The following is a 57,671-nucleotide window of genomic DNA, read 5'->3' as shown; positions in this document are numbered from 1 at the left end:
CGTTTGACAAAATCTGTCTAATAATCATACGGCACCATTTTATATCTGTATAAACATAATCATCCACTTTAAAGTCAACATCAAAACCAATACCTTTAACCTGACTAATATGTCTTGTTAATTGTATTTCGTCAATGACCATGCGTTTAAGTGACACGTAATCAAAATACATATCTTTGCGTTGAGATTCTAATCTAGTAATATACAGCTGTGTATCCAGCATCGAGTTTATACGAGACCATTCATATAGTAATGCCTGTTTTCTTTCTTGATTTTTTTCTTGATCAATTAATAATTTCATGGCTGTCACAGGTGTTTTTATGTCGTGCACAAATTCTGTAATGGTTTGTTCATGCATGTTCAATTGTAACTGTTGCTCAACAACCTTTTCTTTGTGCGCTGAGATTTGACGATATAAATAATCAACTGTATGACGTTGAAATGGCGTTTCCGCTAAATCTTTATGTTTAATTTCTTCTATTTCTTTATCTTTGTCAAAATGCTTATATAATTTTACTTCTTTAAAATATGTCAATATAAGAAAAATCATTGTTAAACTTAAATTCAAAGAAACAATATAAAATAAACTGTCTATTGGAAAATCATAATCGATTAGACTAATGCCTAACATAAGCAAGTTTAAAAACAATATCCAAAATATCCAGTTCATGCGAGATTTCAAAAAATAAGCTACCCATTTCAAATTATTCATGAGCCATATATCCTTTTCCTACTTTTGTTTCGATTGCACTATCCATACTTATTTCAGATAATTTTTTTCGTAAACGATTCACATTTACTGTTAACGTATTATCACTAACAAATGCTTCATCATCCCATAATGCAGTGATAATTGTATCTCTCGAAACGATTTGATTTTTTTTGGTAATAAGAATTTCTAATATAATCATTTCTGTTTTGGATAGAAAAATCGTATCGTCACCTTTTTGTATACTATCTTTTGATAGATCAACGACAGCATCTTGCCAAGTCAATGTACGTTTTTCTTCAGCTGTAAACTCATAGACACGACGATAAATCGCTTGTAATTTAGCAATTAATACATTGGTATAGAACGGTTTTTGCATATAATCATCTGCGCCAAGTTCCATACTCATCACTTGATCCATTGGATTATCACGAGATGATAAAAATAATATTGGTACGTTGGAAACTTCTCTCATTTTTCTGCACCAATAAAACCCATCATATTTAGGTAATTGAACATCCAATATAACAATTTCAGGATTAAAACTTTCAAATGTATCCATTACTTTGCCGAAATCTTCAATACCAGCAACATTAAAATCCCATTGTTCTAATTCTTTTTTCAATTCTTGAAACAAAGTATTGTCATCTTCTACTAGTAGTATTTGCATCCATATCACCCAATATCATTTAGTATATTTCATATTTTCTCCTGATTTTAATCGACTTTGAAAATCTTTAATCCGGCAGTCAACTTCAAAGCCATGAATCATCATTTTTTGCATTGGTGCTTGTATAAAGTAATAAATCGGCCAAAATAATCGAGGGATATAATCGTATAGATGTATATAAACGACTGCCGACTCTTTGATTAATCTAAATTCTAACTTCCCTTGATTAACTGTGTATTTTTTCACTAAACTTCCACTCAATAAAATTAAAGTTATTATTCCGTCAGCTGTTTCTTCTATTTTAAATACTGCGAGCGGTCGCACCTTATTCTTAATATATATCTTAAATTGATCATGTGATTTTTCTGTTTTCACAAAAGTTCCTTTAGTGTAACCCATCCATGCAATAAAATGGTTTACAACGTTCTTTAATGTCCATCCCTTTGGTAAAACTACCTTCATCGTTGATCTAACATCATCATACTTTGAAACTTGTAATTCTACATTAACTAAAGAACGTTTAAAAACTAAATTTGTTGTTTCTACAGGTGTACCATATGCACCTAGGCGTTCAATTGTTTCATTATCATAACGACTCCCAGGTATGTAGATTACTTTTTTTACTTGATTGATAGCCGCTGCTCGACCAAAATTATCTGCTGCGATTAATGTTAAATCTCTTGCTGATGATTGTGTTATTTTGGCAGAATTCTTTGTTGGGTCGATAAAGAATACAGCAATATCTATTTGATTCATTGCTGCAACAACCTGTTCGTAATGAAATATATCACACTGAATCCAAGTCATTTCAACATCATCTGTTTTTTTATTGTCTGGATATTTTGATATAGTAAAAAGTTCAGCATCATTTTCAATCACTTCACTTAAATACTTACCAATATATCCTGTTCCACCTGCTAATAAAACTTTAGGTTTCATCTAAAATACTCCTTTAAACTGTAACCAAAAAACATATTACTCCACCTTTTAGTTACATATATATTATAATAGTAGCAAATGTTTTAAAATTTCAAAATACTGGAGGCTTTTTATGGCCCATATTATACGTAGAGTTAGTATCAAAGATGTAGAAAATTTCATTTCAATGTTAGCGAAAATATACGACGAATCTCCGTATATGTTCTACACACCAGGAGAATATGATCCTAGCGTCACATCGGCTAGTAAACAATTAGAAGAATATATCACTTCTCCACATAAAGTCATCTTTGTTGCTGAAAGTGATGAACAACTCGTTGGCTTTGCCTTTGTTAATACGACACCATTTCAACGCATTAAACATGTTGCTAAAATTGATTTAGGTGTAAAGAAATTATATCAACATCGTGGAATTGGCCAAGCACTTCTTGATGCCATTATGGCTTGGTGTTTAAACAATCAAATACACCGAATTGAAGCAAATGTACCACTCAATAACCAACCTGCCCTCGAGCTTTTTAAAAGTGCCGATTTTCAAATCGAAGGCGTTTTAAAAGATAAGTTATTTATCGATGGTAAATATTACGATGACTATATGATGGCTAAAATTCTTAATTAAAGCTATTTTATCATAATCTTGTATCAGAATCGCATAACAACGAATTTAATGGTTACCTAATACATTACTCATACTTATCAATGTCATCTAATCTTAAATGAATGCGTATACTCTTATTCATTTATCAAATTTAAATTCAAAATAAAGCACCACTAATGTGTAATTGATCAACTATCAACTACGATTAGTGGTGCTTTATATATGTTGTTTAGTTTTCCTTACTATAAAAATCTTCGAGTCTAAAATCTATATCCGGTAATTTTTCATATATCTTATCCTGATACTGATTGTTTTGATTGTAAGCTTCTTCAGTAATTAACCTACCTTTACGCTTAATTCCATAATCTTGTACGAATAAATTATTATTTCTATTTATTTTGTAATATGGTACAACATTCGCACTAAATTTTACTCGTTGATGAATAAGTTCCATTGCCAATGCATAGTATTTATTTGTCTCATATAACCATAAATGATCTATTGATACACCTGAAACAAATACATCTTTTAATAATATCCTTACATTCGGCTTAAATGTGCTATGTCTATCTAAATAATTTTTAAACAAAACACGTTGTATACGTCCAGTAACCATAACGCGTTTATTTTTAAATGGTTTTAATGCTGACCTTGTCATTCCCTTTCACAACCTTATTTCAAATCACTTCGTGCTCAATCTATATTTTAATTTTTCTTTTGAATTCTTTTCAATTTATAAATTTATTATATCATGTACACACTGTTTTTCGACAATTGAGTTGTAAAAAGTTATTTTCAGGTTCAAAACAATTTAGTTGTAAAAAGTTATTTTCAGGTTCAAAACAAATTAGTTTGTAAAATAAATGTCACATCATAATAGGGTGAGATAGAAATGATAAAGAACCGCTAACAATTTATTATATCTCAGACTCTTACACATTAGCCCCACATGTTTTAAATTCTTCGTTTTCAATTTGAAGATTTTAAATGTTGCTTAAGTAATAAATTACTACTGTTTATCATTAGTTTAAAGGATTTAACGGTAATTCATTACTCGGATTTTCTATTTGTGGTTTCTCTTCAGTTTGAATACCACTAGAAGATGTATTACGACTTAAGAAAAGTAACACTTTTTTGATGTTATCTATCGATTCAGGTTTATTAAGGTGAAATTGATACTGATGATGTAAATGATGCGTACCATCATAAAACAAAGTATCTACTGGTACATTCAATTCTTGTAATTTCTTACTGAATTCTATATTTTGACTTTCGAATGGATCGCTATCTCCAACAGATAAAAATGTTGGTGGATAATTTTTTGTCGATTGTTTTACTGTCGACATTTGTGAAATATTTTTAAAGCTCTTTTCCCAATCTTCTTCGCCAGTATAACTTTTCATAAATAACTGTATTCTTGGAAACTCAGTTTCTCTAACTGTTTGCATATTATAAAAACCACCAAATAGTATAGCACCTTTAATTTGCGATGGTTTGAATGACTGATCAAATTTCATGGCTTCTCTTAAGCGATCATTCGTCTGTATTGCCGTAAATTGGCTAGCTAATTGAGCACCTGCAGAATCACCGCCAATAATTACTTGATTAAAATCAATAGGTAAATTCATTTTATTTTCTTTAATGAATTGAGTTGCTTGATTCATTTGAATTAATGGTGTGGGATATTTATATTGTGGCGCCAATGCATAATTTACATTCACAACAATGTACCCTTGTTCAGCAATTTTCGCTAATAATGGGTTTTTATACTGCTTATCACCCGCAATATAACCACCGCCGTGCATCCAAAAAATAACTGGCAGTTTGGCATTAGAAGACATATCAACAGGTGTAATAATATCTAATTTACTGTTAGGGAAAACTCTATTGTATGTAAGGTTTTGATAAATGCGCACATTTTTATTTTTAATATTAATTTTGTCTTTATTAGCATGGTTCTCATTTGTAATTTGGTCATAATGTTGTTTCAGATGAAATGCTAACAATACACTGATTACAGTTATAAAAAGCGCAGTTATCATCGTCCATTTATTATCTTTATTCATTACATCGTACCTCTCTATTTGTTAGACGCTCATATTAATAGACTGAATAAATATAAAAAGCAATTCGCCCGATAAGAGTAGAGACGAATTGCTTTTAAGGTTAAAACAAAGTGATTCAATTGTAAAGTTTCGGATATCCCTCATATGATATTAAGCAATATGTTTTTTATCCGCATTTTTACGTTTGAAATATTTAATAATTACAGCTACTACAATAAATAAGCCTACATATCCCATAATTGTATATAACTTATTAATTAATTCAGCAAATCCTACGAAACTTAATAAATAACCTGCTACCATCATTATAATAATAAAGATATGATAATTTTTACTGTATGGTTCTGTAAAACGTGCTGCAAATGAATACATTAGTCCTAGAATAGTATTATACATAACCGCCAGCATAATAACAGATAACACTGTTGCTATTAAAGGATGGATATTATTTGCTAACGTCAATGTAGGAATTGAGGCATTTTTAATAGTTGGATATTCACTTTGCAATGCAAAGTTGATCAATGCTAGTAATACAGTATAGATAATACCACCATACATCGCGCCTGCACCTGACACTGTACGCTTTTCAGTATCCCCACCGATTGCTACGATGGTACTAAAACCTACAGAAAAAGCTAATCCACCATATATTGTACCAAACCAGATTCCCTTCCAAATACTTGCTTCAGGCACTACTTGGTTAACTTCTGCTAATGAAACATGACCTTTAAATAAATAAACGCCAGCGATTAATACAACTAAAACAATTAAAAATGGTGTAACGATACCTAGTGCACGTACTATTTTATTAAAGTCTAATAGCAACGTAATATAAATCGCTAATGTCATAATTAAAGCACCTAGCCATGTAGGTATGTTATAACTTTCTTCAAATGTTGCGCCTGCACCAGCTATCATGGTTACAGCTATACCAAATAAGAAGAAGATTAAAATATAATCAAAGACTTTACTAAACTTTTCACCGAATACGTATTGTAATGTTGATTCATGATTTGTCGCTTCAAAGGCAGTACCAATTTTTGCTACTTGGCGCCCAATAAAAGCTAAAATAAAACCAGATATAATAACACCTAAATAAGCCCACAAGCCATATTTAGTGAAAAATTGCATAACTTCTTGTCCAGTTGAAAATCCTGCGCCCACTACAATGCCGACGTAGGCAAATCCAATTTTTGTTGCTTCTTTATTCATCATCATGTGAATAATAGACCTCCTTAATTTTGCACAGTGTGCATTATAACGTACTGAAAATTAATTGCAAGTCGCATAGGTTATTTTTCACTTTTTCAAAATTGCTCAATCCATTCACATTATCACGTTCAATGACATTTAAAAAAATTATAAATTTATGCTTTTATAATGCAGTCATACGAACTTTTGTATAGGAAAAATGATTAATTATTGTGCTTCTTGAATTTCGTATATTTAGTTAAATTTCGAAGAATACATATCAAAATTTCTCAGTTAACAAGGTTTAAACCATCTATCGTATGTTCTTTATTAAAATGTATAAATTTATAAAATGTTGTATAAAAACCATTTGTGCACACAAGTATACTTCGTTAGTTTTTAAGTATTAAAAAAGGCTGGAACATATGTCCCAACCCAACCAAATGTTAAAACTATTATTAAGCTAATATAATTGAAATGTAATTAACGTGCATTACGTTGGTGTAATTCATTTATATCAACAACAACGTTGTCCATACGTTTGGCAGTGTCTTTTAAGACGTTACGAGCAACATTATTATTAGGATCTAATTTTAAAATTTGCTTGGCGATATCAAAAGCCTTCTTATCTGAAATAACAGGTGTTGGTATCGCATGCAATAATAACATTTGTAACAAACTTTTAACTTCTTTGCCGTCAGTAAGTTTTATGGAAGCGTCTGCATGATAATAAGCAGAATCCAAAGCACCTTCATATTCACTTAGTGGATACACAAGCAATAAAAATGCTAAGTCATGCATTTCAGATGATTCTTCGTACTTAATCATATCTAAAATACATGTATAAAACATCATACTTTCTACTTCATGCGCACTTGAAATATATGCTTCTTCAAATTCCATAAAATCTGTTTCGGACATCAATTGTCGTACTAAATCAAACTCGCCATTCAATACATGTTTTTTTATAAGGTGTTGCATGGCAATGTCCTCCTATTTCTCCAGATTTTATTAAACATTTACATATATACTATCATATTTTTTATAAAGTTTCATTTGAAAAAGGTTTACATTTTTCATTATTAGTAAATTTTAACTAAAATGATTGTTTGATTTCTGCTAATGCATCATCAATTGAACCGCCGATTGATAGCTTTACTGCTGCGATAAAACTGCCTTCAACAATTGGTGCATCAACTTTTAACACACGATGATTACCATCATACATTTCAATTGCCATATCTACATTCATTTCTGAAGATCCAATATCGTAAAAACACAATGCATCATCCTCTAATTTAGTCAAAACTTCTTGGATGATATCAAATGAAGTTCCAATTGAACCATCTGGTAATCCCCCGATTGGTATAATATCAACGTCACCTGCCATTTGCTTTAACAAAGATTTTGTACCACTTGCAATTTCTTTACTGTGGCTAACAAGTATAATTTTAGGCATTATCTTCATCTCCAATCAAAGCGTTTAAAATATAAACCATACTTTGAGCACCTGGATCAATATAACCTTTTGATTCTTCTCCAAAATATGCAGCTCTACCTTTCGTTGCTACCATATCTTTTGTATTATCTGCTAATTGCTGTAAATCATTGAATGTTAAAGTTTCACCATTTTCAAGCTTCTCTGCTGCTCGCGCTACTACATCATACATTGTCTTTTCATTTAAAGTAACTTTACCACGTGATTCAACCGCTTCGGCAAATGCCTGAATTAGTGTAATGAAATCTTGATTATCCATATCATCTTTGGTGACTGCAGACATTTTAACAAAGCTAAAGCCATACAGTGGTCCTGATGCACCCCCAACATTTGACATCAATGCCATACCAGTCGATTTGAACAATGATTGCATTGAGCTATCATCAAGTTTGTCTTTAAGACTACTAAACCCACGAACCATGTTAACCCCGTGGTCACCATCACCAATTGCTCGATCTAATTCAGTTAATTCAGATTCATGTTTTTTAAACGTTTCTTCTAAATTTAATAAACGTGCTTTCATATCATTCACTTTCATTTGTGCCACCTCATAAATGTATATTTATTCATATTCACTTCTTATTTAAAGTATTGACTTGTTGTTGGTGCTAAAAATGCTTCCAAATATTCTGGTTTATTAGGCACGATAGTTATAGAAAAACCTTGCATGTCTAAAGATGTCATATAATCACCAACAAACCATTTAGCAACATTAACCGTTCTTGCAGCTAAATTTTGTTGAATATATTTAGTTACGATATTTAATTCAGATAACGGCGTACCACCCATACCATTTACCATTAATATGACATCATTGGCAGTAACTTCTTTATACAATTCGTCTAACAATGTTCCAACAATATGATCAATATCCTTTACTTCTTCCCTATGAATACCTTTTTCACCATGTATACCAATACCGATTTCCATTTTGTCGTCTTCAATATCAAAGCCATATTTTCCAGTAGTTGGAACAAGCGGTGGCTCAATTGCCATACCAATACTTTTAATTTCAGGTAACAACGCTTCTACACGCGATTTTATCTCTGTTAATGAATAACCTTTTTCAGCAAGATAACCGGCAAGCTTATGAACAAACACTGTTCCTGCAACACCACGACGTTGTACTTCGTTTGTCACAGCAATGTCGTCACGAACAATAACAGTTTGAACATTTATACCTTCCATTTCTGCAAGCTCTTGTGCCATTTCGAAATTCATCACGTCACCTGCATAGTTTTTTACAACTAGTAATACACCATCACCAGTATCTACTGCTTTAATAGCTTCTAATATTTTATCAGGTGTAGGTGATGTAAATACTTCGCCACAAACCGCTGCATCTAGCATACCTTCTGCAACAAAACCGGCATGCGCAGGTTCATGTCCGCTTCCACCTCCAGAGACTATTGCTACACCATGTTCTTTCTTAGCTTTTTTTACAATAACTGTATTAGCAATCAGATCTAACTCTGGGTGCGCAATTAACAATCCTTCAAGCATATCAGTTAAAAATGTTTCTTTTTTATTGATTAACTTTTTCATCATGTTGTACCTCCTTGGTATTATCAGTCATAGTATAAAACAGAATAAATGAATGCGCTATCATAAAGAATTAACCTGATACCGTTATCAAATATATTTTTGATAAGATCCTCTTGATAACTTAATGGTTCATTATTGAAAAAATAAATAGTCTTGAGTGGCTCATTAAATAAAAAATGCTATGAAAAGCCTTATAATAAAGTGCCTTTCATAGCAATAAGTTGTGTCCTTTGACACTATACATTTTTCGTTTTGTACATTAAATATAAGAAATACGGTGCACCAATAATTGCTACGACAATACCTGCTGGAACCCCACCTGGTTGTAATACAATTTTGCCAATTGTATCAGCTATAACAAGTAAACATGCCCCTACTAAAATGGCAATTGGTAAAAACAACTGGTGACGTGGTCCAACGATACGTTTGGCAATATGCGGACCCATTAATCCGATAAACGAAATCGAACCTGCTACTGCTACAGCAGCAGATGATAACATCACTGCGATAAAGAATAATATTAAACGTTCTCTGCTTAACCTTACACCTAGACCTCGTGCAATATTATCACCCGTATGAATAATATTTAGTGTATTCGATTTAAATAGTAAGTAAGGAATAATAATCAACACCCACGGTAAAAATGCAATGACAAATGGCCATTCGTCACCCCAAATATTACCTGCAAACCAAGCAGCGATGAAATCAGATTGCTTATCATCAAATTTTGACATAATTGTAATTGAGCCACCATATAATGCTGTTTGTAAACCTACACCTATTAATACCATACTCGCAGGTGTAACACCTTCATTTTTATTAAAACTGAAAATAAAAATAATCAATGCAGTGGCGATACCACCTAGTATACTTATTAACGGCAGTACATAAACAAAGTTGTCAGCATTAATTTTACCAATTGCAATAAATAATGCGATTGCAAATCCGCCACCTGCGTTAATACCTAATATACCGGGTTCAGCTATTGGATTTTTCGTGACACTTTGCACTATTGCACCACTAATACTAAGCGCTGCGCCAGCCAAAATAGTAATCATCATCCGAGGTAATCTGAAATCTAATAAGATTAACTCATCAATGGCATCACCTTGTCCAATTAAAGTTTTGAAAAATCTTTCAACAGGTATGTTGTATTCACCTGAGGTAATACTCCAAGTACAACCTAGAAATAGTAGAATGCTAAAAACAGCCAGTGCAATCCATTGTCTGCGTTTATTATTTGAACTAATCATATTGAGCGTCCTCCTTTTTTAACTAAATATAAAAAGTAAGGAACACCGATAAATGAAATGATTGCACCAACAGGCGCTTCTCCTAAATATCGTGCTATCACATCGGCAACAAGCACGAGTATCCCACCTAACAAGGCTGTTAATGGTAGAATTTTAGCATAATCAGTTCCAATTAAAAATCTTGCTATATGAGGTACCATCAAACCTACAAATGCAACTTGTCCAGCGATAGCAACTGCAATACCTGCTAGAATCATAGCAATAATTAAACATATGCCTCTGATCATTGTTACATTTTGACCTAAACCTTTAGCTAATGATTCACCAAGATTTAAAATGGTAAGTTGTTTACTAATTGTTAATATAATGAATAACGCAATACCAATTAATGGAATTGCCCACTTAAGGTGTGACCATGTTGTGCCTGAAACGCCTCCAGCAGTCCAAAATGTTACTGTTTGATTTAGTCTAAAAGCTAATGCAATACCTTGACTTAGCGCTGTTAACATAGCACTTACTGCTGCACCCGCTAAAATAATACGCATCGGATTAAATCCATCACGTCTAGATCGGCCTATCATTAATACAATAGCACCTCCTAGAATAGCACCTAAAAATCCAACAAACATCAATATTAAAAATGAAGTGTTTGGTAAAACTGCATATGTTAATGCTAAAGCAAATGAAGCACCTGAATTTAAACCAATGAGCGCCGGATCAGCAAGACCATTACGAGTAACACCTTGTATAATCGCACCAGAAACTGCAAGCGCCATACCTACAATTACTGCTGCTATATTTCTGGGAATCCTAATCTCATTGATGATGTTTTGCTGTTGATTGCTAGGATTATAATTAAAAATAGCCTCTATAATTGTAGAGGCTTGAATTTTGGCGTCACCTATTAATGTAGAAATAAATAGTGTGATTAGTAGTATCATACTTAAACCTATAATATAGGATAAAAACTTCAATGGCGTTGGGTTCTCTCTATTTGTCATGTTAATTGTCCTTTTTATCATATTAACTTACTTAATTAAGAATAAGCTCTGCGACATAAGTCATAAGTTACCAGTAAAGGTTTTCCAGTTTTAGGATCTTTACTTAAAACAACATCAATATTAAAAACTTTTTCTAATATTTCCTGTGTTAATACGTCTTCTGTTGAACCTGTAGCGATGATATCCCCTTCTTTCATCGCAATAAGATGATCTGAGAAACGAATCGCTTGGTTGATATCATGAAGAACCATGACAATTGTACAACCTTGTTCCTGATTTAGCTTCTGAACTAATTCTAGTATTTCTAATTGATGACAGATATCTAAATATGTTGTTGGTTCGTCTAAAAAGATAATATCAGTTCTTTGTGCTAATGCCATTGCAATCCAAACACGTTGTCTTTGACCACCACTTAAATCATTGATTGAACGGTGTCGGAATGTATCAGTTCCTGTAACTTCCATTGCCCAATCAATTTCTTTCTTATCCTCAGCAGTTAATCTACCAAATCCTTTTTGATGTGGAAAACGACCATATGAAACTAATTCCCCAACAGTTAAGCCATCTGCTACTTCAGGTGATTGAGGTAAAATGGCTATTTTTTTTGCAATCTCTTTCGTAGATTGTGTATGAATATTTTCACCATCTAAAAATACTTCGCCTTCTTTAACTGCCAATAAACGTGACAATGCCTTTAGCAAAGTAGATTTCCCGCAGCCGTTAGGACCAATGATTGACGTCACTTTGCCATCTGGTATTTCAACATCTAATTTATTTATAATCGTGTTATCCCCGTAACCAATTTTAACTTGTTGTCCATGCAAACGATTCATAATTTCCCTACTTTCAATAAAATTCTTTCTGTTTATAAAAAATAATTTCTATTTTTAAATTATCAATTTTCAAAGGCATCCCAATTGATAATGATTATCATGAACATCATTATAACATTTTTCAATCTTATTGACTAACATTACTTTTTAAATTGGATAGCTCGATTTGTCATGTCTTGTATATTACTTTTATAAAATAAAAAACGCCCACAGATAAGTCTTCATAGTTCAAAAACTTGTCCGTGGACTTCTATTTAAGTATGTGTGCTCATACCATTTATTTATTCATCTGCAAGAAAGCCATTACCATAGACATCTCTTACATCATGAATTACGAGGAATGCATCTTTATCGATTTGTTTAATTAATCGCTTTGCTTTTGAAACTTGTGTTTTAGAAATAACAACGTATAAGACATCTTTTTCTTCACGCGTATAATAGCCATGTCCGTTTAAAATGGTTAAACCTCTTCCAATTTGCTCGTCTATTGCTTTGGCAAGTTTGTCGGGATTAGTTGAAATAATCGTCATAGCTTTTTTAGTGTTTAAACCTTCTATGACATATTCCATCACTTTTGTTCCTATATAAAGTGATATTACTGTTACTAATACTTTATCAAGTGGAATAACTGTAAGTGAAATTGCAACAACGATCATATCGAAGAAAAGCAAAGCATATGGCGTGCTTACATCGAGGTATTTCGTTGCAATTCTTGCCAAAATTGTTGTACCTGCTGTTGTACCGCCTGCAAGGATAATTACTCCGATTCCTAGTCCAACGCTTACACCACCAAAAATGGCATTCACAATGCTGTTTCCAGTTTCTACTTGCCATGATTCTGTTAAACTCAAAAATATTGAAATAAGAATTGTTACAAGAATAGTTAAGTACATACTTCTCTTACTCAAAAATTTATAACCAATGGCAATCAATACTGCGTTGACCAAGAAGTTAGTGATGGCTGGTGAAATATGAAACGCATAATATAAAATAATTGCTAAACCTGTAACCCCGCCTTCACCTAAGTTACCAGAAATAATAAATGCATTTACACCTGCAGCAAAGATAAATGAACCTAAGACAACTAGTATTAAATCTTTAACCGTTTTATTCACGAAACCATCCCCTTTATATATTTATTAGACTATAAAAATAGTAGCACAACAAAAATGCTGTCACAACTCTATGGAAAGAGTTCTAACAAAGATTTACTATTTAACTAATTTATATGAAGAATAGCTTTCCCTAATAAATATCACTCACAATATAATAATTAAAAATATTCTGAATTTTTAATTTACTTTCATTTCATTGTCTGCTATAATGTTTTTAACTTCTTCAATAGAGAAGTTATCTCCTTTGTGTTGTTTATAATAACAAAACAAATTTTGCTCGAAGTACTATGACTGTACCTAGTCCTTACTGTCATATGTACAATAATATTCATTTCCCATAAAAGCCAAGTGTATTACCATGTGCACTTGGTTTTTATAATGCTTCAATTTCGGTAACTTTAAAAATATTTAAATACCTTTATATCAATAATAAAAAAGTCCAAGCATCTCACCTATATCAATAGACGACATGCCTGGACATATTTATTAGTTAAAATGTATTATCATAGTCACTCTTCGACATATTACCATGCAAATAAACCAACGAAAGCTGCTGTTAATAATGAAACTAGGATACCTGATAATAGCATCATAGGTACATATTTAGATACAAAGTCTGATGTCTTTTTATCAACAATGCCTTTCAATGTACCGATAATCATACCAATCGTTGAGAAGTTTGCAAATGAAATTAAGAATGTTGTAATAACCGCACGATGGTGTGGTGTATAAGATGCAATATCTTTAGAAATTTCACCCATAACAACAAATTCATTTGTAACAATTTTCTTAGCCATTTGTTGTGCTACCAACCACGCTTCATCATAAGGTAAACCGAGTAATAGCGCAAATGGATACATAAACACACCTAAAATTTGGTTTAAACCGAAACTACCTTTAATGCCTATCCATCCTGCTATCAATCCTGTAATCAAATTGATAAAACGATCAAATAGATCAGCTAACGCTACAAAACTAATAACAAATGCGATGATGATTAATACTAATTTACCTGCTGCTAATACAGAATCTCCAAGGAATGAGAAGAATGGTTGACGTTCAACTTCATTGTTTTTAAGACTGTAAATAATATCTTCTTTCTCTTCAACACTTACTGGATTCAACAAGCATGACACAATAATCGCGTTAACGATATTTAGTGGAATTGCCGTTAGTACCAGTTCTCCTGGTACCATTTGTACATACGCACCTACAATAGCTCCGGATACAGAGCTCATTGACATCATTGCGATTGTTAATACACGCATTTCATTCATACGTTTTAGTTGCTCACTTGATACGGCTAATGCTTCAGTATTTCCTAAGAACATCATTTCTATCCCAAAGAATGACTCGAATTTAGGTTGTCTTGTTACTTTAGCTAGTAACCAACCAATACCTCCAATAATTTTCGGTAAAATATTAAAGTACATTAAGATATCAAATAATGGCACTATTAATAATATTGGGAATAAGGCTGCAACAGCCATATCCATCATTTTAACATTTGTCAAACTTGCAAATGCAAAACCTGTACCAGCATGCGCTGACTGAACTACCCAAGCGATACCATTGGCTGCTCCTCGTACTGCTTTTTGACCCCAATCAAAATAAATAAAGAACCATGCTAAAAACAGGTTTAAAACAACTAAGATCCCAATTGATTGCCATTGGATATTTTTGCGATCTCTTGAAAATAATACCGCAATACCAAGAAATACAATTAGACCAATAATGTTGATTAATAAAAACATTTGGCACCCACCTATGATTTAATTTTTTAAAAATTTAGAAACATTGAAATATCAAACTTCTGTACCATGGACTCTAAAATCAGTTAAATTGCTATGTAAAATATGAAGAATTATGACTCGTGGCTACAGTATTTAATATATGTATGTTTGCTTATAACTTGTATTATACCATGAGCATTTTTTTCTTAAAATATCGATTTCATTAATTTAAGAATTATTATGTCGTAACTTCTCAAATGATTTAAAATAGACAAAAGCTTGAAGCAATTTATTAACATCTATATCCATCAATGTGCCACACTTTAATTTCCTCGATGGTATATGTGTATTTGCTCCAAGCTTACTTATATATAAAATTAATCTGTTAATTTTTGAGACACTACAAAGTTTTTATACTTCGCATGTGATGCCATCAGTTCTGAATGCGTACCTTTACCTGTTACCTGTCCTTTGTCTAAGAATATAATTTGACCGGCTTTTTTAATTGTAGACAAACGATGCGCAATGACAATCGTTGTTCTACCTTCCATCAATGTTTCTAAAGCTTCTTGAATTTTCAATTCACTTTCACTATCGAGATTAGCTGTTGCTTCATCAAGTAACAAAATATCAGGATTTTTAACAAAACTTCTAGCAATATCAATACGTTGACGTTGTCCGCCAGACAGTTTCAATCCTCGTTCACCTACAAGCGTGTCATATCCTTCATCAAATTGCATGATAAAATCATGACAGTTCGCTAATTTAGCATAATTAATAAGTTCTTCATCTGAAACATGACGATTAATTCCGTATAAAATATTGTCTCTAATTGTACCACTCATCATCGAATTTGATTGCATAACATATCCAATTTTGCGTCGCCACTTAGATAACGGGATATTATAGACACTTTCAAGGCCATATTTAATATCACCTGACTCAATTTCATACATACGTTCTATCAGATTAAATATCGTACTTTTACCAGACCCAGAAGGACCTACAAAAGCACTCACTTGACCTTGTGGGATTTGGAACGACACATCATCTAATATTTTCTTCACATCATATTTAAAGTCTACATGTTCAAATGACAATACACCGTCATCAATTAATACATTTTCAGAATCTTCAAGAGCTTCTGTCGGTTCAATAGGTTCTTGCATGATTTCGTATATTCTACTACTTGCACCGACTGCCTTTTTATAATCTGTAACTAACGTTGAAAGATTGATTAAAGGCATAGATAACTGAATAACATAAAATATCATTGCAATTAATGTACCTGCAGTGATTGCACCAGTCGCAATTTCTAATGCACCAAAACCTAAAATAATTGCAATTGTTAGCAACATAACTATACCTGAAATTGGTTGTACAACTGCCGCAATTTTAGCCTGTTTTAAACCTAATTTATATATTTCATTCAAATTTTTATGTGCATTATCTAATTCAAGACGCTCTGTATTTGATATTTTAACAAGACGCATTTCAGTTAGGACACGCCCTAACAAACCACTGAAGTTTGCAATTTCAGATTGTGTACTTGTCGATATCTTTTGCATAATACGACCTAGAGGAATCATAATTAAAACGAATATCGGTATCGTTATAAATGTTAATAATGTCATTTTCCAATCTAAAATAAATAACATGATTAGTGACCCAACTAATGTAACGATTGATGGTAATAAGTTAGGTAGCTTTTGTGAAATAAATTCATTTATCACTTTCGTATCGTCAGTTAATCGACTCATTAATTGACCACTTTCATTTTTGTCAAAGAATGGCATTTTTAATTGTATGATATGCTCCCATAAAACTGAGCGTATCGCATAAATAATCTTTTCACCAATTTTACTTAATAAATATAAACCTAATCCGCTTAATAAAGCATTGATAACAAAGATACCACCAAATAATGCGATTAGATTCCAATTGATATGGCTCACGGAAAATTTATCTACAATTCGTCCAGTAAACAGTGGCACTAATAGTCCACTTAAGCTCCCTAGTGATGAAATAGTGATAGCTGCAACGATAAGACCCACTGGCCATGATAGTTTTTTAAATAAGAAAAACAATGGATTTTCTCGTTTCATAGTTTTACCTCTTCTGTTTGAAATTTATAGTTAATTCATTTAGATAGATACATGCATTTCTATCATATACTTTCTCCCAACAAAACTTTAAAAATCAAATAAAGTGTTGCCCCAAAATACCGCTCATAACATTTATATGATAGAATATTTCTATTGCATTTTTTGTAATAACTTCTCAAAGTCTTTATATTAAAACATGAAAATTAATCGCTTTTGAGTAAGTTTGCTCTTCGTACAAACATTATAACACCTTTAGCTACACACGTAATATATTTGCATTATTTTTCAAATTAACTGCAGAAAACTTTATTTTCAACAATTTAATTAAGGTGAAGTGAATTAGCAATGATTTCCGTAAGTAGGAATAACCATTGCTTTTAGGGAATATTTAAGAATTGGAAAAGGGAAGATTAACGCTTTATGAAAAATTTAATATCTATTATCATCATTTTATGTTTAACATTAAGTATTATGACACCATATGCACAAGCTGCTAACAGTGACGTAACCCCTGTACAAGCAGCAAATCAATATGGTTATGCAGGTTTGTCAGCTGCATACGAACCGACGAGTGCTGTTAATGTAAGTCAAACTGGACAATTACTGTATCAATACAATATCGATACTAAGTGGAATCCAGCGTCTATGACCAAATTAATGACAATGTACTTAACATTGGAAGCTGTAAATAAGGGGCAGCTTTCACTTGATGACACTGTCACAATGACGAACAAAGAATATATTATGTCTACACTACCTGAGTTGAGTAATACGAAACTATATCCTGGACAAGTATGGACAATCGCAGACCTATTACAAATTACAGTATCTAATTCTAGTAATGCCGCGGCATTAATTTTAGCTAAGAAGGTATCAAAAAACACCAGCGATTTCGTTGATTTAATGAATAACAAAGCTAAAGCTATCGGAATGAAAAATACACATTTCGTCAATCCAACGGGTGCTGAAAATTCAAGATTACGTTCATTTGCACCAACAAAGTATAAAGACCAAGAACGTACTGTAACGACTGCTAGAGACTATGCCATTTTAGATTTACACGTGATTAAAGAGACACCTAAAATATTAGACTTTACAAAGCAGTTAGCACCAACAACGCATGCAGTTACGTATTACACATTCAACTTTTCATTGGAAGGTGCAAAAATGAGTTTGCCGGGTACAGATGGTTTAAAAACTGGATCAAGTGATACAGCAAATTACAACCATACGATTACTACCAAACGAGGTAAATTTAGAATTAATCAAGTTATCATGGGTGCGGGAGACTATAAAAACCTTGGTGGCGAGAAGCAACGTAATATGATGGGGAATGCATTAATGGAACGCTCATTTGATCAGTATAAATATGTAAAAATATTGTCTAAAGGTGAGCAAAGGATAAATGGTAAGAAATATTATGTTGAAAACGATCTTTACGATGTTTTACCAAGTGATTTTAGTAAAAAAGATTATAAACTTGTAGTCGAAGATGGTAAAGTACACGCGGACTATCCAAGAGAATTTATTAATAAAGATTATGGACCTCCAACTGTAGAAGTTCATCAGCCAATTATTCAAAAGGCAAATACTGTTGCTAAAAGTATGTGGGAAGAACATCCATTATTCACTATCATTGGTGGTGCATGCCTTGTCGCTGGATTAGCACTAATTGTTCATATGATAATCAATCGTTTATTTAGAAAAAGAAAATAAAACATACTAAAAACGGACAAGTTGCACATTATAAAGCTGCGAAACTTGTCCGTTTTATATTTATTTTATAATAACCTACATTAATTTATCGTTTAGTATCGATAGTTCTATATAATTTATTTAGCATCTTTACCATATAATTCTTGTTTGATTTTAGTCGTCGAAATGCCTTCTGTACGTTTTAAATAAATGACTTCACATTTATCCTTTAAGAAGTCGAATTCACCTTCCCAGTCATGTCCCATAACAAAAACATCTACATCAAATTTTTCGACATCGTCTTCTTTTTGTCCCCAGCCCTTTTCTGGAATGACTAAATCGACATAGCGTATTGATTCAAGCATCATTTTTCGTTGTTCATAATCATAATAAGATTTTTTATGTTTAATTTGATTAAATTCATCTGTTGATAATGCTACTATTAAATAATCGCCCATCTCTCTTGCACGACGAAGCAATTCGATATGACCATAGTGAAGTAAGTCATATGTGCCATATGTTATTACACGTTTCATTAAGTTATCCTCCTCATATTGTCACATCATAGGATTGCAGTTTATGGTCATCAATGTACACGTTATCGTTTTAACATTGATTTTGTTCGATGTGCAAACTTTCTCCCTTTAAGTTGTATCAAGAATTTTTTATAAGTCGGCCTATTAATGCCCACTTGAATTAATGTTTGTCGCCACAATTCGTATATTTCTCTATCCCAATTCTCACCAATAAATTCAACTGTATTTATAATGTCAAACATGTTTTGCGATACATAATCAGAATGCTGCATAGACATAATATAGTCTTTTACGAGTTGAATTGTCGTGTGCGTTACTGCTGGGTGTTCGTTCATATAATATTTTAATGAATTATTGAATAAAATACGATCAACCATATCACTATATAATAGCCTTTGTTCAGGTAATAGTAACATTTCCATGACTCGTTGTCTTATTTTCATAATTTCTGTGATATATCTATTAAAATCTTCATCGTTACTTGTAGCATGTGTATCTATATCGTTATCTCCGACAATCATCTGTGAAACTAAATGTATATCCGTAGCTTTTTGTATCGCCTTGACAAGTATTGCGTGATTGTATGTGTTAGCTAAAGTTTCGTCACACTGTAATTCAGCAAATTTAGCACTGAATAACTTTCCGTCAAAAGACATCATTGATAACAAATCTGGTTGTTCCGTTAATGTAACGATTCGATTATCTTTAATAAACTCATCAGCACTTTTCAATTTCCATTCACCATGGTAATTGTAAGCTCGCTGCCCTATTACCATATCAATATTATCATTATTTTTGAAAGCTGCAGTTAACCTATCTAATTTACCTGGCAATACGATTGATGTTGGATTTATGACCATAAATGCGTCACTATCATGTGGATCTGTCATTTTGATATCCATCAAACCTTTATTAATACACGTAGCTATCGAAGCATTTTGTAATTGTATTAATGAAATATGCTTGAGTTCTCTTTGTAACCGTTCAATCATAGGAATTGTTTGATCAGTAGAACCACCATCAATACAAAGGATTCTATAGTGTTCTTTACTCTCAATAGATATTAACAATTGTCGAATTGTTGCCTCATTATTACATGTAGGTATGATTATCGTAAGCCTCATTTTGTCACCATCTTATCTATATATTCTGTGAGCTGATGTAAACTTTTATCAGTATTATACTTATGCCAATCTTTAAATAACGGATTTAATAGATGTTCTTTTTCTTGTATCGTCATTATTAAATCTTCTTCAGTATACACTTTGTAGCTATCCGGTATTGCTTTGTAAAATTGATTCAGGCCTCTCACTTTATCATATGTTCCTTCATCATACACATAAAATATAGTTGGAATATCTAACAAGCTAGCTTCTATTGGCAGCGAACTATAGTCGCTAATAATTATATCTGACATTAGCATTAATGTAGACGTGTCGATTGAAGATACGTCATCAATGTCTGAATGTTCAATTGATGGATGTAATTTATTAATCAGTGTATATCCTGGTAAACATTTTTCAAAATAAGCTTTATCAATAGCCCTATTATCTGCTTTATCTTCTCTATATGTTGGTACATATAATACCAACTTATTTGTAATTCCATATTTATCCTTTAACTCTGCCTTAACCGTTGCTCTATCAGCTGTGTAATATTTATTAATTCTCGGAAGCCCAAAATACAGCATTTGCTCTTCTGTTGCACCTAAAGACTGTTTAAAACATTGTGACATTTGTTCACAACCCACTAAGTAAAAATCCGTCGCTTGATAAACTTTACGGTACTGCTGAACCATTGCCTTGTCAGACACATCGACTTGATGATCTGTTAATCCAAAGTTTTTTAATGCACCACTTGCATGCCACGTTTGAACAATGTGTTGATTAGAAGTCTTATTATATCCACCTAGTAATAGGTAATAATTATCGATAATAATCATCTGCGCGCTTTTCAAAGCCTTAATTTGTTTTACCAATGTTCGATTAGTCATTTCTATCACATCAACATCGTCGCTAAGTTCAGATAAATAAGGCGCTTGTTTTGGTGTTGTTAAAACAGTTTTCTGATACGACGAATTATTTAATGCTTTGATGATAGGCTTAATATCTTCTGGAAAAGTCATCATAAATACGATATGCGGTTTATCAATCACTTGAGGCGTAATCATTTTAGAAAGTATTCGAACTACCAAATGATAAAATTTCTTTATTAAAACGTTCATAATACACCAACTTAATATGTTATTTACTTAAATTATAAACAAAAATGAACCCCACTTCCATTTATTAATGGTTAGCGGGGTTTCGTCATATAAATATATTACAAGAAGTCTGCAAATTGATCTCTATATTTCATGTGTAGGTACGCACCAATTGCAAAGAAAATGGCAACAATACCGAAATTGTATAACATTAATTTCCAATGATCCATGAAATACCATTCGTGATATAAAATTGCTGCACGGTATGATTCAGCAATAAAGTAAACTGGATTATATTTCATCATTTCATGAATTAAACCACTGATACCATGGTTCTTTGGTAGCCACAAAATTGGTGAAAAGTAAAATAATATTCTTAATATTGCTTGCATTAACATTTGTGTATCTCTAACTAACACACCGAGTGTTGATGTTAATAACGTCACCGAGGCAGTTAAGAAAAAACAAAACGGTACATATATCAATAATTGAATGATATGTATTGATGGATAAATACCAGTAAACATACATGCAATTATCACAAGTAAAAGTAAGCCTAAATGTCCATAAAATCTACTTGTCACAATATATGTCGGTATTATCGATAACGGGAAGTTCATTTTCGATACTTGATTAAACTTTTGTGTAATTGCTTTAGTACCTTCTAAAATACCTTGGTTGATGAAGAACCACATACTGATACCAACCAATAACCAATAAACAAAAGGTACACCATGAATTGGTGCATTACTTCTTATTCCTAATCCAAAAACCATCCAGTAAACCATAATTTGCATAACAGGGTTAATTAATTCCCAAGCCACACCTAAATAGTTACTATGATTGATAATTTTAACTTGAAACTGAGCCAGTCTTTGAATTAAATAAAAGTTCTTTACATGTTCTTTAAAAACTGTTCCTATTGCTGACATTCCATTAAACCACACTTTCAAATGTTTAACTATTTCTCTACTTAACTAAATAGTATTATAATAATTGTTGTAAATACTATCACTATACATGGATGCTATCAAAATTATTGTCTAGTTCTTTAAAATATTAGTTTATTACAAATACATTATAGTATACAATCATGTAAGTTGAAATAAGTTTAGTTTTTAAATATCATTGTTATCATTGATGATTAACATTTTGTGTCAAAACACCAACTCTGATAATAACAAAATCTTCTATACACTTTACAACAGGTTTTAAAATTTAACAACTGTTGAGTAGTATATTATAATCTAGATAAATGTGAATAAGGAAGGTCTACAAATGAACGTTTCGGTAAACATTAAAAATGTAACAAAAGAATATCGTATTTATCGTACAAATAAAGAACGTATGAAAGATGCGCTCATTCCCAAACATAAAAACAAAACATTTTTCGCTTTAGATGACATTAGTTTAAAAGCATATGAAGGCGACGTCATAGGGCTTGTTGGCATCAATGGTTCCGGCAAATCAACGTTGAGCAATATCATTGGCGGTTCTTTGTCGCCTACTGTTGGCAAAGTGGATCGTAATGGTGAAGTCAGCGTTATCGCAATTAGTGCTGGCTTGAGTGGACAACTTACAGGGATTGAAAATATCGAATTTAAAATGTTATGTATGGGCTTTAAGCGAAAAGAAATTAAAGCGATGACACCTAAGATTATTGAATTTAGTGAACTTGGTGAGTTTATTTATCAACCAGTTAAAAAGTATTCAAGTGGTATGCGTGCAAAACTTGGTTTTTCAATTAATATCACAGTTAATCCAGATATCTTAGTCATTGACGAAGCTTTATCTGTAGGTGACCAAACTTTTGCACAAAAATGTTTAGATAAAATTTACGAGTTTAAAGAGCAAAACAAAACCATCTTTTTCGTTAGTCATAACTTAGGCCAAGTGAGACAATTTTGTACTAAGATTGCTTGGATTGAAGGCGGAAAGTTAAAAGATTACGGTGAACTTGATGATGTATTACCTAAATATGAAGCTTTCCTTAACGATTTTAAAAAGAAATCCAAAGCCGAACAAAAAGAATTTAGAAACAAACTCGATGAGTCCCGCTTCGTTATTAAATAAACCGAAAAAACCGAGAATCTCCATTTAAGGATTTCCTCGGTTTTATTTTTGTCATCATGATTATTTCGCCTTTTTTATTTTTCTTTTTGCTTTGGCTATTTTATACATAAATATAGGAATACTCTTTAATCTACCAATACGTTTCCAATCTATTAATGCTCTATATATCCATTCAATGTTTAATTTTCTAAAGATATAAGGCGCTCTCTTTTTAGCCCCAGCAAATACTTCAAGAGAACCACCTACGCCCATCATCACTGTAGATTCAAATTGGTTTTCATGTGTCATAATCCATTCTTCTTGTTTAGGGAATCCCATACCTACAAATATGTAATCAGGTTTAAACAGTTTAATTCGTTTTACTACTGTCTCATCTTCTAAATCAATATAACCGTGATGATGTGCAAACGATATGTTTGGATATCTTTGTTGCAATGCATATTGTGCCGCTTCTACAACTTCATTAGTTGCCCCTAGCAAAAATACTTTTTGATGATTTACATGAGCAATTTTCAAACATTCATCCATCAACTCAATACCAGGTATACGATGCGCTAGAGGTTGCTTTAAACGATGCGAAGCTTTGACTACTCCTGTCCCATCAGCAACAATATAGCTCGCTTGATTTATTAACTCTAAATACGCTTGATGCGTCGTCGCGTAATTCACTATTTCAGGGTTGGCTGTTACTATAAAAAGATTATTCGTTGATTGATTTGCAAAAAAGGTTTTAATATTTTCAACCATTTGCAACATTGTTGTATTATCAAAATCGACCCCTAAAATGTCAACTTTGGCTGTATTGGATCTTTCTTCAACAGTCATAACAGGAATCTCCTATCTTATTTCATTATTATGTTAGTGTAATCAATATTAACAGTATTTATATTCATCCTATTTATATCGAAATGATTTTGCTTTATTTTAACACATATTCACCTTTTCAAAAATTAAAATTAGTTTAACTAAGGTAAGTCTAAAGTCTAACGCTATTGATGCCAATATCATTTATAATAAGTGCTAAGCAAACTTTAAATTAATATCTTATATGAGGTTAACAATGAATTATTTATCAAACTTTTTTAATACGACAATTCAACTTAATATATACATTATCGTTATTGTTGCAGCTTGTTATATTGCTATTCATCAATATAGACATAAGCCTGTTTTGAACTATTTAGATGTCATTTTAAACTATATCCCTGTTTTAACACATGAATTTGGTCATGTACTGTTTAATAAACTCGCTGGTGGCCGTGCAAAAGATTTAGTCATTGTAACAAGCCCACGAGAGCGACAACAGACATTACAACAAGGATTCGCAATTACACAATCTAGACATCTAGCAGGCCAATGGCTTACAACGATTGGTGGTTATTTAATGCCACCTATTATGTTATTGATAGGTTTAGCGTCGAGCCATTATCAGATACCTAGTTTCTTTATATTTACCTATTTATTGATATTTATTTATTTTTTAATTTTAACATCTAGAAAAGGCTCACCCATTGTTGTTATAACTTTAATTTCTATCATGTTGTATTTTATATTAAAAGATGAAAATATAGTAGAAATTCAACTACTTGTCACAATGAGTTATCAATATATTTTAGGTGTATTATTAGGCGAAGTTCTACAATCTAGTTGGACGATTGCTAAATTGACTTTCCAGCGTCCGAGTCCACAGTGGGATGGTAGTGCACTTAAAGAACTCAGTCATGTACCTATCTTCATTTATAGTACAATCTGGATTATCTTCAATCTTTATGCAGTGAATATTTTACTCAAATATACTCACTTGATAAATTAACTAATAAAAAAGAAGCCTAAAGCAATTATCCATATGTCTTTATCAGTTCAATCATGGATATCTTTATGGCTTCTTTATTTTATTTTTCAGCAAACATGTTCATTGCATTTTCGTAACTGACAATAATTACATTATCATTACGTTTAATGATAATTACTTTATTCATTTCATCTTTCGATACAATTTCCACTTCATTACCAATAGAAATATCTTTACTAGACAAATATATTAGCAAATCGGTCTTATCTCTCACACGTTTGATTGTAACGATATCACCAGGTTCATAATTCAAAATCGTTGTTATATATTTCTCTTTATATTCATTATTTCTAGGAATCACACCGCCGTGCGGGCAAGTTTCTGGGAAATTTAACAGGCTATCCAGCCTTTCAACAAATAAATCTGAAATTCGATGTTCTAAAATTTCTGCTTCTTGATGTACTTCTTCCCAATTATATTTCAATATTTCTATTAAAAATAATTCTAATAGTCGATGTCTCTTAATGATATCAAGCGTATGCGTTAAACCATCCTCTGTTAATCTAACACCTTTGTATGGTTTTGTTTCAACATAGCCTGCTTTTTCAAGACGTCCTACCATTTCACTTACAGATGGAGGCTTAATATTTAAAAATTGAGATAAGATTTTATTTGTCACAAAGTTTTTATCGCCATTATTCGTAAGGATTGCCTTTAAATAGTCCTCTTTTTCTTCAGTTAACATACTTTCACCTCACATACATTGTCTATATTATATCACGAATTTACTTGACATGATAAATATTCTCAGTTTATTATACAATTAATTAGGTTAGCCTAAACTTTTAATTAGGAGGTATAAACATTTGTTAGAAACAAAAGATTTAAATCTGTTTTTAGGTAATAAGCATGTACTTAAAAACATTTCCTTATCGATACCAGTACGCGGCGAAATAATTGGTATCATGGGCCCGAATGGTGCTGGTAAATCTTCCCTTATCAAGTCTTTAATTGGTGAATTTAATGCTACCGGTACTAAATTGTTATATAACAAACCTATACAACAACAACTGCAACATATTACATATATTCCACAAAAAGCACATATTGATTTAGATTTTCCTATAAGTGTGGAACAAGTGATTTTATCAGGTTGCTACAAAGAAATTGGATGGTTTAGACGACCTAATAAATCAGCAAGGGATAAACTCAAACAGTTATTAAGCGATTTAGAATTAGAATCTTTACGTCATCGACAAATTTCAGAATTAAGTGGTGGACAATTACAACGTGTGCTAGTAGCAAGAGCATTGATGTCCGAAAGTGAAGTTTATTTTCTAGATGAGCCGTTTGTCGGAATTGATTTTAGTAGCGAAAAATTAATCATGACAAAAATCGAGAACTTAAAACAACAAGGAAAACTTATTCTTATCATCCACCATGATCTATCAAAAGCAAAGCAATACTTTGATCGCATTATTCTATTAAATCAAACATTACGATACTTTGGTGATAGTGAAGAGGCTATGAGTGTCACTCGCTTAAACGAAACATTTATGAGTAGCACTGACTGTAGTGACCCTAGTCAAAGGAGCAATATAACATGTTAGAGTTTGTCGAACATTTATTTACATATCAATTCTTGAATCGAGCATTGATAACTTCAATTATTGTAGGGATAGTTTGTGGTACAGTTGGTAGTTTAATTGTATTACGTGGTCTTTCATTAATGGGAGATGCAATGAGTCACGCAGTATTACCTGGTGTTGCCCTATCATTCTTATTTGGTATTCCAATGTTTGTAGGCGCACTTATAACTGGTATGATCGCAAGTATTTTTATCGGTTATATCACATCTAGTAGTAAAACGAAACCTGACGCCGCTATTGGAATTAGTTTTACCGCTTTCTTAGCTTCGGGGATTATTATTATTAGCTTAATAAACACTACGACAGATTTGTACCATATTCTGTTTGGTAATTTACTGGCAATCACAAATAGTGCATTTTTAACAACTATTGTGATTGGTTCAATCGTCCTTATTCTAATCATTATTTTCTATCGTCCATTAATGATTTCTACATTCGATCCAACGTTTAGTAGAATGAGTGGTCTAAATACGACGTTATTACATTACTTTGTGATGTTGTTACTCTCATTAGTAACAGTAGCAAGTATTCAAACGGTAGGTATTATTCTTGTAGTTGCATTATTAATTACACCTGCATCTACAGCATTTTTAATTAGTAAAAAACTATACTCAATGATGATTATAGCAAGTTTAATAAGTGTCATAAGTTCAATTGTCGGACTTTATTACAGCTATATTTACAACATTCCTAGTGGTGCGACAATCGTACTTTGTACGTTTGTAATTTATATCATCACATTATTTTTCACAAAATTTACGAATAGAAAGAAACGAGGAAGTTTAACATGAAAAAATTAGTACCTTTATTATTAGCCTTATTACTTCTAGTTGCTGCATGTGGTACTGGTGGTAAACAAAGCAGTGATAAGTCAAATGGCAAATTAAAAGTAGTAACGACGAATTCAATTTTATATGATATGGCTAAAAATGTTGGTGGAGACAACGTCGATATTCATAGTATTGTACCTGTTGGTCAAGATCCTCATGAATATGAAGTTAAACCTAAAGATATTAAAAAGTTAACTGACGCTGACGTTATTTTATACAACGGATTAAATTTAGAGACTGGTAACGGTTGGTTTGAAAAAGCCTTAGAACAGGCTGGTAAATCATTAAAAGATAAAAAAGTTATCGCAGTATCAAAAGATGTTAAACCTATCTATTTAAACGGTGAAGAAGGCAACAAAGATAAACAAGATCCACACGCATGGTTAAGTTTAGATAACGGTATTAAATACGTAAAAACAATTCAACAAACATTTATCGATAACGACAAAAAACATAAAGCAGATTATGAAAAGCAAGGTAACAAATACATTGCTCAATTGGAAAAATTAAATAATGACAGTAAAGACAAATTTAATGACATTCCAAAAGAACAACGTGCCATGATTACAAGTGAAGGTGCCTTCAAGTACTTCTCAAAACAATACGGTATTACACCAGGTTATATTTGGGAAATTAACACTGAAAAACAAGGTACACCTGAACAAATGAGACAAGCTATTGAGTTTGTTAAAAAGCACAAATTAAAACACTTATTAGTAGAAACAAGTGTTGATAAGAAAGCAATGGAAAGTTTATCTGAAGAAACGAAGAAAGATATCTTTGGTGAAGTGTACACAGATTCAATCGGTAAAGAAGGCACTAAAGGTGACTCTTACTACAAAATGATGAAATCAAATATTGAAACTGTACACGGAAGCATGAAATAACACGCTGTGTTTTAATGAAGTAAGATGAATTGATGTTGATGCAACCTAAAATATTGGTATCTCCAATATTTTAGGCCACACATCAACATAACAAAGTCGAAGGCTAATAGTCCCATATCGTGCGTTAAATATATATTACCCTCCTATTAATATATATACCGTTCCCGATCGCACGATATGGTGGTATTAGAACTTCTCTTTGAACGAAAGAGAAAAGCTAGAAGTTCTTATGCAGTTTTAATTAAACTGTAAACATTTGTCACTCTTTAAATCAAAGAGTAAAGTTAAAAGCTTTATGTGGTTTTGATTAAACTGCGAACAGCTGCTTCTCTTTGAACGAAAGAGAAAAGCTAGAAGTTCTTATGCAGTTTTAATTAAACTGTCGTTCCCTTCATCTCTTTTAACCACAGAGATGCGTTAGAAGTTCTTCTAATACAATTTATACAACGCCATTCCCTACACACTCTTATAAAAGAGATTCACGCGCGTCAATAAATTGTATTACATACTAACTAAAAAGCTTTTCTTAATCGTACTAACGAAGTTAGAGGTTCTTATGTGATTGGACAACTGTTCTCCCTACTAGACTTTTAGCATAGCTGGTTAAAAGTACTATTACAGATTGTTCAATTGTATGCCCCTTTCCTTTGAACGGAATATTAAAAGCTATGTGCAGTAACTTTTAATAGGCATACCACTTTTGCATCAAGCTATAAATAATCGCATACTTTGATATTTAATCTGGCCTATCAAAGTAAACATCTATGGTTTCCTCCCCCCATAGATCCTTAAGCCACACTCATCCGATGTCATATGAGTGTGGCTATTTTTTGTGAATACACTTAACTTCACCTTTAAATGACTTCGCTTAATCTATCTCCTCCAATTTTTAAAACTTATTTCAATTAAATCTCAAATATTAATAATTCGTATAGTTTAAAACTATCTATTCAATTCCCATAAAATAAAAGGGATTGATGAAAAGCCCTTCAGTTTTTCATCAATCCCTTTTAGCATAATTAGGAACTACGTCATACTATCTACAATAACCATTTCATCGTAATTGATTGCCTCTCTTAATTTCAAAGCAGTACCTTCAGATACTTCGTCTGTATCTATCAATTCACGTAAAATGCGACGTTGTTCTCTCAATGCATTTAATTTAATTTTAGTAATCGTATCTTCACTTGCTGAGTTGAAGAAATTTGATGGTGTTAAGTTTTCAATTCGCATTAAATAACCGTCACAAACCATTCCAACTTCAAGTGTATTATCTTTTGTTGTTTCCTTAGACAAACGACTAACCACATTATAATGGACTAATTTATTAATTTTATTTAATTCCATTAAGTTATCCGTAACACTAAGTGAAGATGCGGAGTTCACTCTCGTTTGTACTCTTCGTTTTAATAAAGCACCTCGTAATAATACAATCATTCTTCTTATTAATGATGCTTGTCTATATACCTGTGTTCTTTCAGCATAACGCATATAGTTTTCAAGTACACTATTCGTTATTTGTCCTTCATCTACTAAAGACTCTAATGTTTTTGTTTCTACATTAAAAGCAATTTTTTGTAGACGTTCTAATTCTTTAGAGTTTTCATCATCTTTCTCTACAGTTTTTAAAAATGCTAATTTATCATGATATTCTTTAATCACGTTACCATATTTAAAACTTGTTTCGAAAGTAGATTTTTGATTTAGATAATCAATAACTTGTTCTAATATATAAATTCTAGCAACTTTAAACGACATATTGCCAATTACTGTTTTAGGTGCAGGTTTCGTTAATAATGGCAATAATACTTGCGCAACTACCAAACTAATAATAACCATACCAGATGCAATAAATAATAAGTCGTTTCTATACGTAAAAGCATGATGCCCTGCTAAAAAATACGGTAACGTTAATGCGATTGCTAAAGAAATTGTTCCATGCACACCACATAACGTCATAATTAAAGCGTATAAACTTCGCTTTGGTGGTTTCTCAGTCGTTGGATTATCATCATCATTTTTAGTCATCATTTTTTGGAATGGACTGATGGCTAAATAAAAATAAGGATATAAGACATAAACCCAAACAAATCTAAATAGATAGACAGCTAAAGCAACAACAATAGTGATGCCTATTAAAAAGATTAAATTGTGCGGTTCTGTTTTGATAATTTTAATAATAACTTCAGGTACTAAAAATCCTAATATTGAAAAAACAAAGCCATTTAAAACATAACCTAGTATATTCCATGTATGATTGTAACTCATTTGCAGTTGTGTACGTACTTGCATAATTCTGTCACGTTCGAAACCATGTACAAGTCCTGCAACTACTGCTGCAATGATTCCTGATGCGTGAAACAATTCAGCAATTAAATACGTAACAAATGGTGTTAACAATTGAATAATTGTAAACATATTAATGTTTTCATATCCTCGACGCATCAATGTTAATCGGAACCTTACTAATGCCATACCTATAAGTAAACCAACCACTGCGCCACCAATTGATGCAATTAAAAACAACTGAACAGCATCAACAAGTGAAAAAGCACCTGTAACTAATACTCCAACAGCTATTTTAAATGAAATAATACCAGCAGCATCATTCAATAATGACTCACCTTCAAGAATTGTCATTGCTCCTTTTGGCAAGACCTTTCCTTTAGTGATTGCTTGCACTGCTACTGCATCAGTAGGACAAAGAATGGCAGCAATTGCAAATGCTGCTCCAATAGGTAAATCTGGCCAAATCCAATGAATAAATAAACCTACACCTATCACAGTAGTAATGACTAATCCTAATGCCATCATCATCACTGGCTTAATATATTTCCTTAAATGGACTCTAGAAACATTAACACCTTCTACAAATAACAAAGGCGCAATCATTGTTACCATAAACAATTCAGAATCAAAATTAAATTGAACAGGGATTGGGGTAATAAATAGTAACATGCCCAAGAAAATTTGTATAAATGCTAGGGGTACTTTAGGTATGAAAGTATGGACAAACGAACTTAGTATCACAACAGCTATAAATATAAGAATTGTTTCAAATATTTCCAAACTTTCACCTCTCTAAAAAGTATTGTTTAATTGAAAATTAAGTATCACATCTCGTTGTAATTATACTTTAGAGGATAAATTGAGTTAGCGACCACAAAAGCACTTTAATATAGATATATGTCTACGATTGCAGTACTTAAATTTGCAATTATTTAATTTTATTTTATCACTAATTGTTTGTATAAATAAACAACTTGCTTTCACATAACAACATTAACTTATAATACAAAAAATGAGCACCTTAAAATCGACTAACCAATTTCAAAGTACTCTTTTAATGATTAATTTTGAAAACAGATTTTCAAAAGCATTGTTATGCTTAACAATTTAGCCAACACTTCAATCGTTTTGATACCATTTCTTACGATGCTCTTCTCGTTTTTCAGCACGTAATTGTAATGCTTCTGTAGAGTTTTGTTCATTTGAACTTAATAATATTGATGCATGTGTGTGAGCATCATTTTTTCGATACATATAAGCGCCGTTGCGATAAGCAGCGCGAGCGACTAAGTGCATGCCGACTGGTGAAGTTAAATTAATAAAAACAAGTGACAGTAATAAACGCACACTGAAAAATCCTGTATTCACAATAAAATAAATTAATACACCGATTAAAGTTAATAACACGGATAAAGTTGAACTTTTTGTCGCAGCGTGACTTCTTAAGAAAACATCTTGGAATTTCACGATACCTATTGCACTAATAAGAGCAATAAAACTACCTAACAACAACATCACAGCAGCAATAAGACTAAAGATTTCTTTTGTTATTTCCATTAAACACATGCCCCCCACCAATAAAGCGTGATATTGAAACAGAACTTACAAAAGATATAATGGCAATGAGCATGATTGAATCTAAGAAAGAAACGGTGCCCATAAGTACACTTAACACACCCACAATTGACATTACGACAGCACTTGTTGTATCAAATGTAACGACACGATCTGCTGTTGTAGGTCCCTTGATTAATCTAAATAAACAGATGATTAATGCAATTCCAAAAATAATGAGTGAACTAATAATCATAATATGTGTTATTGTTTGTATCATCGCGACACCTCCAATATTAAGTCTTCATAATGCTTAATACTTCTTAACAAACTATCTTTTTCTTTTTCTGACACGTCGATACTATGAATAAAAAACTTTTTAGAGTCTTGAGAAATTCGTATTACTGTAGACCCTGGAGTTATAATAATTAAAATTGTTAAAAATGTTATTGACCAATCACTTGTTAGTCTTGTTTCATATGAAAGTAATCCAGGGTTCATATCTTTTGTTTTAAAAAGAATATAATTAATCGTGCTAATGCTAGATGTTATTAATTGATATAAATAAACACCTAAAAATTTAATAGCTACCCATATTTTTCTAACATAAAAATCATCGCTGAAAAACCTGTGTAATATATAAATGACAATTAAACCAATTAGATATCCAGAAAAGAAAGTCGAGAATTTAAAATGATCTTCATCTTGAAATAATACCCATAAGAATGCAATGATAATATTTAAAACTATTTGATTCATTTAGTCCTCTCCTTTCAAATGCGGATTTACAAGTTTTTGATATAATTGATCACTCGTGTTCAACTCAGTTGCATCACTTGTAACATTTAACACAACAGGTGCAGCAATTCCGATTGCGATAACCACAACTACTAAAATACTTAAAATTCTTTTTCGATATAGCGGGATTTTCTTAAAATTAACTTCCTCCCCATCTTTATCTCCAAAATACATATAAAAAAGTATCCTAAATAAACTGTACATTGCAATTAGACTAGTAATAATCATTAACGCTAGTCCAATATAATTGCCATTTTGCAATGCACCTTGGAAAATAAGTACTTTCCCCGGAAAGCCACTAAATGGAGGCACGCCGCCAATAGCAAAAATCATTATAATAAACGCAACTCCAAATAAAGGTTCTTTTTTAGCTAAGCCATTCAAATATTGATATTGTCGATAGCCTGTAATGTAAACTAAACTACCAATAATAAAAAATAGCAATGTTTTTACAACAATGTCATTTACCAAATAAAATATTGCACCATTAATACCTGCAAACGTGTTTGTTCCTAAACCTAAAATGATAAATCCTATTGAGATTATGACTTGGTAAGCTGCAATCTTTTTAATATCTTTATAAGCAATGACACCTATAGCGCCGATGACCATAGTTATAGCAGCCATAGTTGCTAGCAATGGATGTATGAGATCATTATGTTGATCAAATAGTAAAGTGAAGAATCGAATTAATGCATAGGCCCCTACTTTGGTCATTAACGCTGCAAATAATGCTGCAAGCTCAGTATTTAACACAGCGTAGGCTTTGGGTAGCCACATAAAAAGGACCAGCGCTGCTTTCGCACTAAATGCGACTAAGAAGATTAATGAAATCATTGTAACAGTGCGATTATCTCCCATGTCATTCAAACGCATTGCAATATGTGAAAAGTTTAATGTACCTACTGTTTTATAAAGTAAACCTATACCTAATAAGAATAGCCATGAACCAATAATATTCAAGACAACATAAATAATTGCAGCACGTAATTGTTCTACAGATTGTCCAAGTGTAATGAGTACAAATGACGCTAGTAACATAATTTCAAACATGACGTATAAATTAAATAAATCTGATGTTAGAAAAGAGCCTATCACGCCAACACTTAAAAATAATATGAACGATGGCAAGTGATAACGATTTGCTTTATGTTCGCCACGCCCAAATCCGTATGCCATAATTAAAGTAATCACAAACGAAGCGGTTGTAACCATAATTAAACTTAAAGAATCTCCTAAAAACTGTATACCAAAGGGCGCTGACCATCCTCCAAAGTCTAGCGTAATTGGACGGTGACGCTGAACATAAATTAATAGCATTAATGAAATAATTGTGGTGATAGTCATTGTACCTAAGTATAAATATTTAGAAATACGATCATTATTTTTTAAAAATACAAGGATTAAGGCACAAAGGAATGGTAATAACATTGGTAAAATCAATAAGTTACTTAGCATCATCTTCCCCCCTTAGGCCTTCAATTTCATCTTCTTTTGTTACTTTATAAGTTCTATAAACAAGTACAAGTAAAAACGCAGTCATCCCAAACCCTATAACTATTGCAGTTAGTACAATAGCTTGTAACAAGGGATCAACAAACAATTGGTTTCCACCAGTTATTAGTGGTTCTGATCTACTAGAACCATACGTTCCCATACTCATAATAATGAGATTACCAGCATGAGTATATATTGAAATTCCGATTACAATACGAATTAAATTGATTGATAAAATCATATATGTTCCTATAAACACTAAAAATCCTATAACTAGTAATAATATTAAATTCATGATCGACCTCCGCTAAGCGACAACATCACTGTGACAATAACACCAACAACTGAGAATAAAATACCTAATTCAAAAAGTGTTATTGTACTTACATGAATTTGTCCTAAAATTGGAAGTATCCAAGTTGTTTCATATTGAGACAAAAATGGTTTTCCAAAAAACATAGGTATTATCGCAGTAATAGATGATACCAATGCTCCAATAATCATTAAAATTCTAAAATCAATCGGTAAACTTTCTAAAACCTCTTCAACATTAAAAGCCAGAAACATTAAAATAAACGCTGAACTAAATATTAAACCACCAATAAACCCACCACCAGGATTATTATGACCTGCGAAGAAGACATAGAATCCGAAAGTCAATAAAATAAATACAACAAGTTTCGTGACCGTTCTTAACACGACATCATTCTCTTTCATCTTGTCCCCTCCGATCTTGATAATTTAATAATGTGTAAATACCTAGCCCAGTAATAATTAACACTAATCCTTCAAATAATGTATCTAATGCTCTAAAGTCACCAAGTATCGCATTTACAATATTTTTACCACCTGTTAGTTTGTCAGCTTTTAAATAAAAGTCTGATATTGATGATAAACCATCTGTTTGTTGTGTAATAAAAATTAATGATACAACAATAAGTGCCATCAAGAGTGATACAGAAATTTTAATTATTTCTCTTTTTTTGTTAGCGTTAGATCTTGGCACGTTTGGTAATCTTGAAAAACTGACAATAAATAGTATCGTCGTTATTGTTTCAACTACTAGCTGAGTCAATGCTAGATCAGGGGCTTTCATTGCTATAAAGAATAAGGTCACAACAAATCCGATGACTCCATTTAAAATGACCATTGTCAGTCGTTGACGTATAAAAATTAAAGAAATACCAATTGTGACAGTTACGATTGCTAATATAATTTCTAATGCCCCAAATTCAGAAACATGTAACTGATGTACTTTAGGAAGTCCAATTCGAATATAACCATATCCAATGATAATCATAAATATGCCTAAGGTCATAATAATGTATTGGTTTAAACGATCTTGCATAACACGTTTAAATCGCTTCGTAGCAAACTTTTCAAAATGTCGATATACCATCTCATAGCTTTTTGAAACTGAAATCTGTCTAATTTTACCTGTGAACACTTTTTTCCAATCTACTTTGATTGCTAGTACACTACCCAATAAAATAATGATGATGGTTAAAAGAAGCGGTATGTTAAATCCATGCCATTGCGAAACATGTGGTGCCAATTGATCAATTTGATGATTACCACCTGATACAGCTCTTAATGCTAGAACGATAATCCCCTTCCCAAATATATTTGGTACAAAAAAGATTACAGGTACTAGCACCATTAATATAAGAGATGGTAAACTAAACAACCATGGTTCGTGGATATTTTTTTTAGTAAAAACCTTAGAATCATATTTTGTCCAAAATACTTCTTTTACCATGTATAGTGCATATGTGAATGTAAAAACACTCGCAATAACACCAACAAACACGATAGCTATCATTGAAATCAAACTAAATTGGGATAATTGTCCAGTTTGTGTTAATGCATCTAAAAACATTTCTTTACTTAAAAATCCATTTAAAAATGGTACTCCAGCCATAGATAGAGCCGCTATCGTCATGACTAGATTCATTTTAGGAAATAGTTGACGCATTCCACTTAAAATTCGTATATCCCTTGAACCTGCTTCATGATCTAAAATACCTACTCCCATGAAAAGCGCACATTTAAAGATGGCATGATTCATTAGATGAAATAGCGCACCAAATAATACAAATACATAAATAGATGCTATTGCGTCTTGTTGGTGTTGAGCATATCCGCCACCTATACCCACCATAGCCATAATCATCCCAAGTTGACTGATTGTAGAGTACGCTAGGATACCTTTTAAATCCCATTGTTTTAAAGCTGTAATTGAACCAAATAACATTGTTATTAAACCAACAAACGTAACGATATATACGTACATATTGCTAAGACCTAATAATGGTGTAAATCGAAGTAATAAAAAGATACCAGCTTTTACCATCGTGGCTGAATGTAAATAAGCACTTACAGGTGTAGGTGCAGCCATTGCTCTAGGTAGCCAAATATGAAATGGAAATTGTGCTGATTTTGTAAATGCACCTAATAAAAACATAAAAATCATAGGGATAAACAATCCATGATTCTTAATATGATCTGCTTGTCCTAATATCTCTGTGATGTTATTCGTTCCTGTCATAATATACAACATGATAAAACCAACTAATAATGCCAAACCACCAAATACTGTAATCATAAATGATTGCATCGCACCAAATTGACTATCTCCGTTGTTATACCAATATGAAATCAATAAAAATGATGATACACTCGTTAATTCCCAAAAAATGTACATCAATATCGTATTGTCTGATAATACAATACCAATCATACTGAACATAAATAACGTTAAATAAAAATAAAACCTTGGTAAATTGTCTTTTCGAGAGGATAAATATTGAGTTGCATAGAAGAATACTGCAATTCCAATAAGTGAAATAATAAGAGAAAACATTAAACTTAAACCATCTAAACGTAAATCTAAATTAATATCTAATGTCTTAATCCATGGAATAGAGGTAGAAAGATATTGCAGTTTAGCTACTGATGGTATTTGAATCAAAAAATAGATAGATGAAATTACAGGTGCAACCAACGCTATGTACCCGGCATATTTAGCCAATGCTCTACGTTTAGACATTAGAAGTATCATCGCCATAATCACAAGTATAGCAATTAATAAATAAACCAAACTCATTATTAGCCTCCTTTGTTTCTATAATTGTAATGAAATATAAATACTATGTTCACACTCATTTTCTAAACCGATAAAATTTAGTGTTTCAATAGCAGATTGATGCCCTAAATACTTTTGAATGACTGGTATAGGTATACCTTTTTGATAAGCATGATATGCAAATGTCTTACGCAATGTCGTTAGTCCTACATTATCTATACCAGCTTCAATTGATGCTTGGTGAATTATTCGATATGCTTGCTGTCTAGATAATACTTGATTTGTTCGTAGTGATTGAAAAAGAACGTCTTCATTCGAAAGACTCCTGTCCTCTATATATTGAAGTAGTTCTTTCGATAATGTTTCTGGTAACCTAATTTTAATCAACGAATGAAAATGTGCTTTACACATTTCTGATAACGTACACTTTTCAATTAGTCTCTTAACTTGAGAGACTGTAATTGTTAATAATTCTGATACTTTCAATCCACTATGTATAGCTAACTTAAAGAATAAATAGTCACGTTCAGATTTTATCTTGAGCGCTTCATACATTTTAACAATATCATCATTAAATTTAATCGCTTCTACTTTATTCATTACTCAACCTCCCCTTGCTTTAAGTGTCTTAATCATAGCTATATTATATTTTAGTTACATATATCTATTGCCTTTTTTATAGATTTTAAACATAGAAAATAAAATTAGCCATTTTATTATTTTGTTTCGATATATAGTGTGAAAGGAGGTTTTAAAATATGAGTAAAATAAACCACATCACTATTGTATTATCATTTACTAAAGTAGACGCTAACGGCAAACAAACAGAATTTAAGCGTCGATTCGCTAACATTAACCCTGATGCATCAAACGACCAAATTAAAACATTCAGCAAACTTATTGAGCGACTTACTGGAGAAACATATAGCAATATCGAACTCATCAAATCTTTATCAATTTAATCAGGAGGACATATTCATGACTAAAACACTTGAATTAAGTTTTAAATCTTCACTAGACAAGCCTGTAAAACTGCAATTACCACAATTAAACAACGTAGTGACCGAGCAAGTTGCACGTGATAGTATGAATGCATTAGTAGATTTAAATATTATAAAGTCAAATAGTGGTACTATCACCAAAGTACATTCTGCTCAAATTATTGATAAAACAACAACTGTTTTATTTGAAGATAAGAAATAGATATAAAGAAAGCGCAATTAATTTAGTATAAATACTAACACCCTAGACTTTCATCATGATTGTCTAGGGTGATTTTGTTGTAATAATGTCCTGTTTTTTTCAACATTATTGTAAATGAGTTGTATATTTTCTCTATAATGATAATGTAAATATATGATTTTATTATTAACTTTGGAAAGTGAGACTTTATTCATATGCTTCTTTTCTATATCATTGGTGTCCTAGTTGGAATGCTTATTCCTATCCAAACATCTGTCAATTCAAGACTATCACTGTATACTAAATCGCCTTTCTATACTTCATTCATTTCATTTTCAGTTGGAACAATTTGTTTAATTATTTTAAATATCATTATCAATCCAGAAGTATTTACTATTCACTTTTACAATAATCAATCATTTAACTACACATGGGTAGTCGGTGGTTTGCTTGGGGTTAGCTTTTTAACTGGCAATTTATTGTTATTGCCAAAATTAGGTGCAACATTAACTGTAATTGCAACAGTTGCGGGTCAAATTATTATGGGTGTCATTATTGATACATTTGGATTATTTGGCGCTACAATTCATGATTTTAATTTAATTAAAGCAATTGGAGTATTGTTACTCATTGTCGGCATCGTCATAATGAATCAATTTAACAAGAATAATTTATTACTAACTGATCAAAAGTATTTACTGTTTTGGCTTCTATTAGGATTTATTTTTGGTTTCTTTCCACCTATTCAAACGACAATTAATAGTGCTTTAGCTAGTCATACTCATTCACCAGCCTTTGCATCATTAGTATCATTTACAATTGGGTCAATAGCGCTATTGATTTTAACCGCTATTTTTAATCGTTCTTTAAAACTAAAAACAAGTCATTTAAAATTCGGTAAATTAAAGCCTATCTATTTTACTGGCGGTATACTTGGCATGGCTTTTGTAACAGCTAACATTATCTTAATGCCTCATATGGGTGCAGCATTAACAACACTTATTGGGATGTTTGGCCAGATTCTAATGGGCATATTGATAGATCACTTTGGATTATTTGGTTCACCTAAAATAGCAATGACATCCAGAAAAACTATTGGTCTATTATGTATTTTGACAGGCATTATACTTTTAAGATTATTTTAAATTAACTTTTAGCTTATCATTTTAACTTGTAATTATTTTTAAAAGTGATAAGCTATTTTTTTGTGGTCTAAAAATCTTTAGAAAAGCGTTGATTTGGGTAGTATGCTTTGACACAACAAATTTTAATTTAGCAAATTCGATAGTCAACTCATTCTTAAGACCTAAATTAATGTTATTTTTTAATAATTTACACCAAATTAATAGCAAAAATTATGTTATTCGTGCTAATATTTCATAGTTGGTTATTCAATTAATTAAAAATAAGTCAAAATGCACAACTTTTTATAATTCATTGAGTCGAGTTTGAAAAATAAAAGTGCTTTAATGCATGATCAATTATCGTACTTTCTATTATTTGTTACCCGTTATCAATCGGAATAACGTATAGACACTTTAACGTGCTATAGATTGGTTTTAATCACTAAATTAATGTGTTTTTCTTATCATTAAAACTGCACTGAGAATTACTAAATTAAAAAAATTATAAAAATTTTTCATTTTTAGTGATAAAATTCTGAAAAATGGGTATAAATAGTAGAAGAAGTTAACTTGGAAGAGTTAAGCTATAACAAAGAATCTCTTTAGACACACATTGAATATCGAAACATTTAATTGCGCTAAATCGTTTCATTAAATAAATTACCTTGTATTGTCGATTAAATTAAGGTAAATTATAAAAAATGCTGATATTTTTGACTAAACCAAATGCTAACCCAGAAATACAATCACTGTGTCTAATGAATAATTTGTTTTATAAACACTTTTTTGTTTACTTCTCATTTTTAATTAGTTATAATTAACTAAATAATAGAGCATTAAATATATTTAATAAAACTTATTTAATGCAAAATTATGACTAACATATCTATAATAAATAAAGATTAGATATCAATATATTATCGGGCAAATGTATCGAGCAAGATGAATCAAATAGGGAGGTTTTAAACATGGCAATTACAAAAATCAATGATTGCTTTGAGTTGTTATCAATGGTCACTTATGCTGACAAATTAAAAAGTTTAATTAAAAAGGAATTTTCAATTAGCTTTGAAGAATTCGCTGTATTGACATACATCAGCGAAAACAAAGAGAAAGAATACTATCTTAAAGATATTATTAATCATTTAAACTACAAACAACCACAAGTTGTTAAAGCAGTTAAAATTTTATCTCAAGAAGATTACTTCGATAAAAAACGTAATGAGCATGATGAAAGAACTGTATTAATTCTTGTTAATGCACAACAACGTAAAAAAATCGAATCATTATTGAGTCGAGTAAATAAACGAATCACTGAAGCAAACAACGAAATTGAACTATAATTTTGTTTAGCGCAATTTGGTGAAGTTTGATAGATGATACATTCTATTAAACTTCCTTTTTTTTATGCTCTTTTTACCTAATTGTTAAGAGGTTTTGCACTAATGGCACTTAATATAAGGAAGATAGCCGCATAACGAGCAGTATATATCAAATACATTTCAAAAAAAGCTGATTTCTATCAAATAATGAATAGTAATCAGCTTTTTCACATTGCCTAAGGACTTTATGCCCTAGGTTTATATATCACATATTATGATACGCTTTTTAAAAATTTTAAATAATAATTCATAAATGCTTCTGGTTCTTCAATATGCGGTGCATGTCCTGAATGTTCGAAGATTTTTTTCGTAACATTTAAAAAATGCGCTTCCAATTTAAAATGATTCTTATCTTTAATCAAAGGATCATGTTCCCCATTAATTAACAAAGTAGGTACACATGTACGTTTTTTTAAATACATAGGTTCATCTTTATGCAAAATTAATGAACGAATTGCCACCGCACTATCATCCTCAGACTTAATGCTATATATTCTTTGTTTTTGATACCATTTCATCGTCTTCTCTTGATTTCTAAACAATTTAGAAAATAAAAGAATATACGCTTCAGACTTATTAAAACCCGCTATATCATCTTGATATTGTATTAACAATTGAGTAAAGCTGTGTATTAAGTCATCTTTCTTCGATGCAATGGTAGTTAATGATTTTACACGATAAGCATATTTATCTGTAAATAACTTAGCAACTACCCCACCTAAATCATGTCCTAGAATATGTGCCTCATGAATATTTAACTTCTCCATTAGAATTTTTAAATCCTCAACGTGATCGTTTAAATCGTATGATTCACTTTTAGAAGACTTGCCATGACCTCTTAAATCGTAAGTAAGTACTTTATATGATGATGCTAGTTGATGTTGCAAATCTTCAAATCCAGCTAAATTACCATCCAATCCATGAAGTAATATTATAGGATCCCCTTTACCTTCAATTTGATAAGTTAATTGGATTTGAGGATTAATTGTGACTTTATTCATTGTGACACCTCCCTCAATAAACTATATACCCAACCTTCATTCTATATACGCTTCCATTTTATAAACAATTTTTTTAAATTATTTATAAATTACCAAAAGTTATTCCAACAATAAAAAAACTATTCATCTCAATTAATACAATTAATCAAGTGAATAGTTTTATCATATTTATAATCTTGTACGTGAAGATAATCTAATTGTGAAATATATAACTAGAACTACTAATAATATCCATATAATTAATGAAAAAATCTGGGCTGATTGTGGATTATGAATCATTGCATCGACGGTTTTTTGACAAAATAATAACCCGATTCCCGAAAACTCAAGTCGCTTATAAAATATGCCGGCAATTACTAAAATAATACCAATGAAAAAGAAAAATTGATGTCCAAAATTTGTAATTGGTATAACGCCCCAAGTAATATTAAATGCTTGTAATATAATTAATAACAAGGATATGATAGCGATAATTGTACCCATAATCATTTCTATTTTATTACTACGCAAGTAATTCTTTTGAGACACCCTTAGGTATACAACAATAGTCATTGGAAAAATCACTAAACAATAAAATAGACTCATTCCAGTAATAGCTTGAAACTGAACATACTGTTTATCATATAAATAGGATATGAGAATGAAGTTTATAATAAAGAAAATAACTGGATTCATTTGTAAAGCAAACAAATTCCTTTGAATCATTAATATGATTTGTGCTGGAGATTTTCTTTTATATTCAATATAATCTTGATCTTTCTTTTCAGAATTTTTTATATCAGTAATTACTTTCTCTTTAATATCATCAATCAAATGCGGTGATAAACCTTTATGATTAAAGTAATCTTCTATATTTTCTAGTAAAATTTTATCGTTAATACGCATTGGTAGTACTCCTTTAAAATGAAACATCTTTATTTATTGTATTGGTTTAATTTCCCCTTCGCAAATCATAAAAATTAATATTCACTGTATTATGCCATGTAATAAAATAACCGACAAGTATTGCGATTTAACTTGTCGGTTAAGCACGATTAATTTAATTATTATTTTTCCAAATCAATACGATATAATTTTATGTTTTTATCTTTTGGTGCTGAGGCAAATTGATAAGTCGTTTTGCCTTTTTCAATATATCCAAAATTACCAGCAACTTTGCTATATTCCGTATGTGTTACTGCTTTGCCAACATAATTTTTAACAGCTTGATATGTTGGACCATTAGCATCATTATACATCATTGAAATATGAGTTACTTTACCATTGTTTTTCTTACCATCAGTAGTTACTAATAACATACCTTTTTTAGTATGGAATTCGTAATAATGTTCAGTTCCATCTTCATTGTAAGAATACATAGGATTTTTGTACTTAGTTAAAACATCTTTAATAGATTCGCCAATTTTCACATTTTCTAATGACTGATCACCCTTAATTAATTGTTTAACAGTATCAATAGAGTTGCCACTTGCTGCTTCGGCACTAGTGTTCGCTAAGCCTACTCCCATTACAACAGAACATGCAATTATACTTGCCGTTAGTAGCTTTTTCATAAGCACTCTCTCCTTTTATTTATATCGTCTTGTGCTCACAACCATTATACAACAATCATTTCTAAAACAACAGTCATATTACAATTATATTACAAATAATAATTACTACTTTTATATTTCACTTATCACTAAAAATTAAACATGCTTTTCATCGTGATGTTTGTTGATAAATGAAGCTGTATCTTCGACGAATCTTTCTTGCTCTTCAACAAATGGGAATGCACTTGATTCTTGATATACTTCAAAGTCCGCATTTTGGATTAAATCAGCTACTTCTTTAGCTTCTAATCTTGTTGTTCTTTCACCGAATTCTCCTGCAATAATTTTTGTCGGTACTACGACATTTCTATAAGTTTGAGAAATATCAGCGTTTTTGAATACCTCTTTAACTGCTTGAATTTCTTCTTTAGTTGATATTTCATTTGTATCTACGACATGTTTAAGGAATCGATTCATTTTTCTCGGACGATAATACTTACGCTTATTTAAAAATTTATCTTGTTTTTCAGGATCCCAGTTTCGAATAATATGGGCATATTTTCTAAATAAACGTTCTTCCGGTAATTCACCTTCAATAGATGTTGGATTTACCAACATAAGTGATGATGTAAATTCAGGATAACGTACTGAAATATCCGCACCAATGATTCCACCCATTTCATGGCATACAAATGCAACTTCTTCAATGTATAAATATTTAAGTAATTTAACAATGTCATCAGAAAAATCTTTTATTTCAATGTGACGAGGTTTATCAGAATAGCCATGTCCACGTAAATCAATTAACACAACTTGAAATGATTTTGCTAATTCTGCTGCTAATTTATTAAACACAGAATAATTATCAAGTACAGTATGAATCAATACGATAGGATAGCCTTCACCTAATGTACTGTAATGTATCGATGTTCCATCTTTTCTAGTAAATAGATCCATAATTTTCTCCTTTATTATCATTTTTTATTGGTAAAATGGTTAATAATTCTTCCACTGTTGTAATTGTAAAATCAACTTCTTCTTCGAGTGGTTCAATTTCAGCATCTTCTTGTTTATACCATACACTAACCATGCCCATAGCTCGTGCTGGAGCTACATCATTTAACGCATCATCGCCAACATACATAATTTGCTCAGGTAATACCCCTAGTTGATCAATCATATCTTCAAAAATTTTAGGATGTGGTTTACGAAAACCAACTGTTTCTGATGTTGATAAATAATTAATAACATGCATCAAACCAAGTGAATGTAATCGAAATTGTTTAATCTTAGATTTACCATTTGCGATAACACCAATTTGAAAGCCTTTTTGCGATAGCTTTTCTAGTGTGTACAAAGTATCGTAATAAGGAAATACATAACGATAAAAATGCATTTCAAAATCATTAAATAAGTCTTTCCAAGTTAACCTATCTACATGGAAACGTTTAATGATTTCTTTATATAAATCAGGTTTATCATTATCTTCATCGTCATCTAGCTCAATAAATGCTTTTTTAAAATCTGCCAGTTGAACATGAATTAAGTAGTCATGAAATCGTTCATATTGCTCTTCGATAAATTTCTCTCGAGATTTAACTCTGTCCAACAACGTACCTTCTAAATCAAATACAACTGCTTTAATTTGATTCAAATCCATCGCTTATGCCCTCTTTATGTTTATAGTTATTTTTATTTTAGCAAATGTCATGTGCTAGTGTAACCGTTTCGACTGAGATATTAGCATGTAAAATAACACTGGTATACCAATTAATGCAATGATAATACTTGCCGGTATTTGTACTGGTGACAATATATGGCTACCAATAAAATCTGCCATAACCATTATTTGTCCTCCAATTACAATATTCAAAGCCAATTGTCTTCCTAATGATTGTTTCCACTGCCATTTTCTAATGAGTTGCGGTATCACCATACCAATGAATCCAATGATGCCAACATATGCGACATTTATCGCCGTTATCATAGAAGCTATACATAACGCGATATATGTAATCAATTGAACATTTAAGCCTAGTGACTGACTTTTTAGTTCTCCTAATTGCAATAACTTTAGTTGATTAAGAATGATAAATATACCAAACAGTGCAATGATAAATGTGATTGCTATTATAGATACATTTGAGTATTCTGCATCACCAAAACCACCAAACAGATAATTGGCAATTGTATTTAATTTGCGAGGTTTTAATAAAATCAAAAAATATAGAAGTGAATTGAATAATGCACCAATCATTAAACCACTTAATATTAAGATTCTAACTGGATAGCCTTGGCTCAATACCGACGTAATGACTAATACAGTTATTAATGTTATGAAACTAAATGTTATTGAAAATACAGGAATCCATAACGTTGTTAAACCTAAAAATAATGCTAATCCTGAACCAAATGTAGCGCCGCTTGCCAATCCTAATGTAAAGCTATCTGCCAATGCATTATTTAAAACTGTTTGAAATATAAGGCCTGCAACAGTTAATATCATACCTGTCAACAATGCTTCTAATAATCTCGGTAATCTAACATTGATTAAAATAGACTGGTTAAATACATCATTAATATCCCCCAACTGCCAAAATAGATATATGCTAGTTGTTATAATTAATATGACTATCCAGCTCAATAATACTTTATTAAATGTCATAGCATTCTCTTTTCTTTCATCGATAATTACATTCATTATAGCAATCACATACTCGCGTTGCTATCATTCACTAAATATATTTTAAAAACCCCTTATCTCAAACATGTATTTTTTTACATGTAGCAATAAGGGGCATAATTAGAATGGTTTATTTTCTATAAATTGCATCTCTTAATTCTTTTAATCCTTCATCAATACGTGGACCTGGTCTTGATACTTCATCACCATTTACAACTTCAATACGTGTATTCTTGACAGCATTAATTTTATTGAATCCACCTCTTTTTTTGATGATATCCATATAATCTGATCTTGTCTTAGCTTCCGTCGAAATTAATATATCTGGGTTCTTTTTAATAATACTTTCCTTCGTTACAGGGTTCCAACCATTAATGTCACTATAAACATTTTGGGCTTCTAATTTTTCTAACATATCATTAAAAAATGTATGCTTCCCTGCTGTATATATTTCAGGCTTTGATGAAACCTCAATAAATACTTTTGATTTTTTATGATGAGCAGGAATTGAATCTATGACTTTATCGATATTATCTTTAGTTTCCTCAACAAGTTGTTCAGCCTGCTTATCATGATGCGTTAATTTTCCAATTTGCTTAAATGTGTTGTATGTTTCATCAATTGATTGTGCATCTTTAACATACACTACTTTGATGCCTTGTTTCTCTAATGATGACAATACTTTATTAGCAGTTGCCTTTTGCGACTCATGCGCAAGAATTAGATCTGGCTTTGCCTTTAAAAGTTCCTCTTTATTTAGATTCAAAGCATCAAATTGTTTCTTACCCTCTTTCACATCTTTTGGATAATCATCAACCGTTGAAACACCAACTATGTATTTACCTAATCCTAATTCATATAAAATTTCAGTATTACTAGGCATTAACGAAACAATTCTATGGTACGGCGATTTAGACGAGCCATTATCATCGCTACCTTGTTTATCATTATCTTTCATACCACAGCCACTCAGGACAAGCATAAAAATCAAAATAAAAGCAATTAACGATTTCTTCACACTATCACATCTCCTTTTTAATCCCACTTTTCGCTTTAGCGATTAGAGGGATTTATGCAGTTGTGCCTTAGCATCCAACTGCGTTCCTCTTCACCTTTAGTGATTAGAGGCTTTTATGCAGTTGCTGCACAAACAACTGTATTCCTTTACTCCCCTTGAGCTTTAGCGATTAGGGGCTCTTATGCAGTTGCTGCACAAACAAACAACTGTTTTTTTCTTTATATACTTCTATTTATTAGATAAGTCCACATACTAAAAGAAAATAGTAAATTATTTTTTATATTTCATATAAACTCATCTATCTAACTTCACAGCGTTTACTTTTTAAAGTAAGGTTCTAAAAAATCATAATTCTTTATATCTTTGTCTCTAAAGTAATGTTTACCAAATACATCTAACAGAGCATGAAATTCATTAGCATCTTGATTTGTAAAATGATTTGGTAATGTGACTACTTTTTTTAATTGATCATAATTTTTAGTGTTTTCATATCCTAATTTATCATATATTTTTCTTGTATAGCTATCTGGAATAAATTCAATACGTCCGAATATATAAACAAGTAAGACATCTGCTGTTTCACTTCCAATACCTTTCAAAGATAATAATTCTTTTCTTAATCCACCTTTATATCGCTCATTAATCTCTTGATAATTGAAATGATGTCGTGCTAACCATGTTAATAATGTTTTAATCGTAAGTGATTTACTTTTATAAAAGCCACTTGAATGTATCAATGATTGTAACGTTTCAATAGGTAGTTCTAATATATGATTTGGATTAAAATGCGTATGTTCTTTAATCTGATTCAATGCAATTTCTGCATTTCGCCATCTAGTATTTTGAACTAAAATTGCACCTAACATCAGTTCAATGTCATTATCAGCAGGCCACCAATTTTGCGGTCCCATATGCCTATATAACAATTTATACAATTCATCAGTTCCTAACATTTACACCCTCCTTTTAGAGCCCCTAATTAATAAATTAATTAGGGGCTCTTATGCAGTTGCTGCGCAAGCAAGACAACTGTATTCCTTTACTCCCCTTGAGCTTTAGCGATTTAGGATCTCTTATGCAGTTGTGCAGTAGCATCCAACTGCGTTCCTCTTAACCTTATTCACATACTAAGCATTCCCCAATATGTCACATACCTAATTAAAAACACTCCAACACAAAGTATCTTTCGAGAAACTCTACGTTGGAGTGTATATAAATGTTCTTACATTGATTCAGGTGCGCTTACACCGACCATTGCCAATGCATTTTTCAATGTAATTCTAACCGCTTCAATCATAGCAACATGTGCTTTTGTTTTTTCAATATCATCTGTTAACACTTTTTCAGCATTATAGAATTTATGGAAATGAGAAGCTAAATCTTGAATATAATTAGTAATTCTATGCGCTGATCTATGCTCAGCAGCACTTTCAATTGTAGGTTCGAAATCCGCTACTTTTTTCAACAATTCAATCGCTTTTTCATTTGTAATCGTTGTAAAATCATTCGCAGCAGTCACTTCAATACCTTGCTCTTTCGCTTGTTTTAAAATTGAACAAATACGCGCATGTGCATATTGAGCATAGTAAACTGGATTGTCTTGAGATTGCTCTTTCGCTAATTCCATATCAAAATCAAAGTGACTATCAGGACTACGCATAGTTAAGAAATAACGTGCAGCGTCAACGCCAACTTCGTCCATAATTTCTCTTAATGTAATCGCATTACCAGTACGTTTACTCATCTTCACTTCTTTACCATTTTCCATTAAACGAACCATTTGCATGATTTGAATTTCTAAACGATTACTATCTACACCAAACGTTTCAAGAGATGCTTTCAAACGATTAATATAACCATGATGATCAGCACCAAATAAATCGATTAAAATGTCATTACCACGTTTAACTTTATCGAAGTGGTACGCAATATCTGGTAAGAAATACGTATATGTACCGTCATTTTTAATTAATACTCTGTCTTTGTCATCTTTAAAATCAGTTGTACGTAACCATGTAGCGCCATCAGCTTCATACGTATAACCTAATTCTTTCATTTTTGCTAAAACTTCAAGAATTTCGCCTTTTTCATATAAAGATGTTTCACTAAACCAATTATCAAAATGCGTATTGAACTCTGCTAAATCATTTTTCAGTTTAGCCATTTCGTATTCTACGCCTAATTTTCTAAATTCTTTCAAACGTGCTTCTTCAGAATAATCTTTAATTTCAGGATGTTTCTCTGCTAAATCTTTACCTATTTCAATAATATCTTTACCATTATAGCCATCTTCTGGCATTGAATAACTATTGTCACCTAAAGCTTCAAAGAAACGTGTTTCAATCGAACGCGCTAAGTTAGTAATTTGATTACCAGCATCATTAATATAATATTCACGTGTTACATTATAGCCAGCTGCAGTTAAAATATTAGCTAAAGCATCACCAACTGCTGCATTTCTAGCATGACCAATATGTAAATCTCCTGTAGGGTTAGCTGAAACATACTCAAGCAATACATTTTGCCCTTTTGATTCATTTACATGTCCAAATTGATCACCTTTTTCAATTGCTTCAGGAATAATTGCTGTTAAATACTGATTATCTAAGTAAAAATTAATGAATCCTGGACCAGCAATGTCAATTTGTTTTACATGTGCTTTTTCAGTATCTAAGTTATCAACAATCGCTTGAGCAATTTCACGAGGATTACGCTTTGCAATCTTAGTCAGTACCATCGCAATATTAGTAGCATAATCTCCATTTTTTGTATCTTTAGGAACTTCAATTTTAATATCAGGAATCTCATCTGCTAATCCTGCTTTGTTAATACTTGCTGCAATTTCTTCTACTAATGTTTGTTTCACTTGATCAATAATATTCATTCGCCTATCTCCTTATAGTTAATTTCATATTGATAAGAACCCATTTTTTCATTATCTTGATATAATTCATAATGAATCTTTAGCTTGCCACCGTCTCCACTTACGAAATGTAAAATGCGTAATGTTTTAACTTCTAGTGGAATTCGTCCAGCCGATATATCGTAAAAAGTTGTTGTCGTTTGTCCTTCAACAAAATGCAAATTCATATTAATGTCGCCTTTACGAATCAACTTAACGCTATCATCATCCACTTTTATTGTAACATTAACTGTTGCATCCTCAATTTGTTCTACATACCGAATAAAGTTAGATTGCCTTTGTTGCCAAGTTCCATCAGTAGTAAATTCAAATTTTTCTTTTTCGTTGTGCTGTTTCAACACTTGCTTTGTTTGAATACTTACTTTTTTATCCAATTTACTACTCACCTTAATCTTCGCATAATAGAAATATTATAGCATAAAATAAGGTCATCTTGTTATGCCTTCTTAAAGCTAAATAGGTTCAATTAATTAACAATTCCATACTTAATCAACGCTTCATATATGTAAGCCATTTTATAAAATACAAACAACACCTCAAAACCAAAAAAACACGAGATTTTCACTATCTTTCATGAAAACCTCGTGTTTGATTATAATGATAGTGTTCAGAGCACTACCTTCTTTATCTATATAGTCAGTTGATATTTTTAAAATTTAATAACCATTCTACCAGTTATAGTACCATTTTCCATTTCTTCAAAAATATCATTAATTTCTTCTAATTTTCTTAATTGAACTTTAGGTGTTACTTTATTTTCAGCAGCAAATTCAAACGCTTCACGTAAGTCTTGTCTTGTACCAACAAGTGAACCTACTACTTCAATACCGTCAAGCACTAATCTTGGGATATCTAAGTTCATTTTATCAACAGGTAAACCAACGGCAACAACTCTTGCACCAGCTTTTACAACATCAACCGCTTGGTTAAATGGCGTCTTAGCAACTGAAGTTACCACTGTTGCATCTAATCCTTTGTTATCAGTTAATTTCATAACTTCTGCAACTGGATCAACATCTTTAGAATTAATAATAGCATCAGCACCTAATTCTTTCGCGAATGCTAATTTATCATCATTAATGTCGAAGGTAACAATTTTAGCCCCCATAACGTTTTTAGCATATTGTAAAGCTAGGTTACCTAAACCACCTATACCAAAAACACCTAACCATTGACCAGGTTTTACATTACTTACTTTTACAGCTTTATAAGTTGTCACACCTGCGCATGTAATAGAAGACGCTGCTGCTGGATCTAATTTTTCAGGTACTTTCACAGCATAGTCTGCAGTAACAATAACTTGTTCAGCCATTGCACCATCTACTGTATAACCAGCATTTTTCACACTACGGCAAAGTGTTTCACGACCTGTTGTACAATATTCACATCTTCCACAGCTTTCGAACATCCAAGCGATAGACACACGGTCTCCAATTTTTAATGATTCTACATCTTCCGCAACTTCGATGACTTTACCAATACCTTCATGACCTAAAGTAACGCCTGTAACATCACCAAAATCAGCATTCTTAACATGTAAATCGGTATGACAAACGCCACAATATTCCGTTTGTACCAACGCTTCACCAGGTTTTAAAGCTCTTAACTTTTTGTCCTCAATACTTACTTTGTGATCTTTCGTTACAACTGCTGCTCTCATAATAATGTCCTCCTTATAGTCACTCCAGTATGTATGATATTAATTGGCGATTACTTTCAAAAAAGAAAACGAATAATTATAGATGTAATTTTTATTTGTAATAGACGCCAGATTAAAACATACTACTGTGACCTTGTTTTTAGTTAGATATCAACCGTTAACTTTTAACGTTTCCCTAGTTAATATGTTAAAAGAAATGACATAATCGATATGCTAACGTGTAATTTTTACTTCACATATATTTATTTAAAGATAATTTATAATACTCTTATCTTCACTCTTATTATAATGTGAATTAATTCACAAAGTATATAGCTATGATCAAAAAAATGTGTCAGTTATTCAAATTTTTTATTAACTACAGATTAATTTAATTTCAAAAAAATTAAAAAAACTCCCAATCAATCTAAGACATTATTTTCACCTCACGATTTACGTCGTCATTGAGAAATGAATCATATCTTTATAGATTAATTGGGAAATTTTAGTTTCTAATATTTAATTAAATGCTTGATGTAAAGCATCAGAAGAATGCTTCCACATACCTTCATCATGGTTCATTAAAAAGTCTTTTAAAATAGCTTTATTCTCGTCACCAATTTGATCTATGATAATATGATGTTTCATTGATTTATCCATCATATTAACATGTTCAGGCATACTTTTATAACCACGACGAATTGCTTTATTCACTAATAAATAGCACGCTGTTAAACCAGCATAATATGGTCCTTGTTCATTACGTTCTGTTGTTACCCAACACAACCAATATTCTTTAGCTTCATCGCCTTCAACAGCAGCTTTATCAGTAATCCATTTCACGCCTTTTTCAACTTTGGCGCGAGCATGCATGCCTCCAATATCAATAAATGCTTCTTTGTTAGCAACATCGATAAAAACTGGTGCAATATTGTCTAAGCTAATTGAACCAATATTTGTACCTTTATGACCATCTAGAGGGTCATTTTTTATGATATTAAAATTAAAGCCTTTTTTCTCAGACAATGATATAACCTCCATATTTAACGATAACAATTTTAGCCCTGTTTAATTAAGCTCATTAATCAAATTTTCAATAGCTTCTCTAATTGTCTTATCTTTAATCTTTGCAACCATTTCTCTAGGATAATATAATTTATAGTCTTGGCGATTAATGCCTGTAATACTATGAATGACTAATGATTGATTGCTTATTTCTCTAATCGTACCATCTTGTCTTAATAAATGAATCGGTTTGCGATTTGACCCCGGTCGATCATAGTCATATGGCAAATCCGAAAATGCTTCACTCACAAAATAATAATCTGGATTAATACCACCTGCTTCAAACAGTTCTTGCAGTTCTGATATTGTAATAATTGAGCCATCAAATGGAATATATTTAAATAAGTCTCGATTAATAAATCGACTTGCTAAATCACTTAAAATGGCATCATCTTCTTTTGTCCATTTTTCCAAATAATACGTAACTACCGCTTCATCGAGTTCAACATATTGTTCAATCGTAACTGTCTCTTCAAAAAATGGAATAAAATCATGTGGATGCAACTTAAATTCATAGCCTTCATTATAAAGCTGTTTTGCGCGTTTCAAACAATTATTAAGCAGCACTTCTCCACCACGACTAACTGGGTGGAAGTAAATTTGCCAATACATTTGATAACGACTCATAATAAAGTTTTCAACTGCATGCATACCACTTTCTTTGATTAGTACTTCATCTTTAGAAGGTCGCATTAATCTTAAAATACGCTCCATATCAAAAGCACCATATGATACACCTGTGAAATACGCATCACGTTGTAAATAATCCATTCTATCCGCATCGATTTGTGACGAAATCATCGAAATGACCAATTTATTATGATGCGTTTTATTAATTACTTCCGCAACTTCTCTTGGAAACTCAGGCGACACTTTACGTAATACAGCATTCACCTCAGTATCTCCAGTAATAATCGCTTGTGTGTATGCTTCATGGTCTGTATTAAATATTTTTTCAAAACTATGTGAAAATGGACCATGTCCTAAATCATGTAATAATGCAGCACATAATGCCAACGGTCTATCTTTATTGTCCCATGCATCATGACCAATAAATGACTCATCAATTAATCGTCTAACTATTTCATACACACCTAAAGAATGTCCAAAGCGACTATGTTCTGCTGTGTGAAAAGATAGGTACAGTGTTCCTAGTTGTCTAATTCGACGTAACCTTTGGAATTCCTTAGTTTTAATTAAATCCCATATCAATTGATCTTCAACATGAATATATCGATGTATCGGATCTTTAAAAACTTTTTCTTCTACTAATTTTAAATCTACATATGCGTTAGTCATTATTCCCCTCCTTTTCGTTTAATATAATATTTAATTTACTTAAAATGCTTTGTACATAAGTGCTAAGTCTAACTTTTCGCCATACATTTCTGGCTGATAAGAGCGTAAGATTGTAAAACCTTGCTCTTTATAGTAAGCTACTGCTTCTTCATTTTTATTATCTACTTCTAAGTAAACACCTTCAAATTTATCTTCAAAACGTGATAATCCTTCATTTAACAATGCTGTACCATAACCTGTATGTTGCGATTCTGGTTTAACATAATGAGCTGATAAATATAATTCTTCACCGTAAATAAAGTTAGCAAAGCCAACGATGTCATTACCTTCTTCAACGACTAAGAATAATTGTTCTTGAAGTCTTTTCTTTAAATGATGTTCATTATATGAAGCTTCTAACAAGTGATTAACTGTTGTCGCAGCGTATATATTTAAGTATGTATTAAACCAAGCTTTAGTTGCGACATCTCTAATTTGAACAACATCTTTTTCAGTTGCTTGTCTTACCTTGAACATGACTTTCTCCCCTTATTAACAAGTTTTAATAACGGCATTATACCACAACTTGCTCAATACTTAATAAACAATGATTGTCTATTCAATTTATATATTTATATTTTCCGTTAAAATTAAAAATAAAAATAACGAAGCAAAAAATCACTTCGTTTAGTATGAGGTATGTCTTATTGCAATATACTATTCCACTCAGTTGCACGTGCTAAGGCATAGTTGTCTTTCATGATGTCACCAGGCTTTTCAGCAGTTCCAATAATATAACCATTTAAAGTGGCACCTAAAAAGTCTAAACTATATTTCATTTGCGTAATTGCTGGCTTCGCTTTTATTTTTGGACAATCTCCACCAACTAAAATAACTCTAAAATCCTTTTCGGCCATTTGTGCCTTAAAATTAGGATATCGTTTATCTTGTAATGTTTCTGACCAATGTTCGATAAATGCTTTCAATGGTGCTGAAATGCTATACCAATACACTGGTGATGCAAAAATAATTGTATCACTAGCCAATATTTTATCTAGAATCGGCAAATAGTCATCGTCATATGAAGTAATAGTCTCTGCTGTATGTCTCACGTCACGTATCGGTTTAAACTGATGTTGTGTCACGTCAATCCATTGATACTCTAAATCTTGCAAAGCGAATTTTGTTAATTGTGCAGTATTACCGTTTGGTCTACTCCCACCAAACAAAACAGTAATCATTTTAGCCTAACCTCACTTTTGATTAATAAATATCTGTGTTTTTCGTTACCTAATTATACTATCATAAGCTTTGCCTACCGAATAGTAAAACGCTTACAACTTTTATATAAATTTGACGAAATTTCGTCATGCCTTATATAACGTCGTTTGTGATACGGGGCTAATTCATGATGAAATTAGATACATATATCACCATTAAATACAATTCATTTAGTCTTCAATCGGAAACAGTTCATCGATATATTGAATCTCATCATCTGATAAAACGATATCTGCAGCTTTAATATTTTCAATGACTTGTTCTGCACGTTTTGCACCAGGAATAATCACATCGATAGCTGGTCTCGTTAAATAAAATGCTAATACAATGTTCGCAATTGAAGTTTGATGTGCTGCAGCTAGGCTTTCCAAAGCTTTTACGCGACGCACATTCTCTTCAAAAACACCAGGTATAAAATCACGACGTGTAGTACGATGGTCACTAAATTTAGTGTTCTCATCATATTTTCCAGCTAAAATACCGGATGCTAATGGGAAATAAGGAATAAATGTGATTTGGTGATCAACACAATATTGCAATACTGCCTCATTTTCGCGGTGCAATAAATTATATTCTAACTGTACAACATCAACGTAACCATCTTTATTTGCTTCTTTAAGTTGATCTAATGTGAAATTTGATACACCAATGGCTTTAATCTTCCCTTGTTCCTTAAGCTCTTGTAATGCTGCAACTGCTTGATCTTTCGGAGTGTTGTCATCAGGAAAATGAATATAATATAAATCGATATAATCAGTTTGTAGACGTTTCAAACTATTCTCAACTTGTTGTTTTAAATATTCCGGTTGATTGTTCTGATGTACTTCTTGATTTTCATCAAATTCATGAGACCCTTTCGTAGCAATTTTAATTTGCTCTCGCGGATATTCCTTAACAACTTCTCCAACCAATTCTTCTGATCGTTCTGGCCCATAAATATATGCCGTATCTAATAAATTAATACCATGATTAATGGCTTGACGAACAACATCTTTTCCTTGTTCTTCATCTAAGTTCGGATATAAATTATGCCCACCTACTGCGTTCGTCCCAAGTGCGATTGGAAACACTTCAACATCAGATTTACCTAAGTTTACAAATTGCTTCATTAGACCCAGCTCCTTATCTTTATAACTTTTCCACTATCACACTATCATGATTTAATACAACTTCCAAATGTTAGAATTAGGGTTTGAATTAAGGCGGTGTATTAGAAAAATGTTATGTAGAACTCAGTTAAAATAAGTATTGCTTAAGTTGATATGCATATAGCGCGATTGCTCGTTGACCTTTAAATTACATGTACTTTTGAATCAGAAATTGAAAAACATTTAAGAACGACAATATTAAAGCCATTGCAAATTTAATTTGGTAATTTCTATTGGTTTTTAAGTATGACATGAATGTTTTTATCTATAA

Annotated in this window: 58 protein-coding genes and 2 pseudogenes (1 of these 60 only partly in view); 11 read left to right on the top strand and 49 right to left on the bottom strand. The window is 31.6% G+C overall.

Annotation, left to right across the window (positions count from 1 at the left end; genetic code table 11):
- The 3 genes in view from graS to graX are tightly spaced (at most 15 nt apart) and all read right to left on the bottom strand, a layout consistent with a single transcriptional unit that may run on beyond the window.
- Nucleotides 1-712, bottom strand: the 5' portion of a protein-coding gene (graS, locus tag HMPREF3247_RS11055) for a histidine kinase GraS/ApsS (RefSeq protein WP_001061262.1). 329 nt of this gene lie to the left of the window's left edge; the window shows 712 of its 1,041 coding nt (coding positions 1-712); the start codon lies at nucleotides 710-712; the stop codon falls past the left edge of the window.
- A complete protein-coding gene (gene graR / locus HMPREF3247_RS11050) occupies nucleotides 705-1,379 on the bottom strand; it encodes a response regulator transcription factor GraR/ApsR (RefSeq protein WP_001166500.1) in 675 nt (224 codons plus the stop codon). Before graR ends, graS begins: the two co-directional genes overlap by 8 nt.
- A 15-nt stretch (nucleotides 1,380-1,394) precedes the next feature.
- Nucleotides 1,395-2,318, bottom strand: a complete 924-nt coding sequence (graX, locus tag HMPREF3247_RS11045) for an auxiliary protein GraX/ApsX (RefSeq protein WP_000802955.1) — start codon at nucleotides 2,316-2,318, stop codon at nucleotides 1,395-1,397.
- A 112-nt stretch (nucleotides 2,319-2,430) separates the two neighbouring features.
- Here graX and HMPREF3247_RS11040 point away from each other — a divergent pair, with 112 nt between their 5' ends.
- Nucleotides 2,431-2,937: a GNAT family N-acetyltransferase gene (locus tag HMPREF3247_RS11040; protein WP_000940129.1), complete on the top strand. Its 507-nt coding sequence runs from the start codon at nucleotides 2,431-2,433 to the stop codon at nucleotides 2,935-2,937.
- Between the two features lie 208 nt (nucleotides 2,938-3,145).
- Here HMPREF3247_RS11040 and HMPREF3247_RS11035 read toward each other — a convergent pair whose 3' ends face one another.
- From HMPREF3247_RS11035 to HMPREF3247_RS10965, 14 genes are all read right to left on the bottom strand, one after another.
- Nucleotides 3,146-3,574 carry a hypothetical protein gene (locus HMPREF3247_RS11035; RefSeq protein WP_000198504.1) on the bottom strand — a complete coding sequence of 143 codons (429 nt, stop codon included), beginning with the start codon at nucleotides 3,572-3,574 and terminating at the stop codon, nucleotides 3,146-3,148.
- Between the two features lie 364 nt (nucleotides 3,575-3,938).
- Entirely contained in the window at nucleotides 3,939-4,982 is a 1,044-nt protein-coding gene (locus tag HMPREF3247_RS11025) for an alpha/beta hydrolase (protein ID WP_001030771.1), read from the bottom strand.
- Nucleotides 4,983-5,132: 150 nt separating this feature from the next.
- Nucleotides 5,133-6,200 (bottom strand): YkvI family membrane protein, encoded by a 1,068-nt coding sequence (locus HMPREF3247_RS11020; protein ID WP_000980137.1) that lies wholly within the window; start codon nucleotides 6,198-6,200, stop codon nucleotides 5,133-5,135.
- Nucleotides 6,201-6,656: 456 nt separating this feature from the next.
- Nucleotides 6,657-7,154, bottom strand: a complete 498-nt coding sequence (locus HMPREF3247_RS11015) for a hypothetical protein (protein ID WP_001164085.1) — start codon at nucleotides 7,152-7,154, stop codon at nucleotides 6,657-6,659.
- Nucleotides 7,155-7,269: 115 nt separating this feature from the next.
- Nucleotides 7,270-7,632: a dihydroxyacetone kinase phosphoryl donor subunit DhaM gene (gene dhaM, locus HMPREF3247_RS11010; RefSeq protein WP_001124167.1), complete on the bottom strand. Its 363-nt coding sequence runs from the start codon at nucleotides 7,630-7,632 to the stop codon at nucleotides 7,270-7,272.
- Nucleotides 7,625-8,209 carry a dihydroxyacetone kinase subunit DhaL gene (dhaL, locus tag HMPREF3247_RS11005; RefSeq protein WP_000867201.1) on the bottom strand — a complete coding sequence of 195 codons (585 nt, stop codon included), beginning with the start codon at nucleotides 8,207-8,209 and terminating at the stop codon, nucleotides 7,625-7,627. Before dhaL ends, dhaM begins: the two co-directional genes overlap by 8 nt.
- Nucleotides 8,210-8,250: 41 nt before the next feature.
- Nucleotides 8,251-9,219: a dihydroxyacetone kinase subunit DhaK gene (dhaK, locus tag HMPREF3247_RS11000; protein WP_000976269.1), complete on the bottom strand. Its 969-nt coding sequence runs from the start codon at nucleotides 9,217-9,219 to the stop codon at nucleotides 8,251-8,253.
- A 233-nt stretch (nucleotides 9,220-9,452) separates the two neighbouring features.
- Nucleotides 9,453-10,469, bottom strand: a complete 1,017-nt coding sequence (locus HMPREF3247_RS10995; protein WP_000625887.1) for a FecCD family ABC transporter permease — start codon at nucleotides 10,467-10,469, stop codon at nucleotides 9,453-9,455.
- Nucleotides 10,466-11,470, bottom strand: coding sequence for a FecCD family ABC transporter permease (locus HMPREF3247_RS10990; RefSeq protein WP_000184747.1), 1,005 nt, complete (start codon nucleotides 11,468-11,470; stop codon nucleotides 10,466-10,468). The genes HMPREF3247_RS10995 and HMPREF3247_RS10990 overlap by 4 nt, the downstream gene beginning before the upstream one ends.
- 35 nt (nucleotides 11,471-11,505) lie before the next feature.
- Nucleotides 11,506-12,303: an ABC transporter ATP-binding protein gene (locus tag HMPREF3247_RS10985; protein WP_001080809.1), complete on the bottom strand. Its 798-nt coding sequence runs from the start codon at nucleotides 12,301-12,303 to the stop codon at nucleotides 11,506-11,508.
- 281 nt (nucleotides 12,304-12,584) lie between these two features.
- Entirely contained in the window at nucleotides 12,585-13,418 is an 834-nt protein-coding gene (locus HMPREF3247_RS10980; RefSeq protein ID WP_001044662.1) for a YitT family protein, read from the bottom strand.
- A gap of 177 nt (nucleotides 13,419-13,595) precedes the next feature.
- Complete coding sequence (locus HMPREF3247_RS10975) at nucleotides 13,596-13,688, bottom strand: hypothetical protein (RefSeq protein ID WP_001788321.1); 93 nt, start codon at nucleotides 13,686-13,688, stop codon at nucleotides 13,596-13,598.
- Between the two features lie 254 nt (nucleotides 13,689-13,942).
- Nucleotides 13,943-15,172, bottom strand: coding sequence for a NupC/NupG family nucleoside CNT transporter (locus HMPREF3247_RS10970; RefSeq protein WP_000479279.1), 1,230 nt, complete (start codon nucleotides 15,170-15,172; stop codon nucleotides 13,943-13,945).
- Nucleotides 15,173-15,528: 356 nt separating this feature from the next.
- Nucleotides 15,529-17,256 (bottom strand): ABC transporter ATP-binding protein, encoded by a 1,728-nt coding sequence (locus HMPREF3247_RS10965; RefSeq protein ID WP_000817956.1) that lies wholly within the window; start codon nucleotides 17,254-17,256, stop codon nucleotides 15,529-15,531.
- 420 nt (nucleotides 17,257-17,676) lie between these two features.
- On the opposite strand from HMPREF3247_RS10965, the gene pbp4 reads away from it, so the two are divergent.
- Nucleotides 17,677-18,972, top strand: coding sequence for a penicillin-binding protein PBP4 (gene pbp4 / locus HMPREF3247_RS10960; RefSeq protein ID WP_000793046.1), 1,296 nt, complete (start codon nucleotides 17,677-17,679; stop codon nucleotides 18,970-18,972).
- A gap of 116 nt (nucleotides 18,973-19,088) precedes the next feature.
- Here pbp4 and tagD read toward each other — a convergent pair whose 3' ends face one another.
- From tagD to tagG, 4 genes are all read right to left on the bottom strand, one after another.
- On the bottom strand, nucleotides 19,089-19,487 hold the full coding sequence (gene tagD / locus HMPREF3247_RS10955) for a glycerol-3-phosphate cytidylyltransferase (RefSeq protein WP_000832260.1): 399 nt from the start codon (nucleotides 19,485-19,487) through the stop codon (nucleotides 19,089-19,091).
- A gap of 62 nt (nucleotides 19,488-19,549) precedes the next feature.
- Nucleotides 19,550-20,611 (bottom strand): glycosyltransferase family 2 protein, encoded by a 1,062-nt coding sequence (locus HMPREF3247_RS10950; protein ID WP_001241180.1) that lies wholly within the window; start codon nucleotides 20,609-20,611, stop codon nucleotides 19,550-19,552.
- Nucleotides 20,608-21,711 (bottom strand): teichoic acid glycerol-phosphate primase TarB, encoded by a 1,104-nt coding sequence (tarB, locus tag HMPREF3247_RS10945; RefSeq protein WP_001101604.1) that lies wholly within the window; start codon nucleotides 21,709-21,711, stop codon nucleotides 20,608-20,610. The genes HMPREF3247_RS10950 and tarB overlap by 4 nt, the downstream gene beginning before the upstream one ends.
- Before the next feature lie 98 nt (nucleotides 21,712-21,809).
- Nucleotides 21,810-22,622 (bottom strand): teichoic acids export ABC transporter permease subunit TagG, encoded by an 813-nt coding sequence (tagG, locus tag HMPREF3247_RS10940; protein ID WP_001273058.1) that lies wholly within the window; start codon nucleotides 22,620-22,622, stop codon nucleotides 21,810-21,812.
- A gap of 346 nt (nucleotides 22,623-22,968) precedes the next feature.
- On the opposite strand from tagG, the gene tagH reads away from it, so the two are divergent.
- Nucleotides 22,969-23,763: a teichoic acids export ABC transporter ATP-binding subunit TagH gene (gene tagH / locus HMPREF3247_RS10935; RefSeq protein ID WP_001103232.1), complete on the top strand. Its 795-nt coding sequence runs from the start codon at nucleotides 22,969-22,971 to the stop codon at nucleotides 23,761-23,763.
- Nucleotides 23,764-23,823: 60 nt separating this feature from the next.
- On the opposite strand, the gene tarA is transcribed toward tagH, so the two are convergent.
- A complete protein-coding gene (gene tarA / locus HMPREF3247_RS10930; protein WP_000215388.1) occupies nucleotides 23,824-24,588 on the bottom strand; it encodes an N-acetylglucosaminyldiphosphoundecaprenol N-acetyl-beta-D-mannosaminyltransferase TarA in 765 nt (254 codons plus the stop codon).
- A 235-nt stretch (nucleotides 24,589-24,823) separates the two neighbouring features.
- Between tarA and HMPREF3247_RS10925 the strand changes: the two genes are divergently transcribed.
- Nucleotides 24,824-25,576, top strand: coding sequence for a M50 family metallopeptidase (locus HMPREF3247_RS10925; RefSeq protein WP_001108547.1), 753 nt, complete (start codon nucleotides 24,824-24,826; stop codon nucleotides 25,574-25,576).
- A gap of 79 nt (nucleotides 25,577-25,655) precedes the next feature.
- Here the strand turns inward: HMPREF3247_RS10925 and HMPREF3247_RS10920 are convergent, their stop codons facing one another.
- Nucleotides 25,656-26,300 carry a metal-dependent transcriptional regulator gene (locus HMPREF3247_RS10920; protein WP_000954654.1) on the bottom strand — a complete coding sequence of 215 codons (645 nt, stop codon included), beginning with the start codon at nucleotides 26,298-26,300 and terminating at the stop codon, nucleotides 25,656-25,658.
- A 121-nt stretch (nucleotides 26,301-26,421) separates the two neighbouring features.
- On the opposite strand from HMPREF3247_RS10920, the gene HMPREF3247_RS10915 reads away from it, so the two are divergent.
- The 3 genes from HMPREF3247_RS10915 to mntC are packed head-to-tail and all read left to right on the top strand — an operon-like array spanning nucleotide 26,422 to nucleotide 28,921.
- Nucleotides 26,422-27,165, top strand: coding sequence for a metal ABC transporter ATP-binding protein (locus tag HMPREF3247_RS10915; protein WP_000894464.1), 744 nt, complete (start codon nucleotides 26,422-26,424; stop codon nucleotides 27,163-27,165).
- Nucleotides 27,159-27,995, top strand: coding sequence for a metal ABC transporter permease (locus HMPREF3247_RS10910; protein WP_000889252.1), 837 nt, complete (start codon nucleotides 27,159-27,161; stop codon nucleotides 27,993-27,995). The genes HMPREF3247_RS10915 and HMPREF3247_RS10910 overlap by 7 nt, the downstream gene beginning before the upstream one ends.
- A complete protein-coding gene (gene mntC, locus HMPREF3247_RS10905; RefSeq protein ID WP_000737654.1) occupies nucleotides 27,992-28,921 on the top strand; it encodes a manganese ABC transporter substrate-binding lipoprotein MntC in 930 nt (309 codons plus the stop codon). The genes HMPREF3247_RS10910 and mntC overlap by 4 nt, the downstream gene beginning before the upstream one ends.
- Before the next feature lie 1,026 nt (nucleotides 28,922-29,947).
- Here the strand turns inward: mntC and HMPREF3247_RS10900 are convergent.
- The 9 genes from HMPREF3247_RS10900 to HMPREF3247_RS10860 all read right to left on the bottom strand — a co-directional run bounded on the left by HMPREF3247_RS10900 (nucleotide 29,948) and on the right by HMPREF3247_RS10860 (nucleotide 38,744).
- The gene (locus tag HMPREF3247_RS10900) at nucleotides 29,948-31,990 is read right to left on the bottom strand and encodes a cation:proton antiporter (RefSeq protein WP_000402172.1); all 2,043 of its coding nucleotides are present in this window, start codon (nucleotides 31,988-31,990) and stop codon (nucleotides 29,948-29,950) included.
- Between the two features lie 339 nt (nucleotides 31,991-32,329).
- Nucleotides 32,330-32,767, bottom strand: coding sequence for a Na+/H+ antiporter Mnh2 subunit G (gene mnhG2, locus HMPREF3247_RS10895; protein WP_000406611.1), 438 nt, complete (start codon nucleotides 32,765-32,767; stop codon nucleotides 32,330-32,332).
- The gene (mnhF2, locus tag HMPREF3247_RS10890) at nucleotides 32,742-33,044 is read right to left on the bottom strand and encodes a Na+/H+ antiporter Mnh2 subunit F (RefSeq protein ID WP_000616642.1); all 303 of its coding nucleotides are present in this window, start codon (nucleotides 33,042-33,044) and stop codon (nucleotides 32,742-32,744) included. The genes mnhG2 and mnhF2 overlap by 26 nt, the downstream gene beginning before the upstream one ends.
- Nucleotides 33,041-33,523, bottom strand: a complete 483-nt coding sequence (gene mnhE2, locus HMPREF3247_RS10885; RefSeq protein WP_001071973.1) for a Na+/H+ antiporter Mnh2 subunit E — start codon at nucleotides 33,521-33,523, stop codon at nucleotides 33,041-33,043. The genes mnhF2 and mnhE2 overlap by 4 nt, the downstream gene beginning before the upstream one ends.
- Nucleotides 33,524-35,020: a Na+/H+ antiporter Mnh2 subunit D gene (gene mnhD2 / locus HMPREF3247_RS10880; protein ID WP_000950548.1), complete on the bottom strand. Its 1,497-nt coding sequence runs from the start codon at nucleotides 35,018-35,020 to the stop codon at nucleotides 33,524-33,526.
- A complete protein-coding gene (gene mnhC2 / locus HMPREF3247_RS10875; protein ID WP_001048985.1) occupies nucleotides 35,010-35,354 on the bottom strand; it encodes a Na+/H+ antiporter Mnh2 subunit C in 345 nt (114 codons plus the stop codon). Before mnhC2 ends, mnhD2 begins: the two co-directional genes overlap by 11 nt.
- Entirely contained in the window at nucleotides 35,351-35,776 is a 426-nt protein-coding gene (mnhB2, locus tag HMPREF3247_RS10870; protein ID WP_000661906.1) for a Na+/H+ antiporter Mnh2 subunit B, read from the bottom strand. The genes mnhC2 and mnhB2 overlap by 4 nt, the downstream gene beginning before the upstream one ends.
- Nucleotides 35,763-38,165, bottom strand: a complete 2,403-nt coding sequence (mnhA2, locus tag HMPREF3247_RS10865) for a Na+/H+ antiporter Mnh2 subunit A (protein WP_000060780.1) — start codon at nucleotides 38,163-38,165, stop codon at nucleotides 35,763-35,765. The genes mnhB2 and mnhA2 overlap by 14 nt, the downstream gene beginning before the upstream one ends.
- A gap of 18 nt (nucleotides 38,166-38,183) precedes the next feature.
- Nucleotides 38,184-38,744, bottom strand: a complete 561-nt coding sequence (locus HMPREF3247_RS10860; RefSeq protein ID WP_001044915.1) for a tyrosine-type recombinase/integrase — start codon at nucleotides 38,742-38,744, stop codon at nucleotides 38,184-38,186.
- A 158-nt stretch (nucleotides 38,745-38,902) separates the two neighbouring features.
- Between HMPREF3247_RS10860 and HMPREF3247_RS10855 the strand changes: the two genes are divergently transcribed.
- From HMPREF3247_RS10855 to sarA, 4 genes are all read left to right on the top strand, one after another.
- On the top strand, nucleotides 38,903-39,106 hold the full coding sequence (locus tag HMPREF3247_RS10855; RefSeq protein ID WP_000036088.1) for a sigS mRNA-stabilizing protein SroA: 204 nt from the start codon (nucleotides 38,903-38,905) through the stop codon (nucleotides 39,104-39,106).
- Between the two features lie 16 nt (nucleotides 39,107-39,122).
- A complete protein-coding gene (locus tag HMPREF3247_RS10850) occupies nucleotides 39,123-39,347 on the top strand; it encodes a DUF2922 domain-containing protein (protein ID WP_000169042.1) in 225 nt (74 codons plus the stop codon).
- Between the two features lie 194 nt (nucleotides 39,348-39,541).
- Nucleotides 39,542-40,471, top strand: coding sequence for a DMT family transporter (locus HMPREF3247_RS10845; protein WP_001553862.1), 930 nt, complete (start codon nucleotides 39,542-39,544; stop codon nucleotides 40,469-40,471).
- A 947-nt stretch (nucleotides 40,472-41,418) separates the two neighbouring features.
- Nucleotides 41,419-41,793 (top strand): global transcriptional regulator SarA, encoded by a 375-nt coding sequence (gene sarA / locus HMPREF3247_RS10840; protein WP_001018677.1) that lies wholly within the window; start codon nucleotides 41,419-41,421, stop codon nucleotides 41,791-41,793.
- A gap of 251 nt (nucleotides 41,794-42,044) precedes the next feature.
- Here the strand turns inward: sarA and HMPREF3247_RS10835 are convergent, their stop codons facing one another.
- From HMPREF3247_RS10835 to HMPREF3247_RS10755, 17 genes and pseudogenes are all read right to left on the bottom strand, one after another.
- The gene (locus tag HMPREF3247_RS10835; protein ID WP_001045421.1) at nucleotides 42,045-42,833 is read right to left on the bottom strand and encodes an alpha/beta fold hydrolase; all 789 of its coding nucleotides are present in this window, start codon (nucleotides 42,831-42,833) and stop codon (nucleotides 42,045-42,047) included.
- Between the two features lie 168 nt (nucleotides 42,834-43,001).
- Nucleotides 43,002-43,718: a hypothetical protein gene (locus HMPREF3247_RS10830; protein WP_001222133.1), complete on the bottom strand. Its 717-nt coding sequence runs from the start codon at nucleotides 43,716-43,718 to the stop codon at nucleotides 43,002-43,004.
- A 161-nt stretch (nucleotides 43,719-43,879) separates the two neighbouring features.
- On the bottom strand, nucleotides 43,880-44,386 hold the full coding sequence (locus HMPREF3247_RS10825) for an SA0570 family protein (protein ID WP_000735555.1): 507 nt from the start codon (nucleotides 44,384-44,386) through the stop codon (nucleotides 43,880-43,882).
- A 135-nt stretch (nucleotides 44,387-44,521) separates the two neighbouring features.
- On the bottom strand, nucleotides 44,522-45,322 hold the full coding sequence (locus tag HMPREF3247_RS10820) for an alpha/beta fold hydrolase (protein ID WP_000362974.1): 801 nt from the start codon (nucleotides 45,320-45,322) through the stop codon (nucleotides 44,522-44,524).
- Entirely contained in the window at nucleotides 45,306-46,025 is a 720-nt protein-coding gene (locus tag HMPREF3247_RS10815; protein ID WP_000365354.1) for an HAD family hydrolase, read from the bottom strand. The genes HMPREF3247_RS10820 and HMPREF3247_RS10815 overlap by 17 nt, the downstream gene beginning before the upstream one ends.
- A gap of 54 nt (nucleotides 46,026-46,079) precedes the next feature.
- The gene (locus HMPREF3247_RS10810; RefSeq protein WP_072467437.1) at nucleotides 46,080-47,030 is read right to left on the bottom strand and encodes a FecCD family ABC transporter permease; all 951 of its coding nucleotides are present in this window, start codon (nucleotides 47,028-47,030) and stop codon (nucleotides 46,080-46,082) included.
- 148 nt (nucleotides 47,031-47,178) lie between these two features.
- A pseudogene (locus HMPREF3247_RS10805) lies at nucleotides 47,179-47,958 on the bottom strand (ABC transporter substrate-binding protein); the annotation flags it as partial.
- 425 nt (nucleotides 47,959-48,383) lie between these two features.
- Complete coding sequence (locus HMPREF3247_RS10800; protein WP_000901749.1) at nucleotides 48,384-49,019, bottom strand: endonuclease III domain-containing protein; 636 nt, start codon at nucleotides 49,017-49,019, stop codon at nucleotides 48,384-48,386.
- Nucleotides 49,020-49,288: 269 nt separating this feature from the next.
- Complete coding sequence (gene argS, locus HMPREF3247_RS10795) at nucleotides 49,289-50,950, bottom strand: arginine--tRNA ligase (protein ID WP_001021145.1); 1,662 nt, start codon at nucleotides 50,948-50,950, stop codon at nucleotides 49,289-49,291.
- On the bottom strand, nucleotides 50,947-51,363 hold the full coding sequence (locus HMPREF3247_RS10790) for a YwiB family protein (protein WP_000359084.1): 417 nt from the start codon (nucleotides 51,361-51,363) through the stop codon (nucleotides 50,947-50,949). The genes argS and HMPREF3247_RS10790 overlap by 4 nt, the downstream gene beginning before the upstream one ends.
- Before the next feature lie 92 nt (nucleotides 51,364-51,455).
- Nucleotides 51,456-51,564 (bottom strand): annotated as a pseudogene (locus HMPREF3247_RS10785) (hypothetical protein).
- 74 nt (nucleotides 51,565-51,638) lie between these two features.
- Nucleotides 51,639-52,649, bottom strand: coding sequence for an alcohol dehydrogenase AdhP (gene adhP / locus HMPREF3247_RS10780; RefSeq protein WP_064129974.1), 1,011 nt, complete (start codon nucleotides 52,647-52,649; stop codon nucleotides 51,639-51,641).
- Between the two features lie 498 nt (nucleotides 52,650-53,147).
- A complete protein-coding gene (locus HMPREF3247_RS10775) occupies nucleotides 53,148-53,669 on the bottom strand; it encodes a YwhD family protein (protein WP_001788287.1) in 522 nt (173 codons plus the stop codon).
- Nucleotides 53,670-53,696: 27 nt separating this feature from the next.
- Nucleotides 53,697-54,992 (bottom strand): HD domain-containing protein, encoded by a 1,296-nt coding sequence (locus HMPREF3247_RS10770; RefSeq protein WP_000180234.1) that lies wholly within the window; start codon nucleotides 54,990-54,992, stop codon nucleotides 53,697-53,699.
- A 39-nt stretch (nucleotides 54,993-55,031) separates the two neighbouring features.
- Nucleotides 55,032-55,508 (bottom strand): GNAT family N-acetyltransferase, encoded by a 477-nt coding sequence (locus tag HMPREF3247_RS10765; RefSeq protein WP_000477505.1) that lies wholly within the window; start codon nucleotides 55,506-55,508, stop codon nucleotides 55,032-55,034.
- Nucleotides 55,509-55,675: 167 nt separating this feature from the next.
- Nucleotides 55,676-56,212: a flavodoxin family protein gene (locus tag HMPREF3247_RS10760; RefSeq protein ID WP_000633782.1), complete on the bottom strand. Its 537-nt coding sequence runs from the start codon at nucleotides 56,210-56,212 to the stop codon at nucleotides 55,676-55,678.
- A gap of 210 nt (nucleotides 56,213-56,422) precedes the next feature.
- Nucleotides 56,423-57,361 carry an aldo/keto reductase gene (locus tag HMPREF3247_RS10755; protein WP_000808891.1) on the bottom strand — a complete coding sequence of 313 codons (939 nt, stop codon included), beginning with the start codon at nucleotides 57,359-57,361 and terminating at the stop codon, nucleotides 56,423-56,425.
- Between the last annotated feature and the right edge of the window lie 310 nt (nucleotides 57,362-57,671).

It is taken from the genome of Staphylococcus sp. HMSC36A10, assembly GCF_001838845.1.
GTDB lineage: Bacteria > Bacillota > Bacilli > Staphylococcales > Staphylococcaceae > Staphylococcus > Staphylococcus aureus.
Note: the sequence above shows the minus strand (reverse complement) of the source record. Positions and strands in the feature narration are given on the sequence as shown.

Excerpts from the sequence above, each read along its gene's own strand:
- graR (WP_001166500.1), bottom strand. The coding sequence starts at position 1,379 with ATGCAAATACTACTAGTAGAAGATGACAATACTTTGTTTCAAGAATTG.
- graX (WP_000802955.1), bottom strand. The coding sequence starts at position 2,318 with ATGAAACCTAAAGTTTTATTAGCAGGTGGAACAGGATATATTGGTAAG.
- HMPREF3247_RS11040 (WP_000940129.1), top strand. The coding sequence starts at position 2,431 with ATGGCCCATATTATACGTAGAGTTAGTATCAAAGATGTAGAAAATTTC.
- HMPREF3247_RS11035 (WP_000198504.1), bottom strand. The coding sequence starts at position 3,574 with ATGACAAGGTCAGCATTAAAACCATTTAAAAATAAACGCGTTATGGTT.
- HMPREF3247_RS11025 (WP_001030771.1), bottom strand. The coding sequence starts at position 4,982 with ATGAATAAAGATAATAAATGGACGATGATAACTGCGCTTTTTATAACT.
- HMPREF3247_RS11020 (WP_000980137.1), bottom strand. The coding sequence starts at position 6,200 with ATGATGATGAATAAAGAAGCAACAAAAATTGGATTTGCCTACGTCGGC.
- HMPREF3247_RS11015 (WP_001164085.1), bottom strand. The coding sequence starts at position 7,154 with ATGCAACACCTTATAAAAAAACATGTATTGAATGGCGAGTTTGATTTA.
- dhaM (WP_001124167.1), bottom strand. The coding sequence starts at position 7,632 with ATGCCTAAAATTATACTTGTTAGCCACAGTAAAGAAATTGCAAGTGGT.
- dhaL (WP_000867201.1), bottom strand. The coding sequence starts at position 8,209 with ATGAAAGTGAATGATATGAAAGCACGTTTATTAAATTTAGAAGAAACG.
- dhaK (WP_000976269.1), bottom strand. The coding sequence starts at position 9,219 with ATGATGAAAAAGTTAATCAATAAAAAAGAAACATTTTTAACTGATATG.
- HMPREF3247_RS10995 (WP_000625887.1), bottom strand. The coding sequence starts at position 10,469 with ATGATTAGTTCAAATAATAAACGCAGACAATGGATTGCACTGGCTGTT.
- HMPREF3247_RS10990 (WP_000184747.1), bottom strand. The coding sequence starts at position 11,470 with ATGACAAATAGAGAGAACCCAACGCCATTGAAGTTTTTATCCTATATT.
- HMPREF3247_RS10985 (WP_001080809.1), bottom strand. The coding sequence starts at position 12,303 with ATGAATCGTTTGCATGGACAACAAGTTAAAATTGGTTACGGGGATAAC.
- HMPREF3247_RS10970 (WP_000479279.1), bottom strand. The coding sequence starts at position 15,172 with ATGTTTTTATTAATCAACATTATTGGTCTAATTGTATTTCTTGGTATT.
- HMPREF3247_RS10965 (WP_000817956.1), bottom strand. The coding sequence starts at position 17,256 with ATGAAACGAGAAAATCCATTGTTTTTCTTATTTAAAAAACTATCATGG.
- pbp4 (WP_000793046.1), top strand. The coding sequence starts at position 17,677 with ATGAAAAATTTAATATCTATTATCATCATTTTATGTTTAACATTAAGT.
- tagD (WP_000832260.1), bottom strand. The coding sequence starts at position 19,487 with ATGAAACGTGTAATAACATATGGCACATATGACTTACTTCACTATGGT.
- HMPREF3247_RS10950 (WP_001241180.1), bottom strand. The coding sequence starts at position 20,611 with ATGAGGCTTACGATAATCATACCTACATGTAATAATGAGGCAACAATT.
- tarB (WP_001101604.1), bottom strand. The coding sequence starts at position 21,711 with ATGAACGTTTTAATAAAGAAATTTTATCATTTGGTAGTTCGAATACTT.
- tagG (WP_001273058.1), bottom strand. The coding sequence starts at position 22,622 with ATGTCAGCAATAGGAACAGTTTTTAAAGAACATGTAAAGAACTTTTAT.
- tagH (WP_001103232.1), top strand. The coding sequence starts at position 22,969 with ATGAACGTTTCGGTAAACATTAAAAATGTAACAAAAGAATATCGTATT.
- tarA (WP_000215388.1), bottom strand. The coding sequence starts at position 24,588 with ATGACTGTTGAAGAAAGATCCAATACAGCCAAAGTTGACATTTTAGGG.
- HMPREF3247_RS10925 (WP_001108547.1), top strand. The coding sequence starts at position 24,824 with ATGAATTATTTATCAAACTTTTTTAATACGACAATTCAACTTAATATA.
- HMPREF3247_RS10920 (WP_000954654.1), bottom strand. The coding sequence starts at position 26,300 with ATGTTAACTGAAGAAAAAGAGGACTATTTAAAGGCAATCCTTACGAAT.
- HMPREF3247_RS10910 (WP_000889252.1), top strand. The coding sequence starts at position 27,159 with ATGTTAGAGTTTGTCGAACATTTATTTACATATCAATTCTTGAATCGA.
- mntC (WP_000737654.1), top strand. The coding sequence starts at position 27,992 with ATGAAAAAATTAGTACCTTTATTATTAGCCTTATTACTTCTAGTTGCT.
- mnhG2 (WP_000406611.1), bottom strand. The coding sequence starts at position 32,767 with ATGGAAATAACAAAAGAAATCTTTAGTCTTATTGCTGCTGTGATGTTG.
- mnhF2 (WP_000616642.1), bottom strand. The coding sequence starts at position 33,044 with ATGATACAAACAATAACACATATTATGATTATTAGTTCACTCATTATT.
- mnhE2 (WP_001071973.1), bottom strand. The coding sequence starts at position 33,523 with ATGAATCAAATAGTTTTAAATATTATCATTGCATTCTTATGGGTATTA.
- mnhD2 (WP_000950548.1), bottom strand. The coding sequence starts at position 35,020 with ATGCTAAGTAACTTATTGATTTTACCAATGTTATTACCATTCCTTTGT.
- mnhC2 (WP_001048985.1), bottom strand. The coding sequence starts at position 35,354 with ATGAATTTAATATTATTACTAGTTATAGGATTTTTAGTGTTTATAGGA.
- mnhB2 (WP_000661906.1), bottom strand. The coding sequence starts at position 35,776 with ATGAAAGAGAATGATGTCGTGTTAAGAACGGTCACGAAACTTGTTGTA.
- mnhA2 (WP_000060780.1), bottom strand. The coding sequence starts at position 38,165 with ATGAGTTTGGTTTATTTATTAATTGCTATACTTGTGATTATGGCGATG.
- HMPREF3247_RS10860 (WP_001044915.1), bottom strand. The coding sequence starts at position 38,744 with ATGAATAAAGTAGAAGCGATTAAATTTAATGATGATATTGTTAAAATG.
- HMPREF3247_RS10855 (WP_000036088.1), top strand. The coding sequence starts at position 38,903 with ATGAGTAAAATAAACCACATCACTATTGTATTATCATTTACTAAAGTA.
- HMPREF3247_RS10850 (WP_000169042.1), top strand. The coding sequence starts at position 39,123 with ATGACTAAAACACTTGAATTAAGTTTTAAATCTTCACTAGACAAGCCT.
- HMPREF3247_RS10845 (WP_001553862.1), top strand. The coding sequence starts at position 39,542 with ATGCTTCTTTTCTATATCATTGGTGTCCTAGTTGGAATGCTTATTCCT.
- sarA (WP_001018677.1), top strand. The coding sequence starts at position 41,419 with ATGGCAATTACAAAAATCAATGATTGCTTTGAGTTGTTATCAATGGTC.
- HMPREF3247_RS10835 (WP_001045421.1), bottom strand. The coding sequence starts at position 42,833 with ATGAATAAAGTCACAATTAATCCTCAAATCCAATTAACTTATCAAATT.
- HMPREF3247_RS10830 (WP_001222133.1), bottom strand. The coding sequence starts at position 43,718 with ATGCGTATTAACGATAAAATTTTACTAGAAAATATAGAAGATTACTTT.
- HMPREF3247_RS10825 (WP_000735555.1), bottom strand. The coding sequence starts at position 44,386 with ATGAAAAAGCTACTAACGGCAAGTATAATTGCATGTTCTGTTGTAATG.
- HMPREF3247_RS10820 (WP_000362974.1), bottom strand. The coding sequence starts at position 45,322 with ATGGATCTATTTACTAGAAAAGATGGAACATCGATACATTACAGTACA.
- HMPREF3247_RS10815 (WP_000365354.1), bottom strand. The coding sequence starts at position 46,025 with ATGGATTTGAATCAAATTAAAGCAGTTGTATTTGATTTAGAAGGTACG.
- HMPREF3247_RS10810 (WP_072467437.1), bottom strand. The coding sequence starts at position 47,030 with ATGACATTTAATAAAGTATTATTGAGCTGGATAGTCATATTAATTATA.
- HMPREF3247_RS10800 (WP_000901749.1), bottom strand. The coding sequence starts at position 49,019 with ATGTTAGGAACTGATGAATTGTATAAATTGTTATATAGGCATATGGGA.
- argS (WP_001021145.1), bottom strand. The coding sequence starts at position 50,950 with ATGAATATTATTGATCAAGTGAAACAAACATTAGTAGAAGAAATTGCA.
- adhP (WP_064129974.1), bottom strand. The coding sequence starts at position 52,649 with ATGAGAGCAGCAGTTGTAACGAAAGATCACAAAGTAAGTATTGAGGAC.
- HMPREF3247_RS10775 (WP_001788287.1), bottom strand. The coding sequence starts at position 53,669 with ATGGAGGTTATATCATTGTCTGAGAAAAAAGGCTTTAATTTTAATATC.
- HMPREF3247_RS10770 (WP_000180234.1), bottom strand. The coding sequence starts at position 54,992 with ATGACTAACGCATATGTAGATTTAAAATTAGTAGAAGAAAAAGTTTTT.
- HMPREF3247_RS10765 (WP_000477505.1), bottom strand. The coding sequence starts at position 55,508 with ATGTTCAAGGTAAGACAAGCAACTGAAAAAGATGTTGTTCAAATTAGA.
- HMPREF3247_RS10760 (WP_000633782.1), bottom strand. The coding sequence starts at position 56,212 with ATGATTACTGTTTTGTTTGGTGGGAGTAGACCAAACGGTAATACTGCA.
- HMPREF3247_RS10755 (WP_000808891.1), bottom strand. The coding sequence starts at position 57,361 with ATGAAGCAATTTGTAAACTTAGGTAAATCTGATGTTGAAGTGTTTCCA.